Annotated in this window: 58 protein-coding genes (2 of these 58 only partly in view); 46 read left to right on the top strand and 12 right to left on the bottom strand. The window is 56.5% G+C overall.

Translation table 11 applies throughout. The annotated features are described in order from the left end of the window. Positions 1-231, top strand: partial view of a phosphohistidine phosphatase SixA gene (sixA, locus tag IM267_RS11180; protein WP_063868153.1) — the 3' end only. It extends 255 nt beyond the left edge of the window; the window shows 231 of its 486 coding nt (coding positions 256-486); its start codon lies off the left edge, out of view; its stop codon occupies positions 229-231. Positions 232-276: 45 nt separating this feature from the next. Here the strand turns inward: sixA and smrB are convergent, their stop codons facing one another. Beyond that, positions 277-828, bottom strand: coding sequence for an endonuclease SmrB (smrB, locus tag IM267_RS11175; protein ID WP_063450427.1), 552 nt, complete (start codon positions 826-828; stop codon positions 277-279). Between the two features lie 145 nt (positions 829-973). On the opposite strand from smrB, the gene prmB reads away from it, so the two are divergent. The 6 genes from prmB to IM267_RS11145 are packed head-to-tail and all read left to right on the top strand — an operon-like array spanning position 974 to position 5522. Beyond that, a complete protein-coding gene (prmB, locus tag IM267_RS11170; RefSeq protein ID WP_063450426.1) occupies positions 974-1906 on the top strand; it encodes a 50S ribosomal protein L3 N(5)-glutamine methyltransferase in 933 nt (310 codons plus the stop codon). Positions 1907-1966: 60 nt separating this feature from the next. Beyond that, entirely contained in the window at positions 1967-3052 is a 1086-nt protein-coding gene (aroC, locus tag IM267_RS11165; RefSeq protein WP_063868155.1) for a chorismate synthase, read from the top strand. A 2-nt stretch (positions 3053-3054) separates the two neighbouring features. After that, positions 3055-3879 carry a penicillin-insensitive murein endopeptidase gene (mepA, locus tag IM267_RS11160; RefSeq protein WP_193033403.1) on the top strand — a complete coding sequence of 275 codons (825 nt, stop codon included), beginning with the start codon at positions 3055-3057 and terminating at the stop codon, positions 3877-3879. Next, a complete protein-coding gene (locus tag IM267_RS11155) occupies positions 3879-4688 on the top strand; it encodes a sulfite exporter TauE/SafE family protein (RefSeq protein WP_022648863.1) in 810 nt (269 codons plus the stop codon). The genes mepA and IM267_RS11155 overlap by 1 nt, the downstream gene beginning before the upstream one ends. Continuing rightward, positions 4688-5233 (top strand): elongation factor P hydroxylase, encoded by a 546-nt coding sequence (locus IM267_RS11150; RefSeq protein ID WP_063868156.1) that lies wholly within the window; start codon positions 4688-4690, stop codon positions 5231-5233. Before IM267_RS11155 ends, IM267_RS11150 begins: the two co-directional genes overlap by 1 nt. 13 nt (positions 5234-5246) lie before the next feature. Further along, the gene (locus IM267_RS11145) at positions 5247-5522 is read left to right on the top strand and encodes a YfcL family protein (RefSeq protein ID WP_028013966.1); all 276 of its coding nucleotides are present in this window, start codon (positions 5247-5249) and stop codon (positions 5520-5522) included. A gap of 65 nt (positions 5523-5587) precedes the next feature. Here IM267_RS11145 and mnmC read toward each other — a convergent pair whose 3' ends face one another. After that, a complete protein-coding gene (gene mnmC / locus IM267_RS11140; protein WP_193033402.1) occupies positions 5588-7585 on the bottom strand; it encodes a bifunctional tRNA (5-methylaminomethyl-2-thiouridine)(34)-methyltransferase MnmD/FAD-dependent 5-carboxymethylaminomethyl-2-thiouridine(34) oxidoreductase MnmC in 1998 nt (665 codons plus the stop codon). 158 nt (positions 7586-7743) lie between these two features. On the opposite strand from mnmC, the gene fabB reads away from it, so the two are divergent. Together fabB and IM267_RS11130 are read left to right on the top strand one after the other, a co-directional pair. Beyond that, positions 7744-8961 carry a beta-ketoacyl-ACP synthase I gene (fabB, locus tag IM267_RS11135; RefSeq protein ID WP_022648859.1) on the top strand — a complete coding sequence of 406 codons (1218 nt, stop codon included), beginning with the start codon at positions 7744-7746 and terminating at the stop codon, positions 8959-8961. Positions 8962-9028: 67 nt separating this feature from the next. Further along, the gene (locus IM267_RS11130) at positions 9029-10207 is read left to right on the top strand and encodes an MFS transporter (RefSeq protein ID WP_193033401.1); all 1179 of its coding nucleotides are present in this window, start codon (positions 9029-9031) and stop codon (positions 10205-10207) included. Positions 10208-10294: 87 nt separating this feature from the next. Here the strand turns inward: IM267_RS11130 and flk are convergent, their stop codons facing one another. Continuing rightward, a complete protein-coding gene (flk, locus tag IM267_RS11125; protein WP_193033400.1) occupies positions 10295-11299 on the bottom strand; it encodes a flagella biosynthesis regulator Flk in 1005 nt (334 codons plus the stop codon). A gap of 111 nt (positions 11300-11410) precedes the next feature. Between flk and pdxB the strand changes: the two genes are divergently transcribed. The 15 genes from pdxB (at position 11411) to hisP (ending at position 25477) form a co-directional block, all read left to right on the top strand. Continuing rightward, a complete protein-coding gene (pdxB, locus tag IM267_RS11120; protein WP_193033399.1) occupies positions 11411-12547 on the top strand; it encodes a 4-phosphoerythronate dehydrogenase PdxB in 1137 nt (378 codons plus the stop codon). 64 nt (positions 12548-12611) lie between these two features. Next, complete coding sequence (locus IM267_RS11115) at positions 12612-13625, top strand: aspartate-semialdehyde dehydrogenase (protein ID WP_063450416.1); 1014 nt, start codon at positions 12612-12614, stop codon at positions 13623-13625. After that, the gene (gene truA, locus IM267_RS11110) at positions 13625-14437 is read left to right on the top strand and encodes a tRNA pseudouridine(38-40) synthase TruA (protein ID WP_193033398.1); all 813 of its coding nucleotides are present in this window, start codon (positions 13625-13627) and stop codon (positions 14435-14437) included. Before IM267_RS11115 ends, truA begins: the two co-directional genes overlap by 1 nt. Before the next feature lie 28 nt (positions 14438-14465). Next, positions 14466-15125: a DedA family protein gene (locus tag IM267_RS11105; RefSeq protein WP_063450414.1), complete on the top strand. Its 660-nt coding sequence runs from the start codon at positions 14466-14468 to the stop codon at positions 15123-15125. 154 nt (positions 15126-15279) lie between these two features. Then, positions 15280-16185, top strand: coding sequence for an acetyl-CoA carboxylase, carboxyltransferase subunit beta (gene accD / locus IM267_RS11100; RefSeq protein ID WP_003861408.1), 906 nt, complete (start codon positions 15280-15282; stop codon positions 16183-16185). Positions 16186-16255: 70 nt separating this feature from the next. Then, positions 16256-17524: a bifunctional tetrahydrofolate synthase/dihydrofolate synthase gene (gene folC, locus IM267_RS11095; RefSeq protein WP_131636534.1), complete on the top strand. Its 1269-nt coding sequence runs from the start codon at positions 16256-16258 to the stop codon at positions 17522-17524. Then, positions 17514-18209 (top strand): cell division protein DedD, encoded by a 696-nt coding sequence (gene dedD, locus IM267_RS11090; RefSeq protein ID WP_063868170.1) that lies wholly within the window; start codon positions 17514-17516, stop codon positions 18207-18209. Before folC ends, dedD begins: the two co-directional genes overlap by 11 nt. 221 nt (positions 18210-18430) lie before the next feature. Then, entirely contained in the window at positions 18431-18919 is a 489-nt protein-coding gene (gene cvpA, locus IM267_RS11085) for a colicin V production protein (RefSeq protein ID WP_063868171.1), read from the top strand. Positions 18920-18952: 33 nt separating this feature from the next. Beyond that, on the top strand, positions 18953-20470 hold the full coding sequence (gene purF / locus IM267_RS11080) for an amidophosphoribosyltransferase (RefSeq protein ID WP_008502595.1): 1518 nt from the start codon (positions 18953-18955) through the stop codon (positions 20468-20470). A gap of 89 nt (positions 20471-20559) precedes the next feature. Then, positions 20560-21129: a UbiX family flavin prenyltransferase gene (locus IM267_RS11075; RefSeq protein ID WP_193033397.1), complete on the top strand. Its 570-nt coding sequence runs from the start codon at positions 20560-20562 to the stop codon at positions 21127-21129. A 290-nt stretch (positions 21130-21419) separates the two neighbouring features. After that, positions 21420-22202 carry a lysine/arginine/ornithine ABC transporter substrate-binding protein ArgT gene (gene argT / locus IM267_RS11070; RefSeq protein WP_006811405.1) on the top strand — a complete coding sequence of 261 codons (783 nt, stop codon included), beginning with the start codon at positions 21420-21422 and terminating at the stop codon, positions 22200-22202. A gap of 224 nt (positions 22203-22426) precedes the next feature. Beyond that, a complete protein-coding gene (gene hisJ / locus IM267_RS11065) occupies positions 22427-23209 on the top strand; it encodes a histidine ABC transporter substrate-binding protein HisJ (protein ID WP_003861421.1) in 783 nt (260 codons plus the stop codon). A gap of 88 nt (positions 23210-23297) precedes the next feature. After that, positions 23298-23984, top strand: coding sequence for a histidine ABC transporter permease HisQ (locus IM267_RS11060; protein WP_006811404.1), 687 nt, complete (start codon positions 23298-23300; stop codon positions 23982-23984). Then, a complete protein-coding gene (locus IM267_RS11055) occupies positions 23981-24694 on the top strand; it encodes an ABC transporter permease (RefSeq protein ID WP_063450408.1) in 714 nt (237 codons plus the stop codon). The genes IM267_RS11060 and IM267_RS11055 overlap by 4 nt, the downstream gene beginning before the upstream one ends. A 9-nt stretch (positions 24695-24703) precedes the next feature. Then, positions 24704-25477, top strand: a complete 774-nt coding sequence (gene hisP, locus IM267_RS11050) for a histidine ABC transporter ATP-binding protein HisP (RefSeq protein WP_003861426.1) — start codon at positions 24704-24706, stop codon at positions 25475-25477. Positions 25478-25561: 84 nt separating this feature from the next. Here hisP and IM267_RS11045 read toward each other — a convergent pair whose 3' ends face one another. The 4 genes from IM267_RS11045 to yfcG form a co-directional block, all read right to left on the bottom strand. After that, positions 25562-26071, bottom strand: coding sequence for a GNAT family N-acetyltransferase (locus tag IM267_RS11045; RefSeq protein WP_193033396.1), 510 nt, complete (start codon positions 26069-26071; stop codon positions 25562-25564). 44 nt (positions 26072-26115) lie between these two features. Beyond that, entirely contained in the window at positions 26116-27009 is an 894-nt protein-coding gene (locus tag IM267_RS11040; RefSeq protein ID WP_193033395.1) for a TIGR01777 family oxidoreductase, read from the bottom strand. 13 nt (positions 27010-27022) lie between these two features. Continuing rightward, complete coding sequence (folX, locus tag IM267_RS11035) at positions 27023-27391, bottom strand: dihydroneopterin triphosphate 2'-epimerase (RefSeq protein ID WP_003861432.1); 369 nt, start codon at positions 27389-27391, stop codon at positions 27023-27025. Between the two features lie 75 nt (positions 27392-27466). After that, complete coding sequence (yfcG, locus tag IM267_RS11030; RefSeq protein WP_063450405.1) at positions 27467-28096, bottom strand: GSH-dependent disulfide bond oxidoreductase; 630 nt, start codon at positions 28094-28096, stop codon at positions 27467-27469. 140 nt (positions 28097-28236) lie between these two features. Between yfcG and yfcF the strand changes: the two genes are divergently transcribed. From yfcF to yfcD, 3 genes are read left to right on the top strand one after another with little or no spacing between them, the layout of a single operon-like run. Further along, positions 28237-28881, top strand: a complete 645-nt coding sequence (gene yfcF / locus IM267_RS11025; protein WP_193033394.1) for a glutathione transferase — start codon at positions 28237-28239, stop codon at positions 28879-28881. A 56-nt stretch (positions 28882-28937) separates the two neighbouring features. Beyond that, positions 28938-29489: a phosphodiesterase gene (gene yfcE / locus IM267_RS11020; RefSeq protein ID WP_063868180.1), complete on the top strand. Its 552-nt coding sequence runs from the start codon at positions 28938-28940 to the stop codon at positions 29487-29489. Between the two features lie 55 nt (positions 29490-29544). Continuing rightward, on the top strand, positions 29545-30111 hold the full coding sequence (gene yfcD, locus IM267_RS11015; protein WP_063450402.1) for an NUDIX hydrolase YfcD: 567 nt from the start codon (positions 29545-29547) through the stop codon (positions 30109-30111). Between the two features lie 3 nt (positions 30112-30114). Here the strand turns inward: yfcD and IM267_RS11010 are convergent, their stop codons facing one another. Further along, positions 30115-31134 (bottom strand): LacI family DNA-binding transcriptional regulator, encoded by a 1020-nt coding sequence (locus IM267_RS11010; RefSeq protein WP_063450401.1) that lies wholly within the window; start codon positions 31132-31134, stop codon positions 30115-30117. Between the two features lie 235 nt (positions 31135-31369). Between IM267_RS11010 and IM267_RS11005 the strand changes: the two genes are divergently transcribed. The 5 genes from IM267_RS11005 (at position 31370) to IM267_RS10985 (ending at position 35351) form a co-directional block, all read left to right on the top strand. Continuing rightward, positions 31370-31813 carry a PTS sugar transporter subunit IIA gene (locus tag IM267_RS11005; protein WP_193033393.1) on the top strand — a complete coding sequence of 148 codons (444 nt, stop codon included), beginning with the start codon at positions 31370-31372 and terminating at the stop codon, positions 31811-31813. 79 nt (positions 31814-31892) lie between these two features. Continuing rightward, positions 31893-32165, top strand: a complete 273-nt coding sequence (locus IM267_RS11000) for a PTS sugar transporter subunit IIB (RefSeq protein WP_003861447.1) — start codon at positions 31893-31895, stop codon at positions 32163-32165. A 21-nt stretch (positions 32166-32186) separates the two neighbouring features. Continuing rightward, positions 32187-33578 (top strand): PTS ascorbate transporter subunit IIC, encoded by a 1392-nt coding sequence (locus IM267_RS10995; protein ID WP_063450398.1) that lies wholly within the window; start codon positions 32187-32189, stop codon positions 33576-33578. Continuing rightward, positions 33575-34405 carry a transketolase gene (locus tag IM267_RS10990; RefSeq protein WP_193033392.1) on the top strand — a complete coding sequence of 277 codons (831 nt, stop codon included), beginning with the start codon at positions 33575-33577 and terminating at the stop codon, positions 34403-34405. The genes IM267_RS10995 and IM267_RS10990 overlap by 4 nt, the downstream gene beginning before the upstream one ends. Next, positions 34398-35351 (top strand): transketolase family protein, encoded by a 954-nt coding sequence (locus IM267_RS10985; RefSeq protein WP_063868189.1) that lies wholly within the window; start codon positions 34398-34400, stop codon positions 35349-35351. The genes IM267_RS10990 and IM267_RS10985 overlap by 8 nt, the downstream gene beginning before the upstream one ends. 112 nt (positions 35352-35463) lie before the next feature. Here IM267_RS10985 and pta read toward each other — a convergent pair whose 3' ends face one another. Together pta and ackA are read right to left on the bottom strand one after the other, a co-directional pair. Further along, a complete protein-coding gene (pta, locus tag IM267_RS10980) occupies positions 35464-37608 on the bottom strand; it encodes a phosphate acetyltransferase (protein WP_193033391.1) in 2145 nt (714 codons plus the stop codon). A gap of 75 nt (positions 37609-37683) precedes the next feature. Then, complete coding sequence (gene ackA, locus IM267_RS10975; RefSeq protein WP_193033390.1) at positions 37684-38886, bottom strand: acetate kinase; 1203 nt, start codon at positions 38884-38886, stop codon at positions 37684-37686. A 337-nt stretch (positions 38887-39223) separates the two neighbouring features. Here ackA and yfbV point away from each other — a divergent pair, with 337 nt between their 5' ends. The 4 genes from yfbV (at position 39224) to IM267_RS10955 (ending at position 42846) form a co-directional block, all read left to right on the top strand. After that, positions 39224-39679: a terminus macrodomain insulation protein YfbV gene (yfbV, locus tag IM267_RS10970; RefSeq protein ID WP_059312846.1), complete on the top strand. Its 456-nt coding sequence runs from the start codon at positions 39224-39226 to the stop codon at positions 39677-39679. A 92-nt stretch (positions 39680-39771) separates the two neighbouring features. Then, entirely contained in the window at positions 39772-40266 is a 495-nt protein-coding gene (locus tag IM267_RS10965; RefSeq protein WP_023617380.1) for a YfbU family protein, read from the top strand. Between the two features lie 11 nt (positions 40267-40277). Next, complete coding sequence (locus IM267_RS10960) at positions 40278-40937, top strand: sugar phosphatase (RefSeq protein ID WP_102750749.1); 660 nt, start codon at positions 40278-40280, stop codon at positions 40935-40937. 76 nt (positions 40938-41013) lie between these two features. Then, entirely contained in the window at positions 41014-42846 is a 1833-nt protein-coding gene (locus IM267_RS10955) for an SLC13 family permease (RefSeq protein WP_193033389.1), read from the top strand. Positions 42847-42918: 72 nt separating this feature from the next. On the opposite strand, the gene yfbR is transcribed toward IM267_RS10955, so the two are convergent. Then, positions 42919-43518 carry a 5'-deoxynucleotidase gene (gene yfbR / locus IM267_RS10950; protein ID WP_063868195.1) on the bottom strand — a complete coding sequence of 200 codons (600 nt, stop codon included), beginning with the start codon at positions 43516-43518 and terminating at the stop codon, positions 42919-42921. A gap of 116 nt (positions 43519-43634) precedes the next feature. Then, complete coding sequence (gene alaA / locus IM267_RS10945; RefSeq protein WP_003861471.1) at positions 43635-44849, bottom strand: alanine transaminase AlaA; 1215 nt, start codon at positions 44847-44849, stop codon at positions 43635-43637. 936 nt (positions 44850-45785) lie between these two features. On the opposite strand from alaA, the gene lrhA reads away from it, so the two are divergent. The 10 genes from lrhA to nuoJ form a co-directional block, all read left to right on the top strand. Then, on the top strand, positions 45786-46724 hold the full coding sequence (gene lrhA / locus IM267_RS10940; RefSeq protein ID WP_102750747.1) for a transcriptional regulator LrhA: 939 nt from the start codon (positions 45786-45788) through the stop codon (positions 46722-46724). 631 nt (positions 46725-47355) lie between these two features. Next, positions 47356-47796, top strand: coding sequence for an NADH-quinone oxidoreductase subunit NuoA (gene nuoA / locus IM267_RS10935; RefSeq protein WP_003861475.1), 441 nt, complete (start codon positions 47356-47358; stop codon positions 47794-47796). A 15-nt stretch (positions 47797-47811) separates the two neighbouring features. Further along, on the top strand, positions 47812-48486 hold the full coding sequence (gene nuoB, locus IM267_RS10930; protein WP_003861482.1) for an NADH-quinone oxidoreductase subunit NuoB: 675 nt from the start codon (positions 47812-47814) through the stop codon (positions 48484-48486). Between the two features lie 89 nt (positions 48487-48575). Further along, positions 48576-50378: an NADH-quinone oxidoreductase subunit C/D gene (gene nuoC / locus IM267_RS10925; protein WP_003861484.1), complete on the top strand. Its 1803-nt coding sequence runs from the start codon at positions 48576-48578 to the stop codon at positions 50376-50378. 2 nt (positions 50379-50380) lie between these two features. After that, positions 50381-50881: an NADH-quinone oxidoreductase subunit NuoE gene (gene nuoE, locus IM267_RS10920; protein ID WP_006176513.1), complete on the top strand. Its 501-nt coding sequence runs from the start codon at positions 50381-50383 to the stop codon at positions 50879-50881. Beyond that, on the top strand, positions 50878-52215 hold the full coding sequence (gene nuoF, locus IM267_RS10915) for an NADH-quinone oxidoreductase subunit NuoF (protein WP_063450389.1): 1338 nt from the start codon (positions 50878-50880) through the stop codon (positions 52213-52215). The genes nuoE and nuoF overlap by 4 nt, the downstream gene beginning before the upstream one ends. A 55-nt stretch (positions 52216-52270) precedes the next feature. Beyond that, positions 52271-54994 carry an NADH-quinone oxidoreductase subunit NuoG gene (gene nuoG, locus IM267_RS10910; RefSeq protein WP_063450388.1) on the top strand — a complete coding sequence of 908 codons (2724 nt, stop codon included), beginning with the start codon at positions 52271-52273 and terminating at the stop codon, positions 54992-54994. Beyond that, positions 54991-55968 carry an NADH-quinone oxidoreductase subunit NuoH gene (gene nuoH, locus IM267_RS10905; RefSeq protein WP_022648828.1) on the top strand — a complete coding sequence of 326 codons (978 nt, stop codon included), beginning with the start codon at positions 54991-54993 and terminating at the stop codon, positions 55966-55968. The genes nuoG and nuoH overlap by 4 nt, the downstream gene beginning before the upstream one ends. Positions 55969-55982: 14 nt before the next feature. Continuing rightward, positions 55983-56525: an NADH-quinone oxidoreductase subunit NuoI gene (gene nuoI / locus IM267_RS10900; RefSeq protein WP_002913152.1), complete on the top strand. Its 543-nt coding sequence runs from the start codon at positions 55983-55985 to the stop codon at positions 56523-56525. 10 nt (positions 56526-56535) lie between these two features. Then, positions 56536-56763 carry the start of an NADH-quinone oxidoreductase subunit J gene (nuoJ, locus tag IM267_RS10895; RefSeq protein WP_006811379.1) on the top strand. It continues 327 nt past the right edge of the window, so the window shows 228 of its 555 coding nt (coding positions 1-228); the start codon lies at positions 56536-56538; the stop codon falls past the right edge of the window.

Here is a 56763-nt window from a genome sequence, read left to right as displayed (position 1 = left end):
GGCCTTGTCAGCGCTTACCTTCAGGCGCTGTGCAATGAAGGTGTTGCTTCCGCACTGGTCATTTCCCACCTGCCGCTGGTCGGCTATCTGGTATCTGAGCTGTGCCCGGGCGAAACGCCACCGATGTTCACAACGTCCGCCATTGCCAACGTCACCCTCGACGAAACCGGCAAAGGGGTCTTCAACTGGCAAATGAGTCCGTGCAACCTGAAGATGGCAAAAGCCATCTGACGTGACGTGCGATATGGCGGGGGCATAGCGCTTCCCGCCATCCTGTCAGGGCAACTCTGGCGGCTGCCACTCCTCAACTTCAATCAACACCAGCAATGCGGCATCTCCGCCGTACTCTTTTGGTGCCTGATGAAAAGCCATCACGTGTGGATGCTGAGCCAGCCACAGCGGCGTCTGTTGTTTGAGAATATGTTTGCCGTGACCGTGCATCACGCAGGCGCAAAAAACATGCTCGCGTCGGCACGCCGCGATCAACGCCCCCAGCTCCTGCTTCGCCTGCATCTGCGTCAGCCCGTGCAGATCGAGAAACAGCTCCGGCGAATAATCGCCCCGGCGCAGCTTCTTCAGCTCAAAATGGCTGACGTCTTCGCGCACGTATTTCACGGCCCCCTGCGTATTGAGCAGCGGCTGGAATTCATCTGAAAAATAGTGGCTGTTATCGGCCTGCTCCTGGAGCAGACGTTTGACCGGAACCTCGCTGATTTTTTTACGCTGCGGGCGATGGACAATGGTGTCCTGCGTGATTTTACGCGTCCCGGTCATCAGCTGACGGAAGAGAGCCTGATCCTCCTCGCTGAGCGGTGTTTTCTTTTTCATTCGTCATTCTCATCTCGTATTTCCGATAGTGTACCCGACTAAACGCATTTTTTAACCTCAAGCGGTACGCGTCATTGCTGATTTATCCCCGTCTTCATGGCAAACTAGCCGCCGAAAATTATGCGAGCATGCCCTGGAGGAAAGAGTGGATAAAATTTTTGTCGATGAAGCAGTAAACGAGCTGCATACCATACAGGACATGTTGCGCTGGTCGGTTAGCCGCTTCAGCGCCGCCAATATCTGGTACGGTCACGGCACCGATAACCCGTGGGATGAGGCCGTCCAGCTGGTGCTGCCGTCACTCTATCTGCCGCTGGATATTCCGGAAGACATGCGTACCGCGCGCCTGACCTCCAGCGAAAAACACCGCATCGTTGAGCGCGTGATCCGCCGCGTGAACGAGCGCATTCCGGTGGCTTACCTGACCAACAAAGCCTGGTTCTGCGGCCACGAGTTCTACGTTGATGAGCGTGTGCTGGTGCCGCGCTCGCCGATTGGTGAGCTGATCAATAACCACTTTGACGGCCTGATCGCGCACCAGCCGCAGCACATTCTCGATATGTGCACCGGCAGCGGCTGCATCGCCATTGCCTGCGCCTACGCTTTCCCTGAAGCGGAAGTGGACGCCGTCGATATCTCCACCGACGCGCTGGCCGTTACCGAACACAACATTGAAGAGCACGGCCTGATCCATCACGTCACGCCTATCCGCTCTGACCTGTTCCGCGACCTGCCGACGCTGCAATACGACCTGATCGTTACCAATCCGCCGTACGTGGATGCAGAAGACATGTCCGATCTGCCGAACGAGTATCGTCACGAGCCGGAGCTGGGCCTGGCGTCAGGCTCTGATGGCCTGAAGCTGACCCGCCGCATCCTGGCGTGTGCGCCGGATTATCTGACCGACGACGGCGTTCTGATTTGTGAAGTGGGCAACAGCATGGTACATCTGATAGAGCAGTACCCGGATGTACCGTTCACCTGGCTTGAGTTCGACAACGGCGGTGACGGCGTCTTTATGCTGACCAAAGCGCAGCTGCTTGACGCGCGCGAATACTTCAGCATTTACAAAGACTAATCCAGCGGGCTTCGGCCCGTTTCACAACGCTCAAACACAAACAACAACATCGGAGCCGTGATGGCAGGAAACAGTATTGGACAGGTATTCCGTGTGACCACCTTTGGCGAGTCGCACGGTCTGGCACTGGGTTGTATCGTTGATGGCGTCCCGCCAGGCATCGAACTGACCGAAGCCGATTTGCAGCATGACCTCGATCGTCGTCGTCCGGGTACCTCTCGCTACACCACGCAGCGTCGCGAGCCGGACCAGGTCAAAATTCTCTCCGGCGTATTTGAGGGCCGTACCACCGGCACCAGCATCGGGCTGCTGATTGAAAACACCGATCAGCGCTCTCAGGACTACGGTGCAATCAAAGACGTTTTCCGTCCTGGCCATGCCGATTACACCTATGAGCAAAAATATGGCTTCCGCGACTATCGCGGCGGTGGCCGGTCTTCCGCACGTGAAACCGCGATGCGCGTGGCGGCAGGGGCGATTGCCAAAAAATATCTCCAGCAGAAATTCGGCATCGTTATCCGTGGCTGTCTGACCCAGATGGGCGACATTCCGCTGGCAATCAAAGACTGGGATCAGGTCGAGCTTAACCCGTTCTTCTGCGCCGATGCCGACAAGCTGGACGCGTTGGACGAACTGATGCGCGGCCTAAAAAAAGAGGGTGACTCTATTGGCGCGAAAGTCACCGTGGTAGCCGACGGCGTGCCGGCTGGCTGGGGCGAGCCGGTATTTGACCGCCTCGACGCCGACATCGCCCACGCGCTGATGAGCATTAACGCGGTGAAAGGTGTGGAAATCGGCGACGGTTTTGACGTGATTCAGCTTCGCGGCAGCCAGAACCGTGATGAAATCACGAAAGACGGTTTCCAGAGCAACCATGCGGGCGGCATTCTGGGCGGCATCAGCAGCGGTCAGCAGATTACGGCCAATATCGCGTTGAAGCCAACGTCCAGTATTACCGTACCGGGCCACACGATTAACCGCGCTGGCGAAGACGTTGAGATGATCACCAAAGGGCGACACGATCCGTGCGTCGGGATCCGCGCGGTGCCGATCGCAGAGGCGATGCTGGCGATCGTGCTGATGGATCACTTCCTGCGTCAGCGCGCGCAGAATGCGGATGTGTCGACCACCATTCCACGCTGGTAACTATGAAAAAAACCGCAATCGCTCTGCTGGCGCTGCTTGCCAGTGGAGCCAGTCTGGCCGCCACGCCGTGGCAGAAAATCACCCACCCGGTGGCGGGTAGCGCGCAGTCTATCGGCGCGTTTTCCAACGGCTGTATCGTCGGCGCGCAGGAACTTCCGCTGCAATCGAATACCTATCAGGTGATGCGCACCGATCAGCGCCGTTATTTCGGCCATCCTGATCTGGTGCTGTTTATTCAGCGTCTTGGCAACCAGGTGCATAACCTGGGGCTGGGCACGATGCTGATTGGCGATATGGGGATGCCTGCCGGTGGCCGCTTTAACGGCGGACACGCCAGCCACCAGACGGGACTGGATGTGGATATTTTCCTGCAACTGCCGAAAACGCGCTGGAGTTCAGCGCAGCTGCTGAAGCCGCAGGCGCTCGATCTGGTGTCGGCCGACGGCAAACGGGTCGTCGCCTCGCGCTGGTCACCGGAAATTTCCAGCATGATCAAGCTGGCGGCAGAAGATAATGACGTCACGCGGATCTTTGTTAACCCGGCCATCAAGCAGCAGCTCTGCCTGGATGCGGGAACGGATCGCGACTGGCTGCGCAAAGTGCGCCCGTGGTTCCAGCACCGGGCGCATATGCATGTTCGTCTGCGCTGCCCGGCGAACAGCCTGGAATGTGAAGATCAGCCGCTCCCGCCGCCTGGCGATGGTTGCGGTTATGAACTGCAAAGCTGGTTTGAACCGGCCAAGCCTGGAACCTCTAAGCCTGAGAAGAAGACACCGCCTCCGTTGCCGCCTTCCTGCCAGGCGCTACTGGATGAGCATGTACTTTAATGGATAATTTCGTCGATCTGTTCATGGTGTCACCGCTGCTGCTGGCGGTGCTCTTTTTTGTTGCGATGTTAGCCGGATTTATCGATGCCCTTGCGGGCGGTGGCGGCTTGCTCACCGTTCCGGCGCTGCTGGCGGCAGGCATGAGTCCTGCCCAGGCGCTCGCCACCAATAAACTCCAGGCGTGCGGCGGCTCTCTTTCCTCTTCGCTCTATTTTGTTCGCCGCAAGGTGGTGAATCTCGCCGATCAGAAGCTCAATATCCTGATGACGTTTATTGGCTCGACGGCGGGTGCCTTGCTGGTACAGCACGTGCAGTCCGACATTCTGCGCCAGATCCTGCCGATTTTGGTTATCTGCATCGGCCTGTATTTCCTGCTGATGCCTAAGCTCGGCGAGGAAGACCGGGCGCGGCGGTTGCACGGCCTGCCGTTTGCGCTGATTGCCGGTGGCTGCGTCGGCTTTTACGACGGCTTCTTTGGCCCAGGGGCAGGCTCGTTTTACGCGCTGGCGTTCGTGACGCTGGCCGGCTTTAACCTCGCCAAATCCACCGCCCACGCCAAGGTGCTGAATGCGACCTCGAACGTCGGCGGCCTGCTGCTGTTTATCATTGGCGGCAAGGTTATCTGGGCAACCGGGTTTGTGATGATGGCAGGGCAGTTTTTGGGCGCGCGCGCAGGCTCGCGTCTGGTATTAAGCAAAGGGCAAAAGTTGATCCGCCCGATGATTGTTGTCGTCTCGGCGGTGATGAGCGCCAAACTTCTTTATGACAGCCATGGACAGGAGATCCTCACCTGGTTGGGGATGAACTAATGAACAGTACGCATAAATACGAACAGCTGATTGAGATCTTCGATAGCTGTTTTGCTGATGATTTTAATACCCGTCTGATTAAAGGCGACGACGAACCGATCTATCTTCCTGCTGATGACGAGGTTCCGTACAACCGCATCGTCTTTGCCCACGGCTTTTACGCCAGCGGTTTGCACGAGATTTCGCACTGGTGCATCGCGGGGAAAGCGCGTCGCGAGCTGGTGGACTTCGGTTACTGGTACTGCCCGGACGGGCGCGACGCCGCCACCCAGGGGCGGTTCGAAGATGTGGAGGTGAAACCGCAGGCGCTGGAGTGGCTGTTCTGCGTGGCGGCGGGTTTCCCGTTCAACGTGAGCTGTGACAACCTTGAAGGCGACTTCGAGCCAGACCGTATCGTCTTCCAGCGCCGCGTGCATGCGCAGGTGATGGAGTATCTTGAGAAGGGCATCCCGGAACGTCCGGCGCGTCTGATCGAGGCCTTACAGAATTATTACCACACGCCGGAGATCACGGCGGAATGCTTCCCGTGGCCGGAAGATTTATAACAGAGGAAAGAAGATGATCGCAGAATTTGAATCACGCATTCTGGCGTTAATTGATGACATGGTGGAACACGCCAGTGATGATGAGCTGTTCGCCAGCGGTTATCTGCGTGGTCACCTGACGCTGGCGGTAGCCGAGCTGGAAGCAGGTGACGATCACTCTGCCGACGCCGTTCACGCTGAAGTCACGCGCAGCCTGGAAAAAGCCATTCTGGCCGGGGAGCTTTCTCCGCGCGACCAGTCTTTAGTACTGGGCATGTGGGACAATTTATTCCAGCAGGCTAAACGCTAAGCCGCCGCCTTCTCTTCCCTCTCCCCTTTGGGGAGAGGGGCAGGGTGAGGGGATTCGACCGTACCCTACTTAACCATTTTCCCCTTCAGCAGTTTCCTTACCCACAACCGGTTCGGATTCAGCCCCGCGAGCGTAACGCTGTCCAGCGGAACCGGCTCATCGCTCATTTGCGCAGCCAGCACCTCTGCCAGCAGCGGCGCGGAGCATAATCCCCGCGAGCCTAAGCCACCCAGCATAAACAGTTCAGGATAAACCGGCGCACTCACCGCCGTTTCTTTGTTGTCTGCCAGATCCTGATAGAGTTCAAGCGTGGCTTCATAGTCCGGCACGCTTCCCGCCATCGGCAGGTGATCGCGGGTCGCGCAGCGTACGCCGCAGCGCGCTTCGCCCTCGCTGACGTCAACCTCTTTCGCCCACGGCGCATCCGGGAAACAGTCGATCAGGCGCTGGCGGTTTTGCTGCTGATCCGCTTCGCTGTACTGCATGTCCGTTTCACCGCGATGGTAGCTGGCGCCAATGCAGTGATGGCCGTTGGACGGATTTTGCGGCGTCAGGTAGCCGTCGTAACACAGCACCTGGCGCAGCTTGCTCAGCGCGGGCGCGGCAGGAATATGGCTCACCTGGCCGCCGACAGGATAAACCGGCAGCGTCTCGGTCTGGGTAAACTGATTGATGTTATGCCCGTTGGCCAGCACCACGCTTTCATGCTGCGCCTCGTTGCCGTCAGCAAAACGCAGCGTCCAGTGCGCTGTCCGACTAAGCGATTCAACCTTGTGGGCATAATGTACCGTCAAGCCGCGCGACTGCCCGAGAGCAATCGACGCAGAAGTCAGTTCAGCCGGGCACAGCCAGCCGCCGCGTGGATACTGAATCCCGCCGCAGCCGGTGTCGACGCCCGCGGTCTCAGAAACCTGCTGCGCCGTCACGGCATGGGCGATGGCCTCCGGCAGACCCAGCGACAGCATTTGTGTGATTTTCTGCTGGCTCTTCTCGTCCCAGCCGAGCTGCGTCACGCCGCACCAGTCGTGGTCAAATGCAACCGGCAGGCTATCGTAGAGACGACGAGCAAACGTAAACGCCGCCGGGAAGAACTGGAACAGCGCCGGATCGTGTGAACTTAACAAAGGATAAAGTGCGCCTTGGCGGTTGCCTGATGCACCCGTTGCCGGCGCCTCGTCAGCGCAATAGAGCGTCACCTGCCAGCCCCGGTGCAGCAGCGCCAGCGAGAGCAGGGCGCTGGCAATACCGCCGCCCACAATGGCGACCTCACGCGACGCACTGGGGCGGCGAGCAAACCAGGGTGCCTGTGCCGGGATCGCCAGATCCTGCTCCATCACCCCGACCAGCATGTCGCGTTTGCGGCCAAAGCCTTTGGTTTTCCGCATGGTAAACCCCGCCTCCTGCAACCCACGGCGGACAAAGCCCGCCGAGGTGAAGGTGGCAAGCGTCGCGCCGGGACGTGCCAGCCGCGCCATGGCGTTGAACAGATGCTGGCTCCACATGTCCGGGTTTTTGGCGGGCGCAAAACCGTCCAGGAACCAGGCGTCCACCTTCTGATTCATCGAGTCGTCGAGCTTATCGGTCAGATCGTTAATGTCGCCCAGCCACAGGTCGAGCGTGACCCGTCCATCGTCCAGAATTAGACGATGACAGCCACCGATGTGAGGCGGCCACTGTGCCTGAAGCTGTTCCGCCCAGCGGGCAAGCTCCGGCCAGTGCTGATGGGCAAGCCGCAGATCGTGCGCGGTAAGCGGAAATTTTTCGAAACTGATGAAATGTAATCTTTGTAGGGTAGCCTCAGGGTGTGCAGCGCGAAAACAATCGAATGCCTGCCAGAGAGTCAGAAAATTCAGCCCGGTTCCGAAACCGCTCTCCGCCACAACGAACAGACTGCGCGGATGCTCAGGGAAGCGGGTGCCGAGATGATTTCCGTCGAGGAAAACATAGCGCGTCTCTTCCAGTCCGTTATCATTAGAAAAGTAGACGTCATCAAAATCTCGGGAAACAGGTGTACCCTCAGCGTTGAATTCGAGGTTGGCAGGTTGTATGGCGTTTTGTTTCACGTAAGTTACTCGTCCGACAGGCAGTGGCACGATCTTAACGATGTGAGCCTGTCGGTGCAAATTTCCACAGAAAATCGCTGATCGGACTTGTTCGGCGTACAAGTGTACGCTATTGTGCGACTCGAAACTTTTTATAGTGCGACTTACAGAGGTATTGAATGAAACGTGCAGTGATTACTGGCCTGGGCATCGTTTCCAGCATCGGTAATAACCAGCAGGAAGTCCTGGCATCTCTGCGTGAAGGACGCTCCGGGATCACTTTCTCTGAAGAGTTTAAAGATTCTGGAATGCGTAGCCACGTATGGGGTAACGTTAAACTGGATACCACCGGTTTAATTGACCGTAAAGTGGTTCGTTTCATGAACGATGCCTCTATCTATGCCTATCTTTCCATGCAGGAAGCGATCAAGGATTCTGGTCTGAGCGAAGACGCCTACCAGAACAACCCACGCGTGGGCCTGATTGCCGGTTCCGGCGGTTCCTCTAAGGCGCAGGTATTCGGTGCTGACGCCATGCGTAGCCCGCGCGGCCTGAAAGCGGTCGGTCCATACGTTGTGACCAAAGCGATGGGTTCTGCGGTATCCGCGTGCCTGGCAACGCCATTCAAAATCCACGGCGTGAACTACTCCATCAGCTCCGCGTGTGCGACCTCCGCGCACTGTATCGGTAATGCGGTTGAGCAGATCCAGCTGGGCAAACAGGACATTGTCTTTGCTGGCGGCGGCGAAGAGCTGGGCTGGGAAATGGCCTGCGAGTTCGACGCGATGGGCGCACTGTCCACCAAATACAACGAAACGCCAGACAAAGCATCCCGTACCTATGACGCACACCGCGACGGTTTTGTTATCGCGGGCGGCGGCGGCATGGTCGTGGTTGAAGAGCTGGAACACGCGCTGGCGCGTGGCGCGCACATCTACGCTGAGATCGTGGGCTACGGCGCAACGTCCGACGGCGCTGACATGGTTGCTCCATCCGGCGAAGGCGCGGTGCGCTGCATGAAGATGGCGATGCACGGCGTTGATACCCCAATCGACTACCTGAACTCCCACGGTACCTCTACTCCGGTAGGCGACGTGAAAGAGCTGGGTGCGATCCGCGAAGTGTTCGGCGACAACAGCCCGGCTATTTCTGCCACCAAAGCCATGACCGGTCACTCTCTGGGCGCGGCGGGCGTGCAGGAAGCGATCTACTCTCTGCTGATGCTGGAAAACGGCTTTATCGCCCCGAGCATCAACATCGACGAGATGGACGAGCAGGCGGCTGGCCTGAACATCGTGACCGAAACCACCGAACGTGAGCTGACGACCGTTATGTCCAACAGCTTCGGCTTCGGCGGCACCAACGCCACGCTGGTGATGCGCAAGCTGAAAGCGTAAGCGTTTGAAGGTATAGTAGAAGGGAGCCGCGCGGCTCCCTTTTTTATGCCTGAACACGGAGTTATGCATGAAGGCTGTTACCCCTGAGAAGAACGCTCCTTCCGGGAACCTTTCCCTCTTCCGCATCGCCTTTGCGGTGTTTCTGACCTATATGACCGTTGGCCTTCCGCTGCCGGTGATCCCCTTGTTCGTTCACCATGAGCTGGGCTATGGCAATACCATGGTCGGCATTGCGGTGGGCATTCAGTTTTTAGCGACGGTGTTAACCCGGGGCTACGCCGGGCGTCTGGCGGACCAGCACGGCGCAAAACGCTCGGCATTGCAGGGCATGTTTGCCTGTGGGCTGGCGGGAGGCGCCTGGCTGCTGGCGGCGCTGTTGCCGATAGATGCAGCGTATAAATTCGCGCTGCTGGTAGTGGGGCGCCTGATCCTCGGCTTTGGCGAAAGCCAGCTGCTGACCGGCACCCTGACCTGGGGAATGGGGCTGGTGGGGCCTGCGCGTTCCGGTAAAGTGATGTCCTGGAACGGGATGGCGATTTACGGCGCGCTGGCGGCAGGCGCGCCGCTGGGTTTGCTGATCCACAGCCAGTTTGGTTTTGCGGCGCTGGCAGCAACCACCATGGTATTACCGCTGCTGGCGTGGGCGTTTAACGGTTCGGTACGCAAGGTGTCCGCCCATAAAGGCGAACGTCCTTCGCTGTGGAGCGTGGTGGGGCAAATCTGGCAGCCAGGGCTGGGGCTGGCGCTTCAGGGAGTAGGCTTCGCGGTGATTGGCACTTTCGTCTCTCTCTATTTTATGAGCCGCGGCTGGGCGATGGCGGGCTTTACGCTGACGGCCTTTGGTGGCGCGTTTGTATTGATGCGCGTGCTGTTTGGCTGGATGCCGGATCGCTTTGGTGGCGTGACGGTGGCCGTGGCGTCACTGGTTATTGAGACGGTAGGTCTGGTGCTGCTCTGGCAGGCTCCGTCCGCCTACGTTGCGCTGCTGGGTGCGGCGTTAACCGGCTGCGGCTGCTCGCTGATCTTCCCGGCGCTGGGCGTTGAGGTGGTGAAGCGCGTCGCACCACAGGTGCGCGGCACGGCGCTGGGCGGCTATGCGGCGTTTCAGGATATCTCCTACGGGATAACCGGACCGCTGGCGGGCGTGCTGGCGACGTCGTTTGGCTATCCTTCCGTATTTCTCGCCGGCGCGGTTTCCGCGGTGGTGGGGATCGTGGTGACGCTGGTGGCGTTTCGGAAGCGGTAATATGTTGCCGGGTGGCGGCTGCGCCTTACCCGGCCTACGGTTCGAGCCGTTGTAGGCCCGGTAAGCGGAGCGCCACCGGGCAAAACCTCAGACAACCAGCCAGAAAAGCGCCAGCGCAATCATCAGCGCGATAAACATCAATCCCGGACGGGCAGAGAGCGTTTTAAACGTGTCGACGATCGGGGCAAACAGCGGGCTGTAGATGGGCTGAACGTTACGCACTTCCGGTACGCCGCCTTCCCGCTCGGCACGGCGAATAAAGATTTGATTCAGTAAATCCTGTACCTGCGCGGTGGTCAGCACCGTTTGCGGCGTGGCCTGCCAGGCCTGCTGGGCATATTCCCGAACAGCTTCAAACTCTTGCCGCTCAAGCGGCTGCTTAAGCGACGCCTGCACCGTATGCAGCGTCGGGGCGGTCTGGGCGCTGAGCGTCTGACGCGCCTGGAGCCAGGTGACCAGATGGGTAAACTGTTTTGCCGGGATCAGCTCGCCCGCTTTCACGCCGGAAAGTTCCAGCATGGATTGCCAGATGAGCTTTGTCGGTTCGCCGGTGGCGGCAGCCAACTTTGTGACCATCTGCTTGAGCGTATTATGCTCCGCTGGCTGCAATGGCCGTTCTGTCGACGGGCGCTGTTGCGGCTGCGGGATCGAAAGCTGGTTGCTTTGCAGCAGGGTCAGCACGGTTTTCAGCTGTTCCGGCGAAAGCTGGCTCAGGGCGGTATGGCCGTACTGTTGACGGATAAAATCACTCACCGCCTGGCGATTATTCCCCTGGCCCAACAGCTCGGTCAGCTGCGAGACAATCTGGCGGGTGGTATGTTGCTGCTGTGCGCTGGTAAGACGCTGGTTCAGGTTTTGTTCAGCGGCAGGGAAATGGCGCGACTGGAGCGGCGCATCGTTTCTGACGCCCAAATCGTGCTTAACGCCGGCCCATACCTCTGCGTTTTGCTGCGAGGTCAACGCAATTAGGCGCGTGATCAGACGCTCCAGCACGGTGCGCTGTTGCGTGGAGAGCGGCTGTTCGCCTGGCGTGTTGGGCGCTACGGGGCCTTCACCCGGAGGGCGCGGAGGCGTACCTGAAATGGGCTGCATCGTCAAAAATCCTTAAAGTCAAACTCTGCGTAACCGGGCGGAGATATATGCCCGGCGGCGAGATTATGGCACACTTGGCAGGTTTACTTCCTCTCAAACAGGTACTCAGACGTGAAAATCCTCGTTGATGAAAATATGCCTTACGCCCGTGAGCTGTTCAGCCGCCTGGGCGAGGTTAAGGCTGTCCCTGGTCGCCCGATTCCGGTCAGCGAACTGGACGATGCAGACGCCCTGATGGTGCGCTCGGTGACCAAAGTAAATGAGGCACTGCTCACCGGCAAAGGGATCAAATTTGTCGGGACGGCAACGGCCGGGACCGATCATGTGGATGACCAGTGGCTTAAGCAGGCGGGGATTGGTTTTTCAGCGGCGCCAGGCTGTAACGCCATTGCCGTCGTGGAATATGTTTTTTCCGCATTATTGATGCTGGCCGAGCGCGATGGGTTTGCGCTGAAAGACCGCACCGTAGGTATTGTGGGCGTGGGCAACGTCGGCGGACGTCTGCAAAAGCGTCTGGAAGCCTGGGGCGTCCGCACTTTGCTGTGCGATCCGCCGCGCAAGGATAACGGCGATGAAGGCGATTTCCGCACGCTGGACGAGCTAGTCGACGAGTGCGACGTCATTACCTTCCACACGCCGCTTTTCAAAGAGGGGCCGTACCGATCTCTGCACCTGGCCGACGAGAAGTTAATCCGCCGTCTGAAGGCTGGCACTATTCTGATAAATGCCTGCCGCGGTCCGGTGGTGGATAACGTGGCGCTGCTGAAATGTCTCGACGAGGGACAAGATCTGAGCGTTGTGCTGGACGTCTGGGAGCCCGAGCCGGATCTTAACGTCGCATTGCTGAATAAGGTGGACGTGGGGACCGCGCATATTGCGGGCTATACCCTCGAAGGCAAGGCGCGCGGCACGACTCAGGTATTTGAGGCCTACAGCGCCTTTATCGGCCATCCGCAACAGGTGGCGCTGGATACGCTGCTTCCCGCGCCGGAATTTGGCCGTATTACCCTTCATGGCCCGCTGGATGAGGCAACGCTAAAAAGACTGGTGCATTTGGTGTATGATGTGCGCCGCGATGACGCGCTGCTGCGTAAAGTGGCGGGTATTCCGGGTGAGTTTGACAAGCTGCGCAAAAATTACCTTGAGCGCCGCGAGTGGTCCTCCCTGTATGTGATGTGCGATGACGCCTCCGCGGCGGCGCTGCTGCATCAGCTGGGATTTAACGCCGTTCACCACCCGGCACGTTAATGTCTTTCTGCTCCCTGTTGGAAACGCCGACAGGGACGCGTTTTTATTTCTGGAGTAAACCACCATGTCTGAAGGCTGGAACATTGCCATTTTGGGCGCCACTGGCGCCGTGGGCGAAGCCCTGCTTGAAACCCTTGCTGAGCGCCAGTTCCCGGTGGGCGAAATTTACGCGCTGGCGCGTACCGACAGCGCGGGTGAACATCTGCGTTTCGGCGGAAAATCTGTGATGGTGCAGGATGCCGCCGCATTTGACTGGACCCAGGCTCAGCTGGCGTTTTTTGCCGCAGGTGCAGAGGCGACGGCGTCTTACATTGAAGAGGCGACCAATTCAGGCTGTCTGGTGATCGACCTGAGCGGCCTGTTCTCCCTTGAGCCGGATGTGCCGCTGGTGGTGCCGGACGTTAACCCGTTTGTGCTGGCTGATTACCGCAACCGCAACATCATTGCGGTACCAAACAGCCTCACCAGCCAGCTGCTGACCGCGCTGAAGCCGCTGATCGACGACGGTGGCCTGTCGCGCATTACCGTGACCAGCCTGCTGTCGGCTTCAGCGAATGGCAAAAAAGCCGTAGACGCGCTGGCAGGGCAGAGCGCGAAGCTGCTGAACGGTATCCCGATCGACGAAGATGATTTCTTTGGCCGCCAGCTGGCGTTCAACATGCTGCCGCTGCTGCCGGATCGTGAAGGTTCGGTGCGGGAAGAGCGTCGTATCGTCGATGAAGCGCGCAAAATTTTGCAGGATGACGGGCTGATGATCTCCGCGAACGTCGTACAGTCTCCGGTCTTTTACGGCCATGCGCAGATGGTCGGCTTTGAAGCCCTGCGTCCATTGGCGGCTGAAGAAGCGCGCGACGCGTTTGGCCGCGGTGAGGACATTGTCCTTTCCGAAGAGAGCGAATTCCCGACGCAGGTGGGCGATGCCACCGGCAGCGCGCATCTCTCCGTGGCCTGCGTGCGTAACGATTACGGTATGCCGGAGCAGGTGCAGTTCTGGTCCGTTGCCGACAACGTGCGTTTTGGCGGCGCGCTGATGGCGGTCAAAATCGCGGAAAAACTGGTGCAGGAGTATCTGTACTGATGTCAGACGTGGAACAAAAGCCGGTCCACAGAATTGCCCTCGGCATTGAGTACGATGGCAGTAAATACTATGGCTGGCAGCGTCAGAATGAGGTGCGCAGCGTCCAGGAAAAACTGGAAAAAGCGCTCTCTCAGGTAGCAAACGAACCGATCAGCGTCTTCTGTGCGGGCCGCACCGATGCCGGGGTTCACGGCACGGGGCAGGTGGTGCACTTTGAAACCTCTGCGGTGCGCAAAGATGCGGCCTGGACGCTGGGTGTAAATGCGAATTTACCTGGTGACATTGCCGTGCGTTGGGTGAAAGCTGTGCCGGATGATTTTCACGCGCGCTTCAGCGCGACGGCGCGGCGCTACCGTTATGTCATCTTCAACCAGCGCCTGCGCCCGGCCGTGTTAAGCCAGGGCGTAACGCATTTTTATGAACCGCTGGATGCAGAACGCATGCATCGCGCGGCGCAGTGCCTGATTGGAGAAAATGATTTTACGTCGTTTCGTGCGGTGCAGTGTCAGTCCCGTACGCCGTGGCGTAACGTCATGCACATTAACGTCAGTCGTTATGGCGCGTATGTGGTGGTGGATATCAAAGCCAATGCCTTTGTACATCATATGGTGCGGAATATCGTGGGCAGCCTGATGGAAGTGGGCGCCGGACACCAGCCGGAGAGCTGGATTGCAGAACTGCTGGCAGCGAAGGACAGAACGCTTGCGGCAGCAACGGCGAAAGCGGAAGGGCTGTATCTGGTTTCGGTGGATTATCCGGACCGGTTCGACCTGCCAAAACCGCCAATGGGCCCGCTGTTTTTAGCGGACTAAACAAAGGTGCAATTAAGGCTTAGACAATATGGACGTAATACGTTTTCTGATTGATTTCATCCTGCACATTGATGTTCACCTGGCGGAGCTGGTCGCGCAGTACGGCGTCTGGGTATACGCCATTCTGTTCCTCATTCTGTTCTGTGAAACCGGCCTTGTGGTTACGCCGTTCCTGCCGGGAGATTCGCTGCTGTTCGTGGCCGGTGCGTTATCTGCACTGCCAACCAATGACCTGAACGTCCATCTGATGGTCGTCCTGATGATCGTCGCGGCAATTGTTGGCGATGCGGTCAACTACACCATCGGGCGAGTGTTTGGCGAGCGGTTGTTCAGTAATCCGGACTCGAAGATTTTCCGCCGCAGTTATTTAGACAAGACCCATGCGTTCTATGAACGTCATGGCGGAAAAACCATTATCCTTGCCCGTTTTGTGCCTATTGTGCGCACATTTGCACCGTTTGTGGCGGGAATGGGCCACATGTCCTATCGTCATTTTGCGATGTACAACGTGGTGGGCGCACTGCTTTGGGTGTTGCTCTTTACCTATGCGGGCTACCTGTTTGGCGATCTGCCTGTGGTTCAGGAAAACCTTAAGTTACTGATTGTAGCGATTATTGTGCTTTCCGTTCTGCCGGGTGTTATCGAAATCATACGTCACAAACGCGCGGCAGCAAAACAAGCGAAGTAAATGCACGCTGGCAGTTCGACCACTTTTTTATCCAAAGTTTCGGGCTGTTATGTTTTAATGTGCAACATTCATGGTCTGTTGGAGGCAAAAATGGCATTATTCGCCTCTTACAGCAAAACTGGCATACGACCAGGTTCAGGCAGAAAGGTTATCAATGAGCTGGATTGAACGAATTAAAAGCAACATTACCCCGACGCGTAAAGCGAGCATTCCTGAAGGGGTATGGACGAAGTGTGATAGCTGCGGCCAGGTTCTGTATCGTGCAGAGCTGGAACGCAATCTTGAGGTGTGTCCTAAGTGTGACCACCACATGCGTATGTCGGCGCGCAACCGCCTGCATAGCCTGCTGGACGAAGGTTCTCTGGTAGAACTGGGCAGCGAACTGGAGCCAAAAGATGTGCTCAAGTTCCGCGACTCCAAAAAATACAAAGATCGTCTGGCCTCTGCACAGAAAGAGACCGGCGAGAAAGACGCGCTGATCGTCATGAAGGGCACCCTGCATGAAATGCCGGTGGTTGCCGCTGCGTTTGAGTTCTCCTTTATGGGCGGCTCAATGGGCTCCGTGGTCGGCGCGCGTTTCGTACGTGCCGTTGAGCAGGCGCTGGAAGACAACTGCCCGCTGATCTGCTTCTCCGCCTCCGGTGGTGCGCGTATGCAGGAAGCGCTGATGTCTCTGATGCAGATGGCGAAAACCTCCGCTGCGCTGGCGAAAATGCAGGAGCGCGGTCTGCCGTATATCTCGGTACTGACCGACCCAACCATGGGTGGCGTCTCTGCAAGCTTCGCAATGCTGGGCGACCTGAACATCGCTGAGCCAAAAGCGCTGATCGGCTTTGCCGGTCCTCGCGTTATCGAACAGACCGTACGTGAGAAACTGCCGCCGGGCTTCCAGCGCAGTGAGTTCCTCATTGAGAAAGGCGCTATCGATATGATCGTCCGCCGTCCGGAAATGCGCCTCAAGCTGGCCAGCATTCTGGCGAAGCTGATGAATCTGCCAGCGCCTAACCCGGACGAGCCGCGCGAAGGCGTGGTCGTACCGGATCAGGAACCCGAGGCCTGATAACTGAAAAGGGCAGGGCCGAATGGCGCTGCCCTTTTGCTTTCTAAACCGTTAATGACAACCGGGCATCATGGAAAATAAAAGCATTCCTCAAGCCACGTCGCCCCTGGCCGCGTGGCTTTCTTATCTGGAAAACCTGCACAGTAAAACCATCGACATGGGCCTTGAGCGCGTAAGCCAGGTTGCCGCGCGTCTCGACGTGCTGAAACCCGCGCCGTTCGTGTTTACCGTCGCCGGCACTAACGGGAAAGGCACCACCTGCCGCACGCTGGAATCTGTCCTGATGGCTGCCGGCTATAAGGTCGGCGTTTACAGCTCTCCGCATCTGGTGCGCTATACCGAGCGCGTGCGGGTGCAAAACGCCGAGCTGGCGGAATCTGCCCACACGGCATCGTTTGCCGCTATCGAAGCGGCGCGCGGCGAAACGTCACTAACCTATTTCGAATACGGCACCCTGTCGGCGCTGTGGCTGTTTAAGCAGGCGCAGCTGGACGTGGTGATCCTGGAAGTCGGGCTGGGTGGGCGACTGGACGCGACAAACATGGTGGATGCGGATGTCGCGGTCGTGACCAGCATCGCGCTGGATCACACCGACTGGCTGGGGCCAGACCGCGAAAGCATTGGCCGCGAGAAGGCCGGTATTTTCCGGGCGAATAAGCCCGCCGTGGTCGGCGAGCCGGACATGCCGCACACCATTGCCGATGTGGCGAAAGAGAAGGGTGCCCGGTTGCTGCGTCGTGGCGTGGACTGGCAGTATGAGGTTCAGGGCCACGGCTGGCGCTTTAGCGATGCGCAGGGCGTGCTGGAGAATCTGCCGCTGCCGCAGGTGCCACAGCCTAACGCAGCGACCGCGCTGGCCGCACTGCGCGCCAGCGGATTAACGGTGAGCGAGCAGGCGATCCGCGACGGTATTCAGAACGCGCTGCTGCCAGGGCGTTTCCAGATTGTGAGCGAGTCACCGCGTCTGATTCTGGACGTGGCGCATAACCCGCACGCGGCGGCGTACCTCGCAGGACGTCTCAAATCGTTACCAAAAACCGGGCGCGTGCTGGCGGTTATCGGTATGCTTCATGATAAAGATATCGGCGGCACGCTGGCCTGCATGGAGAGTGTGGTCGATAGCTGGTATTGTGCTCCTCTGGAGGGGCCGCGTGGCGCGACTGCTGAGCAATTAATGGAACATCTCGGCAAAGGCGAAATCTACGACAGCGTGGTTTCGGCCTGGCGCGCCGCGATGGCGGAAGCTAAACCAGAAGATACCGTGCTGGTGTGTGGGTCATTCCACACGGTGGCACATGTCATGGAAGTGATGGAGGCGGGGAGAACCGGTGGCGAGTAAGTTTCAGAACCGTTTAACAGGAACCATTGTGCTGGTCGCGCTCGGGGTGATTATTCTCCCGGGGCTGCTCGACGGGCAGAAAAAGCATTACCAGGATGAATTTGCGGCTATTCCGCTGGTGCCAAAACCGGGCGACCGCGACGAGCCCGACATGCTGCCCGCGGCAACGCAGGCGCTACCTGCCCAGCCGCCTGAAGGCGCAGCGGAAGAGGTGCGTGCAGGCGATGCAGCCGCGCCGTCTCTTGACCCGTCGCGTCTGGCTGCAAATAACAACGTTGAAATCGATCCCGTACCGGTAGAGCAACCTAAACCGGTTGAAAAACCGAAGCCGGTAGAGAAAACGCAGCCTAAACCGCAGCGTGACAAAGCGGCCGAGCAGCTGGCGGCGGCAACGGAAACGCCGCCACCGGCCAGACAGGCCCAGCAGGAGGCTGCCCCGACGGGCAAAGCCTATGTCGTTCAGCTGGGTGCGTTGAAAAACGCTGATAAGGTCAATGAGATCGTGAGTAAACTGCGCGGCGCGGGATACCGTGTTTATACTTCACCCACCACGCCGGTGCAGGGTAAAATTACCCGTATCCTCGTGGGGCCGGATGCGTCTAAAGATAAGCTCAAAGGTTCGCTTGGCGAGCTGAAGCAGATCTCCGGCCTGAGCGGCGTGGTGATGAACTACAGCGCAAACTGATAAGTTTTCCCCCTCACCCCGGCCCTCTTCCCAAAGGGGAGAAGGTTAGGGTGAGGGGGAATGGCAGACGTCCAAAGAGACGTAATAAGCCAACGGCGTTGAGCATTTTTTCAGCGCCTTTTTTATTTACGCATGGGAAGGAAATCCCTACGCAAACGTTTTCTTTTTCTGTTAGAATTCGCCCCGAACTGGATGACAGGGCGTTAAATCGTGGGACACATATGGTCTGGATTGATTACGCCATCATTGCGGTGATTGGTTTTTCCTGTCTGGTTAGCCTGATCCGTGGCTTTGTTCGTGAAGCGTTATCGCTGGTAACCTGGGGTTGTGCTTTCTTTGTTGCCAGTCATTACTACACTTACCTGTCTGTCTGGTTCACGGGCTTTGAAGATGAACTGGTCCGAAACGGAATCGCTATCGCGCTGCTGTTTATCGCGACGCTGATTGTCGGCGCTATCGTCAACTATGTGATAGGCCAGCTGGTCGAGAAAACCGGTCTGTCAGGGACGGACAGGGTGCTCGGCATCTGTTTCGGTGCGTTGCGAGGCGTGCTGATTGTGGCCGCGATCCTGTTCTTCCTGGATACCTTTACCGGGTTCTCCAAAAGTGAAGACTGGCAGAAATCGCAGCTCATTCCGGAGTTCAGCTTCATCATCAGATGGTTCTTTGACTATCTGCAAAGCTCGTCGAGTTTCTTGCCCAGGGCATAAACCCTGAGATGTGGCTTAACGAGGAAAAGACGAATGTGCGGTATTGTCGGTATCGCCGGTTTCATGCCGGTAAACCAGTCGATTTATGACGCGTTAACGGTGCTTCAGCACCGTGGGCAGGATGCTGCGGGTATCATCACCATTGATGCAAACAACTGCTTCCGTTTACGTAAGGCGAACGGCCTGGTAAACGATGTGTTTGAAGCCCGCCATATGCAGCGTCTGCAAGGTAATATGGGGATCGGTCACGTTCGTTATCCTACTGCTGGCAGTTCCAGCGCCTCTGAGGCTCAGCCTTTTTACGTTAACTCCCCGTATGGCATCACGCTTGCCCACAACGGCAACCTGACCAACGCCCACGAGCTGCGTAAAAAGCTGTTTGAAGAGAAACGTCGCCACATTAACACCACCTCTGATTCTGAAATCCTGCTCAATATCTTTGCCAGCGAGCTGGATAACTTCCGCCACTACCCGCTGGAAGCCGATAACATCTTTGCCGCCGTTGCCGCGACAAACCGCCAGATCCGCGGCGCGTACGCCTGCGTGGCGATGATTATCGGTCACGGCATGGTGGCCTTCCGCGATCCAAACGGGATCCGCCCGCTGGTGCTCGGCAAGCGCGACCTCGGCGATGGCCGTTCCGAGTACATGGTGGCCTCCGAAAGCGTGGCGCTGGACACGCTGGGCTTCGAGTTCCTGCGTGACGTTGCGCCGGGCGAAGCGGTTTACATCACCGAGAAGGGCCAGCTGTTTACCCGCCAGTGCGCCGACAACCCGGTGAGCAACCCGTGCCTGTTCGAATACGTCTACTTCGCTCGTCCGGACTCGTTCATCGACAAGATTTCCGTTTACAGCGCGCGCGTCAACATGGGCACGAAGCTGGGCGAGAAGATTGCCCGCGAGTGGGACGATCTCGACATCGACGTGGTGATACCGATTCCGGAAACCTCCTGCGACATCGCGCTGGAGATCGCCCGCATTCTGGACAAGCCGTACCGTCAGGGCTTCGTGAAAAACCGCTACGTTGGCCGTACCTTCATCATGCCCGGCCAGCAGCTGCGCCGTAAGTCCGTACGTCGCAAGCTCAACGCTAACCGTGCCGAGTTCCGCGACAAGAACGTGCTGCTGGTGGATGACTCCATCGTGCGCGGCACGACGTCCGAGCAGATCATCGAGATGGCGCGCGAAGCCGGCGCGAAGAAAGTGTATCTCGCCTCTGCGGCGCCGGAAATCCGCTTCCCGAACGTGTACGGTATTGATATGCCAACCGCCAACGAGCTGATTGCTCACGGTCGCGAAGTGGACGAAATCCGTCAGATTATCGGGGCCGACGGCCTGATTTTCCAGGATCTGAACGACCTGATCGACGCGGTGCGCGCCGAGAACCCGGATATCCAGCAGTTCGAATGCTCGGTGTTCAATGGCATCTACGTGACGAAAGACGTTGACCAGCAGTATCTCGACTACCTTGATTCGCTGCGTAACGACGATGCGAAAGCCGTCCAGCTGCAAAACGATCTCGAAAGCTTAGAGATGCACAACGAAGGTTGATGCCTGTGCAGGTGAGGGCGCTCGCCCTCACTTGCAACTCCCCGTAAAATCCTGCACAGTCTGCCCTGAAATCAGCAAGGGCAAAAATCATGAAACGACTCATTGTAGGGATCAGCGGCGCCAGCGGCGCGATTTACGGCGTCCGGCTGTTACAGGTGCTGCGTGACGTTGCAGGCGTAGAAACCCATCTGGTGATGAGCCAGGCGGCGCGCCAGACCCTCTCTCTTGAAACCGCTCTCTCTCTGCGCGACGTTCAGGCCCTGGCTGACGTTGTGCACGATGCCCGCGATATCGCCGCCAGCATCTCTTCAGGCTCGTTTAAAACGGCCGGCATGGTTATTTTGCCCTGTTCGATTAAAACCCTTTCCGGCATTGTAAACAGCTATACCGACACGCTGGTGACGCGTGCGGCAGACGTGGTGCTGAAAGAGCGTCGCCCTCTGGTGCTGTGCGTGCGCGAAACCCCGCTGCACCTGGGACATCTGCGCCTGATGACGCAGGCCGCCGAACTGGGCGCGGTGATTATGCCCCCGGTTCCTGCGTTCTATCATCGCCCGCAGACGCTGGACGATGTCATCAATCAGACCGTTAACCGCGTACTGGATCAGTTCGATATTGACCTGCCTGAAGATCTCTTTGTCCGCTGGCAGGGTACGTGAAGCCGTGCACAACCAGGGTGCATGAAAAGCCAATTTGCCCTGTTTCAGGGCAAAACTGCAACCGCGATCATATCCTCGACATTTAATTCGCTTTTTCCCTTTTTCTCTTTCCGGTTCGTTCGGCAGACCTGCTATCTTTCACCATTAAGGCAGTATCGCAACGTTTTATTAACATATTTAACGTCGTAGTCTGAACCCGACGACAATGTGGCATAAGACCTGCAAGAGCAGCCTGCAACACAACACACAACATAAACCATAATAAAATCACGGTTCTTGAGGGTAAATGTATGAAGAAGACGGTTCTGGCTCTGTCTTTGCTCGTGGGCTTGAGTGCAGCAGCAGGCAGTTATGCAGCGCTTCCACAGACAGTTCGTATCGGTACAGACGCAACCTACGCGCCATTCTCATCCAAGGATGCGAAGGGCGATTTCGTGGGGTTTGATATCGATCTGGGAAATGAGATGTGCAAACGCATGGAAGTGAAATGCACATGGGTGGGCAGTGACTTTGACGCGCTGATCCCATCGCTGAAAGCCAAGAAAATTGATGCCATTATCTCTTCTCTCTCCATCACGGAAAAACGTCAGCAGGAGATCGCCTTCTCTGAGAAGCTCTACGCTGCCGATTCACGTCTGATTGCCGCGAAAGGCTCCCCAATCCAGCCGACCATCGACTCGCTGAAAGGTAAGCATGTTGGCGTGCTTCAGGGCTCAACCCAGGAAGGCTACGCGAACGCCAACTGGCGCGAGAAGGGCGTCGATGTGGTCGCCTACCAGAACCAGGATCTGATCTACTCTGACCTGGCGGCGGGCCGTCTGGATGCCGCGTTCCAGGATGAAGTTGCCGCGAGCGAAGGCTTCCTGAAGCAGCCTGCGGGTAAAGAGTACGCCTTTGCTGGCCCGTCAGTTAAAGATAAAAAATACTTTGGCGACGGCACCGGTATTGGCCTGCGTAAGGATGATACCGAGCTGAAAGCCGCCTTCGACAAAGCGTTTAACGAGCTGCGTAAAGACGGTACCTACGACAAACTGGCGAAGAAATACTTCGATTTCAACGTCTACGGTGATTAATGCCTGAACGGGATGCACTGATGTGGTGCATCCCACGGGGTAATGTTCCAGTATGGTGCATCTATTGCACCGTATTGGATCGCTGTGTGCATAGTTAAGCATTTAAAATGCAAAAATTCCCGTTCAGAGCCATTAATCTTTGCCTGAATGAGGCGATTAATGGCACATTAACGGCACCCCGTGGTCGTAAAATCTCGTATTAAGACAGTTTGTTGAGGACAGATATGAAAAAACTGGTGTTGTCACTTTCTCTGGTACTGGCCTTTTCCAGCGCCACCGCGGCATTCGCAGCAATTCCGCAGAAAATTCGTATTGGAACTGATCCAACCTACGCACCTTTCGAATCGAAGAATGCGAAGGGGGAACTGGTCGGTTTTGACATCGATCTGGCTAACGAGCTGTGCAAACGCATTAAAGCGCAATGTACCTACGTTGAAAACCCGCTGGATGCGCTGATCCCGTCCCTGAAAGCCAAAAAAATCGACGTGATCATGTCCTCCCTTTCCATCACTGAAAAACGTCAGCAGGAGATTGCCTTCACCGACAAACTCTACGCGGCAGATTCACGTCTGGTAGTGGCGAAATCCTCTGACATTCAGCCAACCCTTGAGTCTCTGAAAGGCAAACGCGTGGGCGTGTTGCAGGGGACCACGCAGGAAACCTACGGCAACGAGCACTGGGCGCCTAAGGGCATTGAAATTGTCTCTTACCAGGGCCAGGAAAATATCTACGCAGACCTGACCGCAGGCCGCATTGATGCCGCATTCCAGGATGAAGTGGCGGCAAGCGAAGGCTTCCTGAAGCAGCCTGTGGGTAAAGATTACAAGTTCGGCGGTCCGTCCATTAAGGATGAAAAACTCTTTGGCGTAGGCACCGGTATGGGCCTGCGTAAAGAAGACAACGAACTGCGTGAAGCCCTGAACAAAGCGTTCGCCGAGATGCGCGCGGACGGTACCTACGACAAGCTGGCGAAAAAGTACTTCGATTTTAACGTCTACGGCGGCTAATCGCCCCGTCTGATAACGTGCGGCCCCTCCCGTTACGGGAGGGGAAAAGACACGGTTCCACCACTCACGAGACGACAGGGCACGCGGTATGCTGTACGGATTTTCTGGCGTTATTTTACAGGGCGCGCTTGTCACCCTTGAGCTGGCCATCAGCTCCGTGGTGCTGGCGGTGCTGATAGGCCTGGCGGGCGCGGGGGCAAAGTTATCCGCCAACAGACCGCTGGCGCTGATATTTGAAGGCTATACCACGCTGATTCGCGGCGTGCCTGACCTTGTGCTGATGCTGCTGATCTTTTATGGCCTGCAAATCGCACTCAACGGCGTGACGGACGCCATCGGCATGGATCAGATCGATATCGACCCGATGGTGGCCGGTATCATTACCCTTGGTTTTATCTACGGCGCCTACTTCACCGAGACCTTTCGCGGCGCGTACATGGCCGTGCCGAAGGGACACATTGAAGCGGCGACTGCCTACGGTTTTACCTCCTCACAAACGTTTCGCCGGATCATGTTCCCGGCCATGATGCGTTACGCGCTGCCGGGTATCGGCAACAACTGGCAGGTTATTCTCAAGGCGACGGCACTGGTCTCCCTGCTGGGTCTGGAAGACGTGGTGAAGGCCACGCAGCTGGCGGGTAAGAGCACCTGGGAACCGTTCTACTTTGCGGTGGTTTGCGGCGTGATTTATCTGGTCTTTACGACCGTCTCCAATGGTGTGCTGCTTCTGCTCGAACGTCGCTACTCCGTGGGTGTGAAGAGGGCTGACCTGTGATTGATATTATTCAGGAGTACTGGAAATCCCTGCTGTGGACGGACGGCTACCGCTTCACGGGCGTGGCGATCACGCTGTGGCTGCTGATTTCCTCGGTAGTAATGGGCGGCATTCTGGCGGTGTTTTTGGCCATTGGCCGCGTGTCGAACAATAAATTTATCCAGTTCCCGATCTGGCTGTTTACCTACGTGTTTCGCGGTACGCCGCTGTACGTACAACTGCTGGTGTTCTATTCGGGGATGTACACGCTTGAGATCGTGAAAGGCACCGAGATGCTGAACGCGTTCTTCCGCAGCGGCCTGAACTGTACGGTGCTGGCGCTGACGCTCAATACCTGCGCCTATACCACCGAGATCTTCGCCGGTGCCATTCGTTCCGTGCCGCACGGAGAGATCGAGGCGGCGCGCGCGTACGGCTTCTCCTCCGTGAAGCTTTACCGCTGTATTATTCTGCCTTCAGCGCTGCGTATTGCGCTGCCGGCGTACAGCAACGAAGTGATTTTAATGCTGCATTCAACGGCACTGGCCTTTACCGCCACGGTACCGGATCTGTTAAAGATTGCGCGCGATATTAACTCTGCGACCTATCAGCCGTTTACGGCGTTTGGCATTGCGGCAGTGCTCTATTTGATCATTTCTTACGTCCTGATCAGCCTGTTCCGTAAGGCTGAGAAACGCTGGTTGCAGCATATAAAACCGTCGACGCACTGAGAATTTATGATGGCTGAGAACAAATTAAACGTAATTGATTTGCACAAGCGCTACGGCGAACATGAAGTGCTGAAAGGGGTGTCGCTGGAGGCTAACGCGGGCGACGTGATCAGTATTATCGGTTCATCAGGTTCGGGTAAAAGTACCTTCCTGCGCTGCATCAACTTCCTCGAAAAGCCGAGCGAAGGTTCGATTGTGGTGAGCGGACAGAACATTAATATGGTCCGTGATAAAGACGGCCAGCTTAAAGTGGCGGATAAAAACCAGCTGCGCCTGCTGCGTACGCGCCTGACGATGGTGTTCCAGCACTTCAACCTCTGGAGCCACATGACGGTGCTGGAGAACGTGATGGAAGCGCCGGTTCAGGTGCTCGGCTTAAGCAAGCAGGAGGCCCGCGAGCGTGCGGTGAAATACCTTGCGAAAGTGGGTATCGACGAGCGTCAGCAGATCAAGTACCCGGTGCACCTGTCAGGTGGTCAGCAGCAGCGCGTCTCCATTGCCCGCGCGCTGGCGATGGAGCCGGAAGTTCTGCTGTTTGACGAACCGACCTCCGCGCTGGACCCGGAACTTGTTGGCGAGGTGCTGCGCATCATGCAGAAGCTGGCTGAAGAGGGCAAAACGATGGTGGTGGTGACGCATGAGATGGGCTTCGCCCGTAATGTTTCTAACCACGTTATCTTCCTGCATCAGGGCAAGATTGAGGAGCAGGGGCATCCTGATGAGGTGCTGGCGAACCCGCAAAGCCCGCGCTTGCAGCAGTTCCTGAAGGGATCTCTGAAATAAAGAGGGCATCATAAGGCGGTGCAGCTTAATTGCCCGGTGGCGCTTCGCTTACCGGGCCGACAAAAACCGTAGGCCGCCACGCATTCAGAGCGCACCACGCTCCAGCCGATACACCCAGTCGTCATACCGCACCCCGTTAATCTCGTATGCTTTCTCCAGCACCTGCGTACGCACAAAACCGGCCTTCTCCAGCACGCGTACCGAACCGCCGTTATCCGCCAGCACGTACGCGTTAATCGCCCTTACGCCGGTCTGGTTAAACGCGTAGTCACACACCGCGTGCAGCGCCTCACTGGCAATACCTTTACCCTGCGCGGCAGGCACCACGGTATAGCCAATATCCGCCTCTTCACGGTTCGCCGCGCTGATTTGCAGCCCGATATCCCCGAGCGGCGTATCGTCATTATGCAGACGGATCACGAAGACATGCTCCGCCATCAGGCGTGCGGCAAATACGCGGCGCGTCTCTTTTTCCGGCGTGATAGCAGCCATGTAGCGCATGACGGTGGGATCTTCACGCAGTGAGCGGAAGAACGCCCAGTCAGAGGGTTCGAAAGGAGAGAGGTGAAGCCGGGTTGTGGTGAGGGTTGCCATAGTTACGCCATATCATCCAGACATGGCGTATGACTGTAACATATTCACCGCACTACATCCCCCAGCGCCTCTTCTAAATCATACCAGCGGAACGTAAATCCGGCCGCTTCCAGCCGTTTTGGCAGCGCGCGCTGGCCGCCCAGCACCAGCACCGACGATTCACCCATCAGCAGCCGAATCGCCGTCGCAGGCACGCGCAGCACCGCCGGGCGATGCAGGGCATGGCCCAGGGCATGAGCAAACTGCTCATTACGTACCGGATACGGAGACACCATGTTAAACGGCCCGCGCAGGTCGTTATCCAGCAGCCAGAGAATGCCGTTGACCATATCGTCGATATGGATCCACGCCAGATACTGCCGTCCGTTACCGATAGGACCGCCAAGCCCCATTTTAAACGGCGGCAGCATTTTACCGAGGATACCGCCCTTCGGGGCAAGCACCACGCCGGTACGCAGCAGGCAGACGCGGGTATTATCGCTTTGCGCCGCGCAGGCGATGCGCTCCCACTGGGCGCAGAGTTTATGGGTGAACTCGTTGTGCGGTGGCTCCTCTTCGGTCACCACCACTTCACCGAGATCGCCATAGTAGCCTGTAGCAGAACCGGAAATCAGCACCGAAGGCGGCGTCTCGCTGTTGCGAATCAGCTCAACCAGCTTTTCGGTCATGTTCCAGCGGCTGCTGCATAAACGCTGCTTTTGCTCTTCGGTCCAGCGTTTATCGGCAATAGGTTCACCCGCGAGGTTAATGACGGCGTCAAAGCCGTTCAGATCCTGCCGTTCCGCCAGGCCTTTCCAGATCTCAACGCCGGCACCCAGCACCTGACGGGCTTTCTCCGGGCTGCGCGTGACCACGGTGATGTCGTGATGCAACGCCTGCAAGCGTGGAATGAGATGGCGACCAATCAGGCCCGTACCGCCGGTGAGCAGAATCTTCATACTACCTCCAGGTTTACGCCTGGCGCTGCCAGCTTAACGTCATCGAGACGGAGTCGGCGTAGCGCAGAGCGTGAAGTTTATCGATCTCTACTTCAGCATAAGTGACCCAGTGGTGTTCGCGTGCGATATCGAGCACATCCTGAGTTAATTTTTCCAGTAGCGCAAAACGGTTGTTCTCAACGTACTGGATGATGCTTTTGGTGATCGTGCGATAGTTCAGCGCGTCGTTGATATCCTCGCTGGCGCGCGCCTTGTCTGCCGGGTAATGGATCACCACATTCACCACGATATCCTGGCGATTAGCGATCTCCTCCTCTTTAATACCGATGAACGTGCGTAAGCGTAAGTTTTTTATACGAATAATAGCGTCATGCTGGGACATTGCAGGTCTTCTCCGTGTCAGTATTTCTGCCTCATCATACATGAGGAGAACACCTGTACCCAACGGGGCGCAGGCTCAAATCTGATGGATTTTTTGCATCGCACGTTCGGTGGCCGGTCGGGTCCTGATGCGCTCAAACCAGTTGTTCACCGCCGGATAAGAGGCCAGGTCGATCCGGTGGCGTTCATGGGTGTTGATCCACGGCCAGCAGGCGATATCGGCGATGCTGTAATGCTCACCACCGAGCCACGGTGATTTTTCCAGCCGACGGTTCAGAACACCGTACAGACGCTGGGTTTCGACCTGGTATCGCTCAATGGCGTAAGGGATAGTCTGCGGCGCATACGCGGTAAAGTGGTGGTTCTGCCCCAGCATGGGCCCCAGGCCGCTTGACTGCCAGAACAGCCACTGAAGGGTCTGGTGACGCTCGCGCAGTTCACCGCTCAGGAGCTTGCCGGTTTTTTCCGCCAGATAGAGCAAAATCTCTCCGGACTCAAACAGGCTTAACGGTTTGCCGCCATCAGAGGGCAGGTTATCAATAATGGCCGGAATTTTATTGTTGGGCGATATGGCCAAAAAAACGGGGCGGAACTGGTCCCCTTTACTGATATCTACGCGAACGATCCGGTACTCCACTTCGGCTTCTTCGAGAAAGAGGGTGATCTTATGGCCATTCGGGGTGGGGGCATAATAGAGATCGATCATTCTCAACTCCTGTCAGTGTGAAGAGTGTTGCCATGAAAAAACAGTATAGGTGCTGGCAGAAAATCGTGAGTTTTCATCAGGTGACAGCGAGGCAAAGAGATTATATGTTGAGTGAAAACCAATCAGTTAATGAGGATGTCATGAGCCAGCCTGTAATAATGTTGTGGTCCGATGCGAACTTCTTTTCTCCTTATGTTATGAGCGTTTACGTGGCGCTGGCTGAAAAGGGGCTCGCCGTGAATCTGAAAACTATTGACCTGGACAGCGGCGAACATCTGAAGCCCCAGTGGCAGGGCTACGCGCTTACCCGACGGGTTCCCGTGCTGGAGATTGACGGCTTTGAGCTGAGCGAATCCTCGGCGATTGACGAGTATCTGGAAGATCGCTTTGCTCCGCCAGAGTGGGAACGCATCTATCCTCACGATCTGCAAAAGCGCGCCCGCGCCCGTCAGATCCAGGCGTGGCTGCGCAGCGATCTGGTGCCGATTCGCGTCGAGCGCTCCACGGACGTGGTCTTCGCCGGCGTCAAAAAGCCGGCGCTCAGCGCGGAGGGGGAAGCCAGCGCGCAAAAGTTGATTGAGACGGCCTCCTCGCTGCTGGCTCACGGCAGTCCGAACCTGTTTGGCGAGTGGTGTATTGCCGACGCCGATCTGGCGCTGATGCTCAATCGCCTGATCCTCAACGGAGATGCCGTCCCGCAGCTGCTGGTGGATTATGCCGGGTTCCAGTGGCAACGCGCGTCGGTGCAGCGCTATGTGGCACTCTCCGCTAAGCGCGCGGGCTGATCGGACGAGGCGCTTGAGGTATGATAGGGGCAGTCTGATTTTCGGAGGAGTAACTGATGAAACTGATGTTTGCGTCGGATATCCATGGATCGCTGCCCGCGACCGAACGCGTGCTTTCGCTGTTTGCCCAAAGCGGGGCGCAATGGCTGGTCATCCTGGGTGATGTATTAAACCATGGCCCGCGCAATGCGCTGCCGGAAGGCTATGCCCCCGCGCAGGTGGCGGAAAAATTGAATCAGCACGCTTCGCGCATCATTGCCGTGCGCGGCAACTGTGACAGCGAAGTTGACCAGATGCTGCTGCACTTTCCCATTACCGCTCCCTGGCAACAGGTGCTGATGGAAAACAGCCGTTTGTTCCTGACCCATGGGCACCTGTTCGGCCCGGATAACCTGCCATCACTCGCCGCTGGCGATGTCCTGGTTTCTGGCCATACTCATATTCCGGTGGCGGAAAAACGTGAAGGCATTTATTACTTCAACCCCGGGTCCGTCAGCATTCCAAAGGGCGGTTACCCGGCAAGCTATGGCATGTACGAAGATGGTACATTAAGCGTTATAGCACTTAATGATCAGCAAGTTATTGCACAGATAGCGATTAATCCGTAAGTTACACCTCAACTGCAAACGCGCCGAAAGAGCGCTTAGACGAGAAGGTTTCCCGATGGTGGAGCAGAATCATTTGGCAAGTACTGAATGGGTTGACATTGTCAGCGAAGAAAATGAAGTGATCGCGCAGGCCAGCCGCGAACAAATGCGTGCGGAGCGTCTGCGTCACCGCGCGACGTACATCGTTGTTCATGACGGCATGGGCAAGATTCTGGTCCAGCGTCGCACTGACACCAAAGATTTTCTTCCTGGTATGCTGGATGCCACAGCGGGTGGCGTCGTGCAGGCCGATGAAGTGCTGCTGGATTCCGCGCGTCGTGAAGCGGAAGAAGAGTTAGGTATCGCTGGCGTGCCGTTTGCCGAGCACGGCCAGTTTTATTTTGAAGATGAGCATTGCCGCGTCTGGGGCGGGCTGTTTAGCTGCGTTTCCCATGGGCCTTTCGCCTTGCAGGAAGAGGAAGTGAGCGAAGTCAGCTGGATGACGCCGGAAGAGATCACCGCGCGTTGCGACGAGTTCACGCCGGATTCCTTAAAAGCACTGGCGCTGTGGATGACCCGCAACGCCAAAAACGAATCCGCTAAACCGGAAAATAGAGCGGAGAAAGAGGAAGAGGCTGAGTAAGCCTTAACAGCTTTCCCGCAGGCACAGGCTGGACGCGATGGGCTTATGGTCGCGCCAGCCCCCGTCGTTCAGTCGTTCCAGTAACGCTTTCCCGGCTTCAATACCAATCTTGCGATGCGGCACCGCCATCGTCGTCAGCGGCGGCTGACAGACGCGGCTGACGTCGCTGTCGCCAAAGCCCACCACCGCTAAATCGTCCGGCACTTTGATGCGCCGACGCTGGCACTCATACAGCGCGCCGCAGGCCAGCTCATCGGACACGCACACCAGCGCGTCCAGCTCCGGCCACGCCAGAAGGAACTCGGGCAGTTGCGCCGCGCCGGTAGAGAAGTTCGGCGGCATGGCGGCATTAATCACCCTGTTCGGCGACATATGGTGGCGCAGCATCGCCTTGTACCAGCCCTGCAAATGCTGCTGAAAAATCCACTGCTCCTGGTTAGCACACAGCAGGCCGATATTCTGGTAGCCGCGCTGGATCACCATTTCTGTGAGTTCATACATGGCGGCGACATTATCAATCCCGATATTCATATCAATCGGATCGGCACGCATCGCACCCATTTCCATCACCGGGATAGAGGCGTTTTTAAGCCAGTGCCGCACGGTATCGGAGTGTTCAACGCTAAGCAATATTGCCGCGGCGATATTCGATGCCAGCAGCGTTTCTAGCAGTTTCTCTTCCTGTTCAAGACGGTGCTGAGATTCCGCCAGCATGATCTGGTAGCCCGCAGGCTGAAGCACCTGCTGTAGCCCGGCGAACATCTCGGAACATCCAGCTTCGGAAAGATTGGGAACAACCATCGCAATCGTCCATGACGACGCTGATGCCAGCGCGCTGGCGGCAAGATTGGGCATGTAACCCAGCTCCTGCACCGCAGCTTCAATTTTTTCACGCAGTTTATCGGAAACCTGTTCGGGCGTGCGGAGAGCACGGGAAACGGTCATCGTGCCTACGCCGGCAAGCTGCGCGACATCCGCGAGCGTTACTTTTCCGGTACTGCGGCGTTTTCGGGTTAAAGACATACATCTTCCTGCTGACAGGACGTGAGTCAGTTTCATCCTTATTTTACGTGACAGGCAGTATACGCCTTAAATCCCTTTTTTTGCTGTGTTTTCACACCATGATAGCAATTTGATAGCGCTATCACAGTTCTGCATGTTAGTCATTGGTAGCGCTATCTTTGTGATCGCGATCGCAGTCATTGATTGACGGGTTGAATAGAGTTTGCCCATGTCTGGGCTTTAGCGGGAGTGAAAAGTGCTCAAAAAGTGGATATATGATACAACCATAACGCTACAGGATAGCGTTGAAAACTGGCCGCAGGCGCTGGAGCTGTGCGCGAAACCGCTGCTGGATTTGCAGGTGATTGCGCCGGAATACGTCACGGCGATCATCGAGCAGCACCACGCGCTAGGACCCTACTATGTACTGGCTCCCGGCCTGGCAATGCCGCATGCAAGGCCGGAAGAGGGAGCGAAAGGTCTCGGTCTGTCATTATTAAAACTGAAACAGGGCGTCTCTTTTGGTGCCGGTGAGTTTGACCCCGTCGATGTGATTGTAATGCTGGCGGCGCCGGACAAACATAGCCATATCGAAATGATTTCGGCGTTAGCGGAATTATTTTCCAGCGACGAGGATATGACTGAATTACACCGGGCGAACACGCTGGAGGAGATAAAAACCATCATCGACCGCTTCTGATTTAATTCTTTAATCCGTTTCATCTCAACATTACGCGTCAGCGTGATGGGGCGTACTCTACTCAAAAAAGGGGATAACAATGAAAATTATGGCTATTTGCGGCTCCGGCCTGGGCAGCAGTTTTATGGTCGAAATGAATATTAAAAAGGTGCTCAAAAAACTGGAGATTGAGGCCGAGGTGGAACACTCCGACCTCTCCTCGGCCACGCCGGGCGCGGCGGACCTGTTTGTGATGGCGAAAGACATTGCGGCCAGCGCCAGCGTGCCGGAAAGCCAGCTGGTGGTCATCAACAATATTATCGATATCAACGAACTCGAAGCGCAGCTGCGCGCCTGGTTCGAAAGACAATAATCCTGATTAGGCGAGGTGGATATGTTTATCCTTGAAACGCTGAATTTCGTTGTTGATATTTTAAAAGTCCCTTCAGTCCTGGTAGGGTTAATTGCCTTAATTGGTCTTGTCGCGCAGAAAAAAGCCTTTTCTGATGTGGTAAAAGGCACGATTAAAACCATTCTTGGCTTTATTGTTCTGGGCGGTGGCGCCACCGTGCTGGTAGGCTCTTTAAATCCGTTAGGCGGTATGTTTGAGCACGCTTTTAATATTCAGGGCATTATTCCCAACAATGAAGCGATTGTATCCATTGCCCTGGAAAAATACGGTGCCTCGACTGCGCTAATTATGGCCTTCGGGATGGTGGCGAATATTATCGTCGCGCGCTTTACCCGCCTGAAGTATATCTTCCTGACCGGGCACCACACCTTCTACATGGCGTGCATGATCGGCGTGATCCTGACGGTCGCAGGCTTCGAGGGAGTAGGGCTGGTCTTTACCGGTTCACTGATCCTCGGCCTGATTATGGCCTTCTTCCCGGCGATTGCGCAGCGCTATATGAAGCGTATCACCGGCAACGATGAGATCGCCTTCGGGCATTTCGGTACGCTGGGCTACGTGCTGTCCGGCTGGATTGGCAGCAGGGTCGGCAAAGGCTCCCGCTCAACCGAAGAGATGAACCTGCCGAAGAACCTCAGCTTCCTGCGTGACAGCTCGATCTCAATTTCCCTGACCATGATGATTATCTACCTGATCATGGCGGTGAGCGCCGGGCGCGAGTACGTGGAGTCCACCTTCAGTGGCGGGCAAAACTACCTGGTGTACGCCATTATCATGGCGATCACCTTCGCAGCAGGCGTCTTCATTATCCTGCAAGGCGTACGCCTGATTCTGGCGGAAATCGTCCCGGCCTTTACCGGCTTCTCTGAAAAACTGGTGCCGAACGCGCGGCCTGCGCTGGACTGCCCGGTGGTCTACCCGTATGCGCCAAACGCGGTGCTGATTGGCTTCCTGTTCAGCTTCCTCGGTGGGATTGTGGGCTTGTTGATCTGCGGTCAGTTTAGCTGGGTGCTGATCCTCCCGGGCGTGGTGCCGCATTTCTTCACCGGTGCGACGGCGGGCGTGTTTGGAAACGCCACTGGCGGACGTCGCGGGGCGATGATTGGCGCGTTTGCCAATGGCCTGCTGATCACCTTCCTGCCGGTCCTCCTGCTGCCTGTTCTGGGCGCGATTGGCTTTGCGAATACCACCTTCTCGGACGCTGATTTTGGTGCGGTCGGGATTGTGCTCGGCAATCTTGCGCGCTTCCTGTCGCCGCTTGCCATCACCGGACTGGTTGTTGTGTTGTTCGCGCTGCTGGTGGCTTACAACATCTTCGCTAAAAACAAACCTGCGGGCGGTAACGCGCAGGAAAACCCCGGAGCCAAATCATGAATGAGAATGAGATAACCGAACTGGCGCGTCAGATCCGTCTTGAGACCCTGAAATCCCTGACGCAGCTGGGCTTTGGCCACTACGGCGGCAGCATGTCAGTCGTTGAAACGCTGGCGGTGCTGTACGGTGCGGTGATGAAAATAGACCCGGCCGACCCGGACTGGCCAGAGCGCGATTACTTTGTGCTGTCGAAAGGCCATGCGGGCCCGGCGCTCTACAGCACGCTGGCGATTAAGGGCTACTTCCCGGTTGAAGAGCTGAGCACGCTGAACCAGAACGGAACGCGTCTGCCCAGCCACCCGGACCGCCTGAAAACCCGCGGCGTGGATGCCACCACCGGTTCGCTGGGGCAGGGGATCTCGATTGCGGGCGGCATGGCGCTGTCGCACAAGCTGGCAGGAAGGCCAAACCGCGTGTTCTGCATCGTCGGTGACGGGGAGCTAAACGAAGGCCAGTGCTGGGAAGCCTTCCAGTTTATCGCTCACCATCGACTGAACAACCTGACCGTGTTCGTGGACTGGAACAAACAGCAGCTCGACGGTGAACTGGACGAAATTATCTGTGCCTTCGACCTGGAGGGCAAATTCCGTGCCTTTGGCTTTGACGTGGTGACGGTCAAAGGGGACGACATTCCGGCACTGCTGAAGGTGACTTTACCGATCCCTGAGGCCGATGCGCGTCCGCGGGTGGTGATCCTCGACAGCATCAAAGGGCAGGGGGTGCCGTACCTGGAACAGCTCAGTAATTCGCATCACCTGCGATTAAACGAGGAGAGCAAAGCGGCGCTCAACGAGACGATTCGCCAACTGGAGGCTTCACATGATTAAGGTTGCACCGGCAGGACAGAAAGATTCGGTTGAGATGCGTAAGGTCTACGCGGGCTTTGTGGCCAGGCAGATTGAGGCCGGGAGCGAGATCGTTGCGCTTGAGGCGGACCTGATGAGTTCGATGGCGATGGACGGCGTAGCGCGGGATTATCCACAGCACGTCATCAACTGCGGCATTATGGAGGCCAACGTGATCGGAACGGCCGCCGGGCTGTCGCTCACCGGACGTAAGCCCTTCGTCCATACCTTTACCGCCTTCGCCAGCCGTCGCTGCTTCGACCAGCTGTTTATGTCCCTGGACTACCAGCGCAATAACGTGAAGGTGATTGCTTCGGATGCGGGCGTGACGGCCTGCCACAACGGCGGGACGCACATGTCGTTCGAGGATATGGGCATCGTGCGCGGTCTGGCGCATTCTGTGGTGCTGGAAGTCACCGACGCGGTGATGTTCGACGACGTGCTGCGTCAGCTTATCGACCTGGAAGGCTTCTACTGGGTGCGTACCATCCGCAAGCAGGCGCCGAGCGTCTATGCGCCGGGCTCGACCTTCACTATCGGCAAGGGCAACGTGCTGCGCGAGGGAAGCGATATCACGCTAATTGCCAACGGCATTATGGTGGCGGAAGCGCTGGAAGCGGCGCGCCAGCTTGAACAGGAGGGGGTAAGCGCAGCGGTCATCGACATGTTTACCCTGAAGCCCATCGATCGGATGCTGGTGAAAAACTACGCCGAGAAAACCGGGCGTATTGTGACCTGCGAAAACCACAGCATTCACAACGGGCTGGGATCGGCGGTGGCGGAAGTGCTGGTGGAAACCTGTCCGGTGCCTATGCGTCGGGTAGGTGTGAAGGAACGTTATGGCCAGGTGGGCACGCAGGACTTCCTGCAAAAAGAGTATGGCCTGACGGCGCATGACATTGTGTCGGCGGCGCGGGAGCTGCTGTAATAAAAAAAGGCGACCGGTTAAGTGGTCGCCTTTCTTGCCGGATGGCGCTTCGCTTATCCGGCCTACAAAACCATAGGCCCGGTAAGCGCTAGCGCCACCGGGCTTTTTAACATTACTGCTGCTGCTGCGAAGACTGGATCGCCGTCAGCGCGATGGTGTAGACGATATCGTCAACCAGCGCACCACGGGACAGGTCGTTCACAGGTTTGCGCATGCCTTGCAGCATTGGCCCGATGGAGATCAGGTCTGCTGAACGCTGTACCGCTTTATAGGTGGTGTTACCGGTGTTCAGATCCGGGAAGATGAACACGGTAGCGCGACCTGCAACCGGCGAGTTTGGCGCTTTAGATTTCGCCACGTCAGCCATGACGGCAGCATCGTACTGGAGCGGGCCGTCGATCATCAGATCGGGACGTTTTTCCTGCGCAATGCGGGTTGCTTCACGGACTTTCTCTACGTCGCTGCCTGCACCAGAGGTGCCGGTGGAGTAGGAGAGCATCGCTACGCGCGGTTCAATACCGAAGGCAGTCGCGGAGTCAGCAGACTGGATAGCGATTTCTGCCAGCTGCTCTGCGGTTGGATCCGGGTTGATCGCGCAGTCGCCGTAAACGTAAACCTGTTCAGGCAGCAGCATGAAGAACACGGAGGAAACCAGAGAGCTGCCCGGTGCGGTTTTGATCAGCTGCAACGGTGGGCGGATGGTGTTCGCGGTGGTGTGAACCGCACCGGAAACCAGACCGTCAACTTCGTCCTGCTCCAGCATCAGCGTGCCCAGCACCACGTTGTCTTCCAGCTGCTCGCGCGCAACGGCTTCGGTCATGCCTTTGTTCTTACGCAGCTCAACCAGACGGGCAACATAGCTTTCGCGGACCACGTCAGGATCAACGATTTCGATGCCAGCGCCCAGCTCAACGCCCTGAGACGCCGCAACGCGGTTGATCTCATCCGGATTACCCAGCAGCACACAGGTCGCGATACCGCGCTCAGCACAGATGGCCGCCGCTTTAACGGTACGTGGTTCGTCGCCTTCTGGCAGAACCACGCGTTTGCCCGCTTTACGCGCCAGCTCGGTCAGCTGGTAGCGGAAGGCTGGAGGAGACAGACGGCGGCTGCGCTCGGAGGTCGCGGTCAGGGATTCAATCCAGTCTGCGTCGATGTAACCCGCAACGTATTCCTGAACCTTCTCGATACGTTCGTGGTCATCAACCGGCACTTCCAGGTTGAAGCTTTGCAGGCTCAGGGAGGTCTGCCAGGTGTTGGTGTTCACCATGAAGACCGGCAGGCCGGTCGCGAACGCACGTTCGCACAGCTTGCTGATACGCGCGTCCATTTCGTAGCCGCCGGTCAGCAGAATTGCACCGATTTCCACGCCGTTCATCGCCGCCAGGCAGGCAGCAACCAGCACGTCCGGACGGTCTGCGGAGGTCACCAGCAGGGAACCTGCGCGGAAGTGCTCCAGCATGTGCGGAATGCTGCGCGCACAGAAGGTCACGGACTTCACGCGGCGGGTGTTGATATCGCCTTCGTTGATCACGGTAGCGTTCAGGTGACGCGCCATATCGATTGCACGGGTGGCAATCAGATCGAAGCTCCATGGCACCGCGCCCAGAACAGGCAGTGGGCTGGAATCTTGCAGCTTAGCCGGGTCAACCTTGATAACTTTCGCTTTGGATGAGTCGTCGAAGATTTCGGACAGGTCAGGACGCGTACGGCCCTGTTCATCAACCGGTGCGTTCAGTTTGTTAACGATCACGCCGGTGATGCTAGTGTTTTTCGCACCGCCGAAGCTGCTGCGCGTCAGTTCGATACGCTCTTTCAGCTGCTCTGGGGTATCCGTACCCTGGGACATCACGAAAACGATCTCTGCGTTCAGTGTTTTCGCGATTTCAAAGTTCAGGGACTGGGCAAACTGGTGTTTACGGGTCGGGACCAGGCCTTCAACCAGCACCACTTCCGCGTCCTGCGCGTTAGCGTGGTAGTTGGCGATGATCTCTTCCATCAGCACGTCTTTCTGGTTGCTGGAGAGCAGAGACTCAACGTGGCTCATCTTCAGCGGTTCAGCCGCAGGAAGATTGGAATTCTTACGCACGATGGTGGTGGTCTGGTCTGGCGCATCGCCACCGGCACGAGGCTGGGCGATAGGCTTAAAGACGCTCAGACGAACGCCTTTGCGTTCCATAGCGCGGATCACGCCGAGGCTGACGCTGGTCAGGCCGACGCTGGTTCCGGTAGGGATCAGCATAATAGTACGGGACACGGTTTATCCTCTTTCGTTACCGCCGCGTTGGGCGGGCTACAAAACAGCACCGCCAGCATTGCTGGCGGTGTGGAATCAGGCAGTCAGGCGGCACGCGTCTTGCGCGATGACCAGCTCTTCGTTAGTTGGGATAACGATAGCCGGGCGGGTGCCTTCTTTGTTGATGAAGCCAGACTTGCCGAAACGGGCAGCCAGGTTACGCTCGTGATCGACTTCGAAGCCCAGTACGCCCAGTTTGCCCAGGGACAGCTCACGTACCATTGCCGCGTTCTCACCGATGCCGCCGGTGAAGATAACCGCATCCAGACGACCGTCCATCAGTGCGGTGTAAGAACCGATGTACTTCGCCAGACGGTGGCAGTAAACGTCCATTGCACGCTTAGCGTCTTCTTTGCTGTCGTAGTTGTCTTCAACGTAACGGCAGTCGCTGGTGACTTCGGTCAGACCCAGCAGGCCAGACTCTTTGGTCAGCATTTTGTTGATGTCGTCAACGCTCATGCCCAGGGTGTCGTGCAGGTGGAAGATGATCGCCGGGTCGATATCACCGGAACGGGTACCCATCACCAGACCTTCCAGCGGGGTCAGACCCATAGAGGTGTCAACACACTTGCCGTTGCGGATAGCAGAAACAGAACCACCGTTGCCCAGGTGGCAGGTGATGATGTTGACTTCGTCAACCGGCTTGTTCAGTACTTTTGCGGCTTCCTGAGTCACATAGAAGTGGCTGGTGCCGTGTGCGCCGTAACGACGTACGCCGTGCTCTTTATACAGGCTGTACGGCAGGGCATAGAGGTAAGACTCTTCCGGCATGGTCTGATGGAACGCGGTGTCAAACACGGCCACGTTTTTGTCTTTCAGATTCGGGAAGGATTTCAGTGCTTCAGAGATACCGATCAGGTGAGCCGGGTTATGCAGCGGTGCGAAAGACGCAGAGTCTTTGATGCCCTGGATCACAGAGTCGTCAATCACCACGGAACTGGTGTATTTTTCGCCGCCGTGGACGATACGGTGACCAATCGCAGTCAGCTGAGCAGACAGTTCTGGTTTTTGTGCCAGAATAGTGTTAACGATAAAGTTCAGCGCTTCACTGTGAGCGGCGCCTGCACCTAAAGCCGCTTCTTGTTTGCTGCCGTCCATCTTCCACTTGATACGTGCTTCAGGCAGATGGAAACATTCGGCCAAACCAGAGAGGTACTCGTCACCGTTGAGCGCATCGATGATGGCGAATTTCAGTGAAGAGCTACCGCAGTTCAGAACCAGTACTAACTTACTCGACATGGAAGTACCTATAATTGATACGTGGCTAAAAAAACGTCAATGAGCCTAAAAGCGTAACGCAAGCTGACCCAGACGTTTATGATTAACATCATGCCAAACGAACATTCTGGCAGGATGGAAGAAATACCTATGATTTTAAGCCATTTTGAACATTTTTCAGACAATGGCATAATATGCGATAATTTGACGAGTTAACGCTTCTCGTCTACGGCCCTATCAGGCTGGCACAGGATACCCGATACGGGGTAGCGATGACAAAATATTTTGAACGTTGTCATAGCCTGTTGTGGTTTTGCACGAAAATTTTAATTTTTATATGTGAAGTTGAGGTACAGCCATGTCGACACCCGAAATCCCGTCCGTAAATTTTTTTAGTCTGTTTCGTCGGGGACAGCATTACGCTAAGACGTGGCCGATGGAAAAGCGCCTGGCACCGATGTTTATTGAGAACCGTACCATCCGCGCCACGCGCTATGCGATCCGCTTTATGCCTCCTGTTGCCGTCTTTACCCTGTGCTGGCAGATAGCATTAGGTGGACAGCTTGGGCCTGCCGTCGCGACGGCGCTCTTTGCGTTAAGCCTGCCGATGCAGGGGTTGTGGTGGTTAGGTAAACGTTCCGTCACGCCACTTCCGCCTTCTATTTTACACTGGTTTTATGAAGTGCGTGGAAAACTGGAGGAGGCCGGGCAGGCGCTCGCCCCGGTTGAAGGCAAGCCGGACTATCAGGCGCTGGCGGACACGTTAAAGCGCGCGTTTAAACAGCTTGATAAAACATTCCTCGATGACTTGTGATTGATCATCGAAACGACGATCAAAAGAAGGCACAGTAACAGTCAGTTACCGTGTCTTTTTTTTACAGTGCAATGCGCTACAGGAGTCGAAAGATGGAAATGACCCATGCTCAACGTCTGATTTTGTCTAACCAGTACAAGATGATGACTATGCTTGATCCCGATAACGCTGCGCGCTACAGCCGCCTGCAAACCATTGTCGAACGTGGCTTTGGCTTGCAAATGCGCGAACTGGATCGCGAATTTGGCGAGCTGAAAGAAGAAACCTGCCGTATCGTTATCGACATAATGGAGATGTACCACGCGCTGCATGTGTCCTGGACTAACCTGAAAGATCGGCAATCCATTGACGAGCGCCGCGTGACGTTCCTGGGCTTTGATGCCGCGACGGAAGCGCGCTATCTGAGCTATGTGCGCTTTATGGTGAATACCGAAGGGCGCTACACCCATTTTGATGCGGGTACGCACGGCTTCAACGCCCAGACTCCCATGTGGGATAAATATCAACGTATGCTGAGCGCGTGGCACGCCTGTCCGCGTCAGTACCATTTAAGCAGCAACGAAATTCAACAAATCATTAATGCCTGACGGAGGTGCGTGTGCAGTGTAAAGGTTTTCTGTTTGATCTGGACGGTACGCTGGTGGATTCGCTGCCGGTGGTGGAACGCTCGTGGTGCCACTGGGCCGACCGGCACGGCATCGACCATCAGGACGTACTGAATTTTATCCATGGCAAACAGGCCATTACGTCATTGCGGCACTTCCTGGCGGGAGGTTCTGAGGAAGAAATCCAGGCGGAGTTCAGCTATCTGGAGCAGATTGAAGCCACCGACACCGACGGCATTACCGCGCTGCCCGGTGCGCGCGAACTGCTTGAGCACCTGAATGAAGCGCAGATCCCGTGGGCTATCGTCACCTCCGGCTCGATTCCCGTCGCGCATGCCCGTCATAAGGCGGCCGGTTTACCGACGCCGGACGTGTTCATTACCGCTGAGCGCGTGAAGCGCGGCAAGCCTGAACCGGATGCGTTTCTGCTCGGCGCTGAACTGCTGGGCCTTGCCCCTGCGGAGTGCGTGGTGGTGGAAGACGCGGCGGCAGGCGTTCTGGCCGGTCTGAATGCCGGGAGCCACGTCATTGCCGTTAACGTACCGGCGGGTTCCCCCCGGCTGGAGGAGGCGGATTTTGTGATTAACACCCTGACCGCCATCGACGTCTCGAAGGCCTCTGACGGGATCGTAACCGTCTCGCTAAAAATGTAATCCCATGATTTAGCCCCGCATTACCGGGGCTTTTTTTATGGCAGAATGGCTTCTCCTCCACTGACAAGGACATGTTGTGAACGGTGAACTGATTTGGGTCCTGAGCCTGCTGTTAATCGCCATCATTCTGTTTGCCACGGGCAAGGTGCGCATGGATGCCGTCGCCCTGTTTGTGATTGTTGCGTTTGTTCTGAGCGGTACGCTTTCCCTGCCGGAAGCCTTTTCCGGGTTTAGCGACCCCAACGTCATTTTGATTGCCGCCCTGTTTATCATCGGCGACGGGCTGGTCCGCACCGGCGTGGCGACGATGATGGGGTCGTGGCTGGTTAAGGTGGCGGGCAGCAGCGAAACCAAAATGCTGATTTACCTGATGCTGACGGTTGCCGGGCTGGGCGCGTTTATGAGCTCAACGGGGGTCGTGGCCATCTTTATTCCGGTGGTGCTGAGCGTCTGCATGAGAATGCAGATCTCTCCGTCGCGGCTGATGATGCCGTTAAGCTTCGCCGGGCTCATCAGCGGCATGATGACGCTGGTCGCGACGCCGCCGAACCTCGTCGTGAACAGCGAGCTGATCCGTGAGGGGCTTGAGGGGTTTAGCTTTTTCAGCGTCACGCCGATCGGCCTGGTGGTGCTGGTGATGGGCATTATCTATATGCTACTGACCCGTTTCGCGCTGAAAGGGGAGAAGCAGGACATAGCCAAAGAGGGCTGGAAGCGGCGCTCTTTCCGCGATCTGATTAAAGAGTACCGTCTGACCGGGCGCGCCCGGCGTCTGGCCATCCGCCCGGGGTCGCCGATGGTGGGGCAGCGGCTGGATGACCTCAAGCTACGCGAACGATACGGCGCGAACGTCATCGGGGTTGAGCGCTGGCGTCGTTTTCGTCGGGTGATCGTTAACGTGAACGGGGTATCAGAGTTCCGCGCGCGTGACGTCCTGCTGATCGATATGTCCACGGCGGACGTGGATCTGCGAGAGTTCTGTAGCGAGCAGCTGCTGGAGCCGATGGTGCTGCGCGGCGAGTATTTCTCCGACCAGGCGCTGGATGTGGGGATGGCCGAGGTCTCCCTGATTCCGGAATCAGAATTATTGGGCAAAACCGTGCGCGAAATCGGCTTTCGTACCCGCTACGGGCTGAACGTGGTGGGCCTGAAGCGCGATGGCGTGGCCCTTGAAGGGGCAGTCGTGGACGAGCCGATCCTGCTGGGTGATATTTTCCTCGTGGTCGGCAACTGGAAGCTGATTAGCCAGCTCGGGCAGAAAGGCCGCGACTTTGTGGTGCTGAATATGCCGATTGAAGAGAGCGATGCATCCCCGGCGCACAGCCAGGCGCCGCACGCGATTTTTTGTCTGGTGCTGATGGTCGCGCTGATGCTGACCGACGAGATCCCTAACCCGGTGGCGGCGATAATTGCCTGTCTGCTGATGGGCAAATTCCGCTGTATCGACGCCGAAAGCGCTTACAAGGCGATTCACTGGCCGAGCATTATTCTTATTGTCGGGATGATGCCGTTTGCCCTGGCGCTTCAGAAAACCGGCGGGGTCGATCTGATCGTTAAAGGCTTGATGGATGCGGGCGGGGGGTATGGCCCGTACCTGATGATGATTTGCCTGTTCGTCATGTGTGCCACCATTGGTTTGTTCATCTCCAATACCGCCACGGCGGTGCTGATGGCGCCCATTGCGCTGGCCATGGCGAAATCCATGGGCGTTTCGCCGTATCCGTTTGCGATGATGGTGGCGATGGCGGCGTCCGCGGCGTTTATGACGCCGGTCTCTTCTCCGGTCAATACGCTGGTGCTGGGGCCGGGGAACTATAAGTTCAGCGACTTCGTGAAGATTGGCGTGCCGTTCACCGTGCTGGTGATGCTGGTATGCGTGGTGCTGATTCCGGTGTTATTCCCGTTCTGAGAACATCGCCGGGTGGCGGCTACGCCTTACCCGGCCGTAGGCCCTGCAAGCGCAGCGCCGCTGGGCAATAAATTACAGCGGCGAATCCTGACTGATCTCATCCAGCGACAGATGGAAGCTTGGCACAAACACGCGCATAAAGTAGTCCATCTCCTCGCTGCGGCGGGATGCCAGCGTTTTCTCCAGGCGCGATTTCGCCAGCAGGAATTCGTTATTCCCGGCGGACAGCTCTTCCAGACATTTCAGGTAGGCGCACAGCGCATCGGCCTGCTTGACCAGGGATTTTTCCTCATCCGTGTACTGATGCTCGTCGATCAGCGGCTCGAAGATATCGCGCAGCTCTTCGGGCACCATGTCGATCAGTTTCTGCTGGGCAATCTTCTCGATGGCCTTATATTCCTGCGCAATCTGCGAATTGAAGTATTTTACCGGCGTGGGCAGATCCCCGGTCAGCACTTCCGAGGCGTCGTGGTACATCGCCAGCAGGGCGATACGCTCGGCATTCACCTGTCCGTTGAATTTGCGATTTTTAATCGCGGCCAGCGCGTGCGCGACCATGGCAACCTGCAAACTGTGCTCTGACACGTTTTCAGTGCGTACGTTGCGCATCAGCGGCCAGCGGTTGATGAGTTTCAGGCGGGAGAGGTGGGCAAAAAAATGACTCTGACTCATAGGTTACCTTATGTCTTCACTGCGACAGACTTCATTGTGCGGGGAGGGGAGGGAAGATGCAAATTTGCGGATGGTGCAGGCCGGGCAGGCGCAGCGCCACCCGGCAGAAAGGCCAGTTACTGATGATACCCGGAGAGGAAGCGCCCGAAGCGGCTGATGGCCATCTCAAGATCGTCTTCGCGCGGCAGGGTCACGATACGCACGTGATCCGGCCACGGCCAGTTAAACGCCGTACCCTGAACCAGCAGCACTTTTTCCTGCAACAGGAAGTCGAGCACCATTTTCTGGTCGTCGTGAATATTAAAGCGCTTCGCGTCGATTTTCGGGAACATATACAGCGCGCCGTTAGGCTTTACGCAGGAAACACCCGGGATGTCGTTAATCAATTCCCATGCGCGGTTGCGCTGTTCATACAGACGGCCGCCCGGGACGATGAACTCGCTGATGCTTTGATAGCCACCGAGCGCCGTCTGGATCGCATGCTGTGCCGGTACGTTGGCGCACAGACGCATGGATGCCAGCATCTCCAGCCCTTCAATGTAGCCTTTCGCATGTTTTTTCGGACCGTTCAGCACCATCCAGCCCTGACGGAAACCGGCCACGCGGTAGGTTTTAGACAGGCCGTTAAAGGTGACGGTCAGCAGGTCGGGCGCCAGCGCGGCGATAGAGTGGTGCTGCGCCGCGTCGTACAGGATCTTGTCGTAGATTTCATCAGCAAAGATGATCAGGTTGTGCTGGCGGGCGATCTCGACGATCTCCATCAGCAGCTCTTTTGAATAGACCGCGCCCGTCGGGTTGTTCGGGTTGATGATCACAATACCCCGCGTGCGTGGCGTAATTTTCGCGCGAATGTCGTCCAGATCCGGGAACCAGTCAGAGGATTCGTCGCAAAGATAATGTACCGCTTTACCGCTGGAGAGCGATACGGCAGCGGTCCACAGCGGATAGTCCGGCGCGGGAACCAGCATTTCGTCACCGCTGTTCAGCAGCGCCTGCATCGCCTGAACGATCAGTTCCGAGACGCCGTTGCCAATGTAGATATCTTCAACGGTGACGTCGCGCATTCCGCGAGCCTGGTAGTGCTGCATAATGGCTTTACGGGCGGAGTAAAGGCCTTTTGAATCACAATAGCCTTGTGCCGTTGGCAGGTTACGGATCACATCCACCAGGATCTCATCCGGCGCTTCAAAACCAAATGGCGCGGGGTTGCCGATGTTGAGTTTCAGAACCTTATTGCCTTCCTCTTCAAGGCGTTTTGCCTCTTTGAGTACCGGGCCACGGATGTCGTAACAGACGTTGTCGAGCTTGCTGGATTTTTCGATAGGGGACATGAACCTTTAACCTTTTCGCTATTATTGCAACTTCCTGCCGTGGAAGCAGCACGGAACAATGTACTCCCACCGCGCCTCGTTTTGAAGGGCGCACAGAAGAAGATTTTGTCCAGTCGGGCAGTGCCGCTGTGATCGCTTAATCTAATGACGGAGTGATTTTGTGCCTGAAATCACCGTGATTACGCTTATTGCTGGGTTTTTTGTGCTGAAAATAGCATATAAGTATTAATATTATTCTGAGGTAAATAAAAAGACGATCCGGGCTGAGGCAGTAGTCCCTCTGAGTGACCATTCGTAAAACCTGAATGCTCAGATACAGATTGCCATATTAGCAAAGCCAGGTTAAAAGTTACCCATGTGAAATTAATGTTAAGGGTTATTAATGATTGGCCTGAATCTAAATTAAACTTTATTTATTATTAACGACGAAAATGCAACTTTCGTTAATTTTAATAAAAAGAGTGTAGTTGCTTATCATTGGCGTTAAATCCGTATTAGTGCAATAAGACTTATAAATATAGTGGATTTGGGTTAAGATGTGTTTCGGGAATGCAGCAGAGCGATAGGCCTGTTACGTATATCGGATTCTGCTTTCCTGTATTAATCGATTGTTATTGTTAAAGTTATCTCTGGCCGATTGGGTAAGTCACATCTTGCGACGTTGGCAACGCTGCGATATAGATGGCAGAAAACATGTCTTACTCTTTATGGAATTTACATCTACCTGCACACAACGAAATAACCTGAACGCAAGAGAATAAAAATAACGTCATGAAACGTGATTTCTGACTGTTGATATACCACAGTACAATAACTATCTGTCAGGCAGTCTGCCGGGCCGGGATGCGAGGGAAACACTTCAGAAGGAATTGCTTAACCGTTACACACAGCTTCAACCCGGGCAGCTCCGCACGAGCAACCTGAAAGTGAAAAGATATGATAAATGCAAATCGTCCGATAATGAATCTCGACCTCGATCTGCTGAGAACGTTTGTTGCGGTCGCCGATCTCAACACTTTTGCAGCAGCTGCTGCCGCAGTATGCCGTACCCAGTCCGCCGTAAGTCAGCAAATGCAGCGACTGGAACAACTGGTTGGTAAAGAGCTTTTTGCGCGCCATGGACGTAATAAGCTTTTAACAGAACATGGTATTCAGCTTCTGGGTTATGCCAGGAAGATACTGCGCTTTAATGATGAAGCCTGTATGTCATTAATGTTTAGCAACCTTCAGGGAGTGTTAACATTAGGGGCGTCAGATGAATCAGCAGATACCATTTTACCTTTCCTTCTCAATCGAATTAGCTCGGTTTATCCGAAGCTTGCCCTGGACGTTAGCGTTAAACGCAACGCCTTCATGGTTGAGATGCTGAAAGAGAACGAGGTTGACCTGGTGGTCACCACGCATCGACCCGGCCAGTTTGACTGCCTGACGCTGCGTACTTCTCCTACGCACTGGTACTGTGCCGCGGAGTACGTATTGCAACAAGGTGAGCCAATACCCCTGGTTCTGCTGGACGATCCCAGTCCGTTCCGCGATATGGTGCTGGCTGCGCTCAACGAGGCCAGTATCCCCTGGCGTCTGGCGTACGTGGCGTCCACGTTGCCCGCAGTGCGAGCGGCGGTGAAGGCCGGGCTTGGCGTAACGGCCCGTCCGGTTGAGATGATGAGCCCCGACCTGCGCGTGCTGGGCAAATCAGAGGGGCTTCCCTCGCTGCCGGATACGGAGTACATGCTGTGCCATAACGCCGGCAGCAACAACGAGCTGGCAAAGGTGGTATTCGAAGCAATGCAAAACTACCACAATCCATGGCAGTACGCGCATGCTACTCCTGAAGGAGGGGATGACTCGCTGATCGTGGAAGGGGATTTTGAGTGATCGTTTCCTCAAAATTCTCGTAACAAAATGTAAGTGTAAAAAAGAGCCACTCGCATGATTTTTTCATGCGAGTGGTTTTTTTTGCTATTCATAACCGCAGGAGGCGTGTGGATAAGTGAAATAGCGCTTAATTATCAATAAGAAAAATGCTTTTGATTAATATGTGAACAATAGCTGTTCTATCTTCCCTCATACCCTGCCGATGTTAAAAAAACAGGAAATATGTTGCTGTTTTTTTGATTGAATTAACAAAAGCGTGTCTCAGATCAAGAAAATACTCCTATTTAGGGGGAGGAATCGTTGGCAAATCCTGTCAAAATAGGAGGGTTATTTTTTTTACTTCCAAAACGGACACGATTCAACAAGATGCATTTGACGTAAAGTCACCTGGCCACCAGGGTTAAAGGGCACCAAATGTTAATGAGAATCGCTCGATGTAATTTAATGTGAAGAAACCTTTGTTAAAGTTGACAAAAGGTTATAGATAGGAGTAAAAAACCCCATCATTTTGCTGTCTATGTCTCATTTCTGACAGTTAGTGTAAGGTTATTTTGTTCCTCCCCATGAATCGATGTGATGCCCATCTGCCAGCAAGAGCAGTGTCGTCGGTATCACTTTTGATGAGTAAGCAATGAGTATGTCAACATCCACAGAAGTCATCGCTCATCACTGGGCATTCGCAATCTTTCTTATTGTAGCCATTGGCCTGTGCTGCCTGATGTTAGTCGGCGGCTGGTTCCTGGGCGGTCGCGCCCGCGCAAGGCACAAAAACACACCTTTCGAATCAGGTATTGATTCCGTAGGTACCGCTCGCTTACGCCTGTCTGCCAAGTTCTACCTGGTAGCCATGTTCTTCGTCATTTTTGACGTGGAAGCGCTTTATCTCTTCGCGTGGTCTACTTCCATTCGCGAAAGTGGTTGGGTGGGCTTTGTCGAGGCCGCAATTTTCATTTTAGTGTTACTGGCCGGTCTGGTTTATCTGGTGCGTATTGGCGCGCTGGACTGGACACCTGTGCGTTCACGCCGTGAACACATCAATCCGGAAAACAGTATCTCTAATCGTCAGCAGTAACAGCGAGGCAATAAGATGGATTATACGCTCACCCGCATAGATCCTAACGGTGAGAATGACCGTTACCCCCTGCAAAAACAGGAGATCGTAACTGACCCCCTGGAGCAAGAAGTCAACAAAAGCGTGTACATGGGCAAGCTTGAGCATGCCATGCACGATATGGTCAACTGGGGTCGTAAGAACTCCATCTGGCCCTACAACTTTGGCCTTTCTTGCTGCTACGTTGAAATGGTGACGTCATTCACTGCGGTGCATGACGTTGCGCGTTTTGGGGCCGAGGTACTGCGTGCTTCTCCACGTCAGGCTGACCTGATGGTGGTGGCCGGGACCTGCTTTACCAAAATGGCACCGGTTATTCAGCGTCTTTATGACCAGATGCTGGAGCCAAAATGGGTTATCTCCATGGGTGCATGTGCAAACTCCGGCGGTATGTACGACATTTATTCCGTTGTGCAGGGCGTTGATAAGTTCATTCCGGTGGACGTTTACATCCCGGGCTGCCCGCCGCGTCCAGAGGCCTACATGCAGGCGCTGATGCTGCTCCAGGAGTCAATCGGTAAAGAACGCCGCCCACTCTCATGGGTTGTTGGCGATCAGGGTGTCTATCGCGCGAACATGCAGTCCGAGCGCGAGCGTAAACGTGGTGAACGTATTGCCGTCACCAACCTGCGTACGCCTGACGAAATTTAATTTGCGCCTGTGGGCCTGGAGAACACCTTCGCATATCACTACTCAAATAGCGCGAAGCCAGGCTTAACAGTCACCACGGACCATTTGCAATGGTGAACAATATGACCGACTTAACCGCGCAAGAAGCTGCCTGGCAGACCCGGGATCATCTCGATGACCCCGTCATTGGCGAACTGCGCAACCGTTTTGGGCCGGATGCCTTTACTGTTCAGGCCACCCGCACCGGGGTACCCGTTGTTTGGGTGAAGCGTGAGCAATTACTGGAAGTTGTCGATTTCCTCAAGAAATTGCCAAAACCTTACGTCATGCTGTTTGACTTACACGGCATGGACGAACGTCTGAGAACGCACCGCCAGGGCCTCCCTGCTGCGGATTTTTCCGTTTTCTACCACCTGATATCAATAGACCGCAACACGGATATCATGCTCAAGGTGGCATTGTCTGAAAACGACATGCATCTGCCGACGATCACCAAACTTTTCCCTAACGCTAACTGGTACGAGCGTGAAACCTGGGAAATGTTCGGCATGACCTTCGACGGCCACCCGCACCTGACGCGCATCATGATGCCGCAGACCTGGACCGGCCACCCGCTGCGTAAAGACTATCCGGCACGTGCCACCGAATTTGACCCGTTTGAGCTGACCAAAGCCAAGCAGGATCTGGAGATGGAAGCGCTGACCTTCAAGCCGGAAGACTGGGGCATGAAGCGCGGTACCGAAAACGAGGACTTCATGTTCCTCAACCTCGGTCCGAACCACCCGTCTGCGCACGGTGCGTTCCGTATAATTCTTCAGCTTGACGGCGAAGAGATTGTCGACTGCGTCCCTGACATCGGCTACCACCACCGTGGTGCTGAGAAGATGGGCGAGCGTCAGTCCTGGCACAGCTACATTCCGTATACCGACCGTATCGAATACCTCGGCGGCTGCGTAAACGAAATGCCTTACGTGCTGGCCGTTGAGAAACTGGCAGGTATCACCGTCCCGGATCGCGTTAACGTGATTCGCGTGATGCTGTCTGAACTGTTCCGTATTAACAGCCACCTGCTGTACATCTCCACGTTCATTCAGGACGTCGGCGCGATGACTCCGGTCTTCTTCGCCTTTACCGATCGTCAGAAAATCTACGATCTGGTTGAAGCGATTACCGGCTTCCGTATGCACCCGGCCTGGTTCCGTATCGGCGGTGTGGCGCACGATCTGCCGCGCGGCTGGGACCGACTGCTGCGTGAATTCCTCGACTGGATGCCGAAACGTCTGGCGTCTTACGAGAAAGCCGCGCTGCGTAACTCCATCCTGAAGGGCCGTTCCCAGGGCGTTGCGGCCTACGGCGCGAAAGAAGCGCTGGAGTGGGGGACCACAGGTGCAGGCCTGCGCGCGACCGGTATTGACTTCGACGTGCGTAAAGCCCGTCCTTACTCTGGCTACGAGAACTTCGACTTTGAAGTCCCGGTGGGCGGCGGCGTTTCCGACTGCTACACCCGCGTGATGCTGAAAGTGGAAGAGCTGCGCCAGAGCCTGCGCATTCTTGAGCAGTGCCTCAACAACATGCCGGAAGGCCCGTTCAAGGCGGATCACCCGCTGACGACGCCGCCACCGAAAGAGCGCACGCTGCAACATATCGAAACCCTAATCACCCACTTCCTGCAAGTTTCCTGGGGCCCGGTCATGCCGGCACAAGAATCCTTCCAGATGATTGAAGCGACCAAGGGTATCAACAGCTACTACCTCACCAGTGACGGCAGCACCATGAGCTACCGTACCCGCGTGCGTACGCCAAGCTTCGCGCACTTGCAGCAGATCCCGGCCGCCATTCGCGGCAGTCTGGTCTCCGACCTGATTGTGTATCTGGGTAGTATCGATTTTGTTATGTCAGATGTGGACCGCTAATTATGCACGAGAATCAACAACCACAAACCGAGGCTTTTGAGCTGAGTGAAGCAGAGCGTGCCGCCATTGAGCACGAGATGCACCACTACGAAGACCCGCGTGCGGCGTCCATTGAAGCGCTGAAAATCGTACAGAAACAGCGTGGTTGGGTGCCGGATGGGGCGATCTACGAGATCGCAAAAGTGCTGGGCATTCCGGCAAGTGACGTAGAGGGCGTAGCCACGTTCTACAGCCAGATCTTCCGTCAGCCGGTAGGCCGCCATGTGATCCGCTACTGTGACAGCGTCGTCTGCCACATTACCGGCTATCAGGGCATTCAGGCTGCGATTGAGAAAAAGCTCAATATCAAGCCGGGCCAGACCACGTTCGATGGACGCTTTACTCTGCTGCCAACCTGCTGCCTGGGTAACTGCGACAAGGGGCCGACCATGATGATTGATGAGGACACTCACAGCCATCTGACGCCGGAAGCGATTCCTGACCTGCTGGAGCAGTACAAATGAAAACTGTAATTCGTACTGCTGAGACGCATCCGCTGACCTGGCGTCTGCGCGATGACAAACAGCCGGTATGGCTCGATGAATATCAGAGCAAAAACGGCTACGCCGGCGCGCGTAAGGCCCTTGGCGGCATGGCGCCGGATGAGATCGTAAACGCTGTAAAAGACGCTGGCCTGAAAGGGCGCGGCGGTGCGGGCTTTTCCACCGGTCTGAAGTGGAGCCTGATGCCAAAAGATGAATCCATGAACATCCGTTACCTGCTGTGTAACGCCGATGAAATGGAGCCGGGCACCTATAAAGACCGTCTGCTGATGGAGCAGCTGCCGCACCTGCTGGTGGAAGGCATGCTGATCTCCGCGTTTGCGCTGAAAGCGTACCGTGGCTACATCTTCCTGCGCGGTGAGTACATCGAAGCGGCTGAAAACCTGCGTCGCGCCATTGCCGAAGCCACCGAAGCCGGCCTTCTGGGTAAAAATATCCTGGGCACCGGGTTTGACTTCGAGCTGTTCGTGCACACCGGTGCCGGGCGTTATATCTGCGGGGAAGAAACCGCGCTGATTAACTCCCTGGAGGGTCGCCGTGCGAACCCGCGTTCCAAGCCACCGTTCCCGGCAAGCTCCGGCGTATGGGGTAAACCGACCTGCGTCAACAACGTCGAAACCCTGTGTAACGTCCCGGCTATCCTCGCGAACGGCGTGGAGTGGTATCAGGGCATCTCCTCAAGCAAAGATGCGGGTACCAAGCTGATGGGCTTCTCCGGGCGCGTGAAGAACCCTGGCGTCTGGGAACTGCCGTTTGGCACCACCGCACGCGAAATTCTTGAAGACTACGCAGGCGGCATGCGCGATGGCCTGAAATTCAAAGCCTGGCAGCCGGGCGGGGCGGGGACGGACTTCCTGACCGAAGCCCACCTTGATCTGCCAATGGAGTTCGAAAGCATTGGTAAAGCGGGCAGCCGTCTGGGTACGGCGCTGGCGATGGCCGTCGACCACGAGATCGGCATGGTCTCGCTGGTGCGTAACCTGGAAGAGTTCTTCGCCCGTGAGTCCTGCGGCTGGTGTACACCGTGCCGTGACGGTCTGCCGTGGAGCGTGAAGATCCTGCGTGCTATCGAGCGTGGCGAAGGTCAGCCGGGCGATATCGAGACACTTGAGCAACTGTGTCGATTCCTGGGGCCAGGTAAAACCTTCTGCGCCCACGCACCGGGTGCCGTCGAGCCACTGCAAAGCGCGATTAAATATTTCCGCGACGAATTCGAAGCAGGCATCAAGCAGCCGTTCAGCAATACCCATTCGATAAATGGTATTCAGCCGAACCTGCTGAAAGCGCGCTGGTAACGACAAGAATTTTGATTAACGCTCGGTTTCGACTGAGCCAACTGGAAGCATGCTAATGGCTACGATTCATGTAGACGGCAAAGAATACGAAGTCAACGGGGCGGACAACCTGCTGGAAGCTTGTCTGTCTCTTGGCCTCGATATTCCGTACTTTTGCTGGCATCCGGCGCTGGGCAGCGTCGGTGCTTGCCGCCAGTGTGCGGTGAAGCAATATCAAAACGCGGAAGACACGCGTGGTCGCCTGGTGATGTCCTGTATGACGCCAGCCGCCGAAGGCACCTTTATTTCGATTGATGACGAAGAAGCCAAACAGTTCCGTGAAAGCGTGGTGGAGTGGCTGATGACCAACCACCCGCACGACTGTCCGGTTTGTGAAGAGGGCGGTAACTGCCACCTTCAGGATATGACCGTCATGACCGGTCACAGCTTCCGTCGCTATCGCTTTACCAAGCGTACCCACCGTAACCAGGATCTGGGGCCGTTCATCTCGCACGAAATGAACCGCTGCATCGCCTGCTACCGCTGCGTGCGTTACTACAAAGACTATGCAGACGGTCAGGATCTGGGCGTGTATGGCGCGCACGACAACGTCTACTTCGGTCGTCCGGAAGACGGTACGCTCGAGAGCGAATTCTCCGGTAACCTGGTAGAAATCTGTCCGACCGGCGTATTCACGGATAAAACCCACTCCGAGCGCTACAACCGTAAATGGGACATGCAGTTTGCGCCAAGCATCTGCCAGCAGTGTTCCCTCGGCTGTAACACCAGCCCGGGCGAGCGTTACGGCGAACTGCGTCGTATCGAAAACCGTTACAACGGTACCGTTAACCACTACTTCCTCTGCGACCGCGGTCGTTTCGGCTATGGCTACGTGAACCTGAAAGACCGTCCGCGTCAGCCGGTTCAGCGCCGTGGCGACGACGTCATCACCCTCAACGCCGAGCAGGCGATGCAGGGCGCGGCAGATATTCTGCGCCAGTCGAAGAAAGTGATCGGCATCGGCTCCCCGCGCGCCAGCATCGAAAGCAACTTTGCGCTGCGCGAGCTGGTGGGTGCGGAAAACTTCTATACCGGTATCGCTCAGGGCGAGCAGGAACGTCTCCAGCTGGTGCTGAAGGTGCTGCGTGAAGGCGGCGTTCATACGCCAGCGCTGCGCGAAATCGAATCCTATGATGCGGTTCTGGTGCTGGGTGAAGACCTGACGCAGACCGGCGCCCGCGCGGCTCTGGCGGTTCGTCAGGCGGTGAAGGGTAAAGCACGTGAAATGGCAGCGGCGCAGAAAGTGGCTGACTGGCAGATTGCGGCGATTCTGAACATCGGCCAGCGCGCTAAACATCCTCTGTTTGTGACTAACGTCGACAACACCCGTCTGGACGATATTGCCGCGTGGACCTACTGCGCGCCGGTTGAAGACCAGGCGCGACTGGGCTTTGCCATTGCCCACGCGCTGGACAGCAACTCTCCGGCCGTTGAACTGGATCGCGACCTGCAAAACAAGGTCGACGTGATTGTTCAGGCCCTCGCAGGTGCGAAAAAACCGCTGATCATCTCCGGTACCAACGCCGGAAGCGCTGAAATCATTCAGGCCGCCGCGAACGTTGCTAAAGCCCTGAAAGGCCGCGGCGCTGACGTCGGTGTGACCATGATTGCCCGTGCGGTAAACAGCATCGGTCTGGGCATGATTGGCGGCGGCTCGCTGGAAGAAGCGTTAAGCGAACTGGAATCCGGTGCCGCTGACGCCGTTGTGGTGCTGGAAAATGACCTGCATCGCCACGCGTCTGCCGCACGCGTTGACGCAGCGCTCTCCAAAGCGCCGCTGGTCATGGTCATTGACCATCAGCGCACCGCGATCATGGACAAAGCGCACCTGGTACTCTCTGCGGCAAGTTTTGCAGAAAGTGACGGTACGGTTATCAATAACGAAGGCCGCGCACAGCGTTTCTTCCAGGTTTATGACCCGGCGTACTACGACAGCAACACCGTGATGCTGGAAAGCTGGCGCTGGCTGCACTCCCTGCACAGCACCGTGCAGAGCCGAGAAGTGGACTGGACGCAGCTCGACCACGTTATCGACGCGGTTGTTGAGAAACTGCCTCAGCTGGCGGGCATTAAAGACGCCGCGCCTGACGCAAGCTTCCGCATTCGCGGTCAGAAACTGGCGCGTGAACCGCACCGCTACAGCGGTCGTACCGCGATGCGCGCCAACATCAGCGTGCACGAACCGCGCCAGCCGCAGGATAAAGACACCATGTTTGCCTTCTCGATGGAAGGGAACAACCAGCCGTCTGCGCCGCGTTCGCAAATCCCGTTTGCATGGGCACCGGGCTGGAACTCCCCGCAGGCATGGAACAAGTTCCAGGCTGAAGTGGGCGGTCACCTGCGCCACGGCGATCCGGGCGTACGTCTGATTGAAGCCTCCGAAACCGGTCTGGACTTCTTCACTACCGTTCCGGCGAGCTTCCAGGCTCAGGAAGGTCAGTGGCGTATTGCGCCGTACTACCACCTGTTCGGTAGCGACGAAATGTCCCAGCGTTCTCCGGTATTCCAGCAGCGTATGCCGCAGCCGTACATCAAGCTCAACCCGGCGGATGCCGCGAAGCTTGGCGTGAATGCGGGTGCGAACATTGCCTTTAGCTACGACGGCCAGACCATCAGCCTGCCGCTGATTATTTCTGAACGTCTGTCAGCAGGGCAGGTGGGTCTGCCGATGGGGATGCCTGGCATCGCGCCGGTTCTGGCGGGTGCGCATCTTGATAACCTTCAGGAGGCAAAAGCATGAGTTGGTTAACGCCGGATCTTATCGATATCCTGCTGAGCATTCTGAAAGCGGTTGTGATTCTGCTGGTGGTCGTCACCTGCGGCGCGTTCATGAGCTTTGGTGAACGTCGTCTTCTTGGTCTGTTCCAGAACCGTTACGGACCGAACCGCGTGGGCTGGGGTGGTTCACTCCAGCTGGTGGCTGACATGATCAAGATGTTCTTCAAAGAGGACTGGGTTCCGCGCTTCTCGGACCGCGTGATCTTTACGCTGGCACCGATGATCGCCTTCACCTCGCTGCTGCTGGCGTTTGCTATTGTTCCCGTCAGCCCGACCTGGGTTGTCGCTGACCTGAACATCGGCATTCTGTTCTTCCTGATGATGGCAGGCCTCGCGGTTTACGCGGTGCTGTTTGCAGGCTGGTCCAGTAACAACAAATACTCGCTGCTGGGCGCGATGCGTGCTTCCGCGCAGACGCTGAGCTACGAAGTGTTCCTGGGGCTCTCCCTGATGGGCGTGGTGGCGCAGGCCGGTTCATTCAACATGACCGACATCGTCAACAACCAGGCCGACATCTGGAACGTTATCCCGCAGTTCTTTGGTTTTGTGACCTTTGCTATCGCGGGCGTGGCGGTGTGTCACCGTCACCCGTTTGACCAGCCAGAAGCCGAACAGGAACTGGCCGACGGTTACCACATTGAATATTCCGGCATGAAGTTCGGTCTGTTCTTCGTGGGCGAGTACATCGGTATCGTCACCATTTCCGCGTTGATGGTAACGCTGTTCTTTGGTGGCTGGCATGGCCCGTTCTTACCGCCGTTCATCTGGTTCGCGCTGAAAACCGCGTTCTTCATGATGATGTTCATTTTGATTCGTGCGTCCTTACCGCGTCCGCGTTATGACCAGGTAATGTCCTTCGGCTGGAAAGTGTGCCTGCCGCTGACGCTCGTCAACTTGTTGGTAACGGCGGCTGTCATTCTCTGGCAGCAGCCATAAGGGGCTTTGAGATCATGACCTTAAAAGAATTATTGGTAGGTTTCGGCACCCAGGTACGCAGTATCTGGATGATCGGCCTGCACGCGTTTGCTAAACGCGAAACCCGGATGTACCCGGAAGAGCCGGTATATCTGCCGCCGCGCTACCGTGGCCGTATCGTGCTGACGCGCGACCCGGACGGTGCCGAGCGCTGCGTTGCATGCAACCTGTGTGCGGTAGCGTGTCCGGTGGGCTGTATCTCTCTGCAAAAAGCGGAGACGGTAGACGGCCGCTGGTATCCGGAATTCTTCCGCATCAACTTCTCACGCTGCATTTTCTGCGGTCTGTGTGAAGAAGCGTGCCCAACCACGGCGATTCAGCTGACTCCGGACTTCGAGCTGGGTGAGTACAAGCGTCAGGATCTGGTGTACGAGAAAGAGGATCTGCTGATTTCCGGTCCGGGCAAATACCCGGAATATAACTTCTACCGGATGGCGGGTATGGCAATCGACGGCAAAGATAAAGGCGAAGCAGAGAACGAAGCTAAGCCTATCGACGTCAAGAGCCTGTTACCGTAAGGAGAGGGCAATGGAATTCGCTTTTTATATCTGTGGCCTTATCGCCATCCTGGCTACGCTGCGAGTGATCACGCACACCAATCCGGTGCATGCGCTGCTGTACTTGATCATTTCGCTGCTGGCCATTTCCGGGGTGTTCTTTGCGCTGGGCGCGCACTTCGCCGGTGCGCTGGAAATCATCGTCTACGCCGGGGCCATCATGGTGCTGTTCGTGTTCGTAGTGATGATGCTGAACCTG

The organism is Enterobacter cloacae complex sp. P15RS (genome assembly GCF_014895905.1).
Lineage (GTDB): Bacteria > Pseudomonadota > Gammaproteobacteria > Enterobacterales > Enterobacteriaceae > Enterobacter > Enterobacter quasihormaechei.
The sequence above is the reverse complement of the archived record's forward strand: the minus strand, read 5'-3'. Positions and strand labels throughout refer to the sequence as shown.

Bases quoted from the DNA above. Each gene is read 5' to 3' on its own strand.
- smrB (WP_063450427.1), bottom strand. From the start codon at position 828: ATGAAAAAGAAAACACCGCTCAGCGAGGAGGATCAGGCTCTCTTCCGT.
- aroC (WP_063868155.1), top strand. From the start codon at position 1,967: ATGGCAGGAAACAGTATTGGACAGGTATTCCGTGTGACCACCTTTGGC.
- mepA (WP_193033403.1), top strand. From the start codon at position 3,055: ATGAAAAAAACCGCAATCGCTCTGCTGGCGCTGCTTGCCAGTGGAGCC.
- IM267_RS11155 (WP_022648863.1), top strand. From the start codon at position 3,879: ATGGATAATTTCGTCGATCTGTTCATGGTGTCACCGCTGCTGCTGGCG.
- IM267_RS11150 (WP_063868156.1), top strand. From the start codon at position 4,688: ATGAACAGTACGCATAAATACGAACAGCTGATTGAGATCTTCGATAGC.
- IM267_RS11145 (WP_028013966.1), top strand. From the start codon at position 5,247: ATGATCGCAGAATTTGAATCACGCATTCTGGCGTTAATTGATGACATG.
- fabB (WP_022648859.1), top strand. From the start codon at position 7,744: ATGAAACGTGCAGTGATTACTGGCCTGGGCATCGTTTCCAGCATCGGT.
- IM267_RS11130 (WP_193033401.1), top strand. From the start codon at position 9,029: ATGAAGGCTGTTACCCCTGAGAAGAACGCTCCTTCCGGGAACCTTTCC.
- flk (WP_193033400.1), bottom strand. From the start codon at position 11,299: ATGCAGCCCATTTCAGGTACGCCTCCGCGCCCTCCGGGTGAAGGCCCC.
- IM267_RS11115 (WP_063450416.1), top strand. From the start codon at position 12,612: ATGTCTGAAGGCTGGAACATTGCCATTTTGGGCGCCACTGGCGCCGTG.
- truA (WP_193033398.1), top strand. From the start codon at position 13,625: ATGTCAGACGTGGAACAAAAGCCGGTCCACAGAATTGCCCTCGGCATT.
- IM267_RS11105 (WP_063450414.1), top strand. From the start codon at position 14,466: ATGGACGTAATACGTTTTCTGATTGATTTCATCCTGCACATTGATGTT.
- accD (WP_003861408.1), top strand. From the start codon at position 15,280: ATGAGCTGGATTGAACGAATTAAAAGCAACATTACCCCGACGCGTAAA.
- folC (WP_131636534.1), top strand. From the start codon at position 16,256: ATGGAAAATAAAAGCATTCCTCAAGCCACGTCGCCCCTGGCCGCGTGG.
- cvpA (WP_063868171.1), top strand. From the start codon at position 18,431: ATGGTCTGGATTGATTACGCCATCATTGCGGTGATTGGTTTTTCCTGT.
- purF (WP_008502595.1), top strand. From the start codon at position 18,953: ATGTGCGGTATTGTCGGTATCGCCGGTTTCATGCCGGTAAACCAGTCG.
- IM267_RS11075 (WP_193033397.1), top strand. From the start codon at position 20,560: ATGAAACGACTCATTGTAGGGATCAGCGGCGCCAGCGGCGCGATTTAC.
- argT (WP_006811405.1), top strand. From the start codon at position 21,420: ATGAAGAAGACGGTTCTGGCTCTGTCTTTGCTCGTGGGCTTGAGTGCA.
- hisJ (WP_003861421.1), top strand. From the start codon at position 22,427: ATGAAAAAACTGGTGTTGTCACTTTCTCTGGTACTGGCCTTTTCCAGC.
- IM267_RS11060 (WP_006811404.1), top strand. From the start codon at position 23,298: ATGCTGTACGGATTTTCTGGCGTTATTTTACAGGGCGCGCTTGTCACC.
- hisP (WP_003861426.1), top strand. From the start codon at position 24,704: ATGGCTGAGAACAAATTAAACGTAATTGATTTGCACAAGCGCTACGGC.
- IM267_RS11045 (WP_193033396.1), bottom strand. From the start codon at position 26,071: ATGGCAACCCTCACCACAACCCGGCTTCACCTCTCTCCTTTCGAACCC.
- IM267_RS11040 (WP_193033395.1), bottom strand. From the start codon at position 27,009: ATGAAGATTCTGCTCACCGGCGGTACGGGCCTGATTGGTCGCCATCTC.
- folX (WP_003861432.1), bottom strand. From the start codon at position 27,391: ATGTCCCAGCATGACGCTATTATTCGTATAAAAAACTTACGCTTACGC.
- yfcG (WP_063450405.1), bottom strand. From the start codon at position 28,096: ATGATCGATCTCTATTATGCCCCCACCCCGAATGGCCATAAGATCACC.
- yfcF (WP_193033394.1), top strand. From the start codon at position 28,237: ATGAGCCAGCCTGTAATAATGTTGTGGTCCGATGCGAACTTCTTTTCT.
- yfcE (WP_063868180.1), top strand. From the start codon at position 28,938: ATGAAACTGATGTTTGCGTCGGATATCCATGGATCGCTGCCCGCGACC.
- yfcD (WP_063450402.1), top strand. From the start codon at position 29,545: ATGGTGGAGCAGAATCATTTGGCAAGTACTGAATGGGTTGACATTGTC.
- IM267_RS11010 (WP_063450401.1), bottom strand. From the start codon at position 31,134: ATGTCTTTAACCCGAAAACGCCGCAGTACCGGAAAAGTAACGCTCGCG.
- IM267_RS11000 (WP_003861447.1), top strand. From the start codon at position 31,893: ATGAAAATTATGGCTATTTGCGGCTCCGGCCTGGGCAGCAGTTTTATG.
- IM267_RS10995 (WP_063450398.1), top strand. From the start codon at position 32,187: ATGTTTATCCTTGAAACGCTGAATTTCGTTGTTGATATTTTAAAAGTC.
- IM267_RS10990 (WP_193033392.1), top strand. From the start codon at position 33,575: ATGAATGAGAATGAGATAACCGAACTGGCGCGTCAGATCCGTCTTGAG.
- IM267_RS10985 (WP_063868189.1), top strand. From the start codon at position 34,398: ATGATTAAGGTTGCACCGGCAGGACAGAAAGATTCGGTTGAGATGCGT.
- ackA (WP_193033390.1), bottom strand. From the start codon at position 38,886: ATGTCGAGTAAGTTAGTACTGGTTCTGAACTGCGGTAGCTCTTCACTG.
- yfbV (WP_059312846.1), top strand. From the start codon at position 39,224: ATGTCGACACCCGAAATCCCGTCCGTAAATTTTTTTAGTCTGTTTCGT.
- IM267_RS10965 (WP_023617380.1), top strand. From the start codon at position 39,772: ATGGAAATGACCCATGCTCAACGTCTGATTTTGTCTAACCAGTACAAG.
- yfbR (WP_063868195.1), bottom strand. From the start codon at position 43,518: ATGAGTCAGAGTCATTTTTTTGCCCACCTCTCCCGCCTGAAACTCATC.
- alaA (WP_003861471.1), bottom strand. From the start codon at position 44,849: ATGTCCCCTATCGAAAAATCCAGCAAGCTCGACAACGTCTGTTACGAC.
- lrhA (WP_102750747.1), top strand. From the start codon at position 45,786: ATGATAAATGCAAATCGTCCGATAATGAATCTCGACCTCGATCTGCTG.
- nuoA (WP_003861475.1), top strand. From the start codon at position 47,356: ATGAGTATGTCAACATCCACAGAAGTCATCGCTCATCACTGGGCATTC.
- nuoB (WP_003861482.1), top strand. From the start codon at position 47,812: ATGGATTATACGCTCACCCGCATAGATCCTAACGGTGAGAATGACCGT.
- nuoC (WP_003861484.1), top strand. From the start codon at position 48,576: ATGGTGAACAATATGACCGACTTAACCGCGCAAGAAGCTGCCTGGCAG.
- nuoE (WP_006176513.1), top strand. From the start codon at position 50,381: ATGCACGAGAATCAACAACCACAAACCGAGGCTTTTGAGCTGAGTGAA.
- nuoF (WP_063450389.1), top strand. From the start codon at position 50,878: ATGAAAACTGTAATTCGTACTGCTGAGACGCATCCGCTGACCTGGCGT.
- nuoG (WP_063450388.1), top strand. From the start codon at position 52,271: ATGGCTACGATTCATGTAGACGGCAAAGAATACGAAGTCAACGGGGCG.
- nuoH (WP_022648828.1), top strand. From the start codon at position 54,991: ATGAGTTGGTTAACGCCGGATCTTATCGATATCCTGCTGAGCATTCTG.
- nuoI (WP_002913152.1), top strand. From the start codon at position 55,983: ATGACCTTAAAAGAATTATTGGTAGGTTTCGGCACCCAGGTACGCAGT.